The organism is Paraburkholderia tuberum STM678 (genome assembly GCF_902833905.1).
Classification (GTDB): Bacteria; Pseudomonadota; Gammaproteobacteria; order Burkholderiales; family Burkholderiaceae; genus Paraburkholderia; species Paraburkholderia tuberum.
Genome location: NZ_CADFGP010000004.1, coordinates 1 through 57671, shown reverse-complemented (window position 1 = coordinate 57671; position 57671 = coordinate 1). Strand labels below are relative to the sequence as shown.

Below are 57671 nucleotides of genomic sequence, written 5' to 3'. Positions count from 1 at the left end.
TCCGTTGATTCGTATGCGTGACCCAGCACGGCACCTGGCGCGGGTGCTGCTCGACACGCCCGAGGAACGAAAACACCGGCACCGGGTCCAGATCGCCGGGCTGCTCTTCGAGCTGCGAATAGTCGATCGTGCGACCGTCGATTCGCGGTGGCGTACCGGTCTTAAGCCGGCCCTGCGGTAGCTTCAGCTCTTTCAACCGCGCCGACAGCGAAACCGCAGCCGGGTCGCCCGCGCGTCCGCCGGTGTAGTTGTTCAACCCCACGTGAATCTTGCCGTCGAGGAACGTGCCCGCGGTTAGCACCACCGCGCGCGACCGGAAACGAATACCCACTTGCGTGATGGCGCCGACCACGCGGTCGCCCTCGACCATCAGATCGTCGACGGCCTGCTGAAATAGCCAGAGGTTCGGCTGATTCTCTAGACGATGGCGGATCGCCGCTTTGTACAGCACGCGGTCAGCCTGAGCGCGCGTCGCGCGGACCGCCGGTCCTTTCGACGAATTCAGGATCCGAAACTGGATGCCGCTTTCGTCGGTAGCGGCCGCCATGGCGCCACCCAGCGCATCGACCTCCTTGACCAGATGGCCTTTGCCAATGCCGCCAATCGACGGATTGCAGCTCATCTGACCAAGGGTCTCGATGTTATGGGTCAAAAGCAGCGTTTTGTTGCCCATGCGCGCCGACGCCAAAGCAGCTTCGGTGCCGGCATGACCGCCACCGACGACGATTACGTCAAATTCTGAGGGAAAAAGCATCGCGGGATCTCACGCCAGATCGTCGCGTGAGCCTTCAAAAGAAATGTATGGGCGAATTATAACGGGTTCAGTTTCGGCCCGAATTTCGTCCGAATGGTGAAACAATAAAAAAGCGGTGTGTTTCACGTGAAACACACCGCTTCCAGAGACAGCGATCAGCGAAATAAGTGCGGGCTTATGCGACCTTTTTCGCAAGACCGAGATAGGTTTCGATCACCCGGGGATTTTGCGCGAGGTCGGTTGCCGGTCCTTCCAGTGCTAACTCGCCGGTTTCCAGCACGTAGCCGTAGTCCGAGATCTGCAATGCAGCGCGCGCATTCTGCTCGATCAGCAGCGTCGCGACGCCCGTCTGCCGCAAGGCGCTGATGATGTGAAAGATTTCCTTCACGATCAGCGGCGCGAGACCAAGGCTCGGCTCGTCCAGCATTAGCAGATCGGGCTTGCCCATCAGGGCGCGGCCGACCGCGAGCATCTGCCGCTCGCCGCCGGAAAGCGTGCCGGCCGCCTGCTTGCGCCGCTCCTTCAGCCGCGGAAACAGTTCGAACACCGGTTCCAGCTGATCGAGAAAGTTGCGCTCCCCTGCTCGCTTGCGCCGGTAGGCGCCAAGCAGCAGATTGTCCTCGACGGTCATCGAAGCGAAAAGCTCGCGCTTTTCCGGCACCAGGCACATACCAAGCGCAACGCGTTTTTCGACCGGCGTCGCGCTGACGTCGTCGCCCTGATAGGAAACCGCGCCTTTCGCATGCCCGGACGTCGGCAACGCGCCCATGATCGCATTCAGCAGCGTCGACTTTCCCGCGCCGTTCGGGCCGATCACGGAGACGATCTGCCCCGCCCGCACCTTGATCGCCGCATTGTGCAGCGCTTCAACCTTGCCGTAGCGCACGGACAGTTGGCTCACTTCGAGAATCGGTCCCGTTGCCGCCACGCCGGTCGTTGTCATGTCGTCCATCATTCCACCCCACCCAGATACGCTTCGAGCACCGCCGGATCCTGCTGGACTTCCTGCGGCAGGCCCTCAGCGATCCGCGTGCCGAACTCCATCACCACGAGCCGGTCCGTCAAATTCATCACGAAATCCATGTCGTGCTCGACGAGCAGCACGCTCATCCCTTCTGTCTTCAGTCTGCGCAGCAGGTCGGCGAGCTGAAGCTTTTCCTGATACCGGAGACCAGCGGCCGGTTCATCGAGCAATAGCAGAGTCGGGTCGCAGCACAGGGCGCGCGCAATTTCGAGAATCCGCTGTTGACCAAGCGCCAGGCTGCCCGCTTCGTCATACATGTGCTGTTCGAGGCCGACGCGGCGAATCTGCCGAGCGGCTTCGGCCATCAACCGCTGCTCTTCGGAGCTGTTCAGCCGCACGACACTGCGCCACACGCCCGCACGGCCACGTAGATGCGCACCGATCGCGACGTTCTCGAGCACGGTCATACCCGGCAGTAGCTTCACGTGCTGGAACGTCCGGCCGATGCCGCGCTTGACGATTTCACGCGAACTCAGCGCATCGATGCGCTCGCCGCGGAACGTGATCTCGCCGCTTGTCGCCTGCAGCACACCGGTCACGAGATTGAAGGTCGTCGACTTGCCTGCGCCGTTCGGTCCGATCAGCCCGATGATCTGCCCTGCTTTGACCTCGAAGCTGACGTCGTTCACCGCGACCAGACCGCCGAACTGCTTGCGCGCCTTATTCACCGTCAGCAGGTCTTCGCCGGTCTGTGGCTTGTTGCGCTGCGGCAAAGGATCCGCGTGATCGACGAGATGCGCCCGCGGGCCACGCGGGAAAAAGCGCGCGACGAACGGCCAGACGCCCTGCCGCGCGTACTGCAGAAGCAGCACCATGATGATGCCGAACACGATCACTTCGAAGTTGCCGTTCTCGCCGAGCAGTTTTGGCAGCAGCGTCTGCAAATAGTCCTGCAGCACGGTCAGGATCGCCGCGCCGAGCACCGCGCCCCAGACGTGCGAGACGCCGCCCACCACCGCCATGAACAGGAACTCGATGCCGTGATTCAGTCCAAACGGCGTCGGATTCACGGCGCGCTGCAAGTGCGCGTACAGAAAACCCGAGACCGACGCAAGCACCGCCGCATAGACGAAAATCACGACGCGCATCCAGCCGGTGTTGACGCCCATTGCCTCGGCCATCAGACCACCGCCGCGCAACGCGCGGATTGCGCGACCCGGCCGGCTATTAAGCAGATTCTGAACAGAGACGACCGCACCGAGCACGACCACCCAGATCAGGTAATAGATATGGCGGCCGGACTCAAGATTGATCCCGAAAACATTCAACACCGGGATGCCGTTGATGCCATCGTACTTGCCGAGCATGTCGAGATTGCCGAACAGGTAGAACAGCGCGAGCCCCCAAGCAATCGTGCCGAGCGGCAGAAAGTGGCCGGATAGGCGCATCGTCACGAGACCGAGCATCAGCGCAACCAGGGCAGTGACGATCACGCCCGCGATCAGTGCGAGCCACGGCGACACGCCGAAGTTCGTCGTCAGATACGCGGTTGCATACGCGCCGATGCCAACGAACGCGGCCTGCCCGAAGCTCGTCATCCCGCCGATGCCGGTCAACAGCACGAGGCCGATCGCGACGATCGAATAGAGACCGATGTAGTTCAGCAGCGTGACCCAGTACTCGGGTACATGGATCGGATGCGGCAAAACCGGCAAAGCGAACAGCACCACGAGGAACAACCAGAAGAACTTCTTTTGCATGATTCGTTTCATCGTGTCACTCCGCTTCCTCTTCGGCGTGCGGGCTCGCAAGACTGCGCCACAGCAGCACCGGGATGATTAACGTGAAAACGATCACTTCCTTATAAGCACTAGCCCAGAACGACGAATACGACTCCAGCAGACCAACGAGAATCGAGCCGGCCGCCGCCAGCGGATAGCTGACCAGACCGCCGATGATCGCGCCCACGAAGCCCTTCAAACCGATCAGGAAGCCCGAGTCGTAGTAGATCGTCGTGAGCGGCGCGACGAGGATGCCGCACAGTGCGCCGAGCCCCGCCGCAAGCGTGAATGCGAGGCGTCCCGCCTGCGTGGTGCCGATGCCGACGAGCCGCGCGCCGAGCCGGTTCACCGACGTCGCGCGCAACGCCTTGCCCGAAATCGAGCGATCGAAGTACAAATACAGCGCGCCGATCAGCACGGCCGCGGTGCCGATCACCCACAGGCTCTGTCCGGAGATCGACAACGTGCCGATGCTGAACGTCGCATCGGAAAACGCGTTGGTGCGCGAGCCTTCGGCGCCGAACATCACGAGGCCGAGACCGACCATCACGAAATGCACGGCCACCGCGACGATCAACAGCAGCAGCGTGGTCGCCTCCGCGATCGGCTCGTAGGCAAGGCGATACACGAACGGACCCATCGGAATCACGATCAGCAGCGTCAGCGCGATCTGCACGATCATCGGCAGCGGCTGCAGGAAGATGCCGCGCGTGAGCGCGTAGACCGCGATCGGAAACAGCAGGTACTTCCCCGCCAGCACGGGCAGCGTGCGCGCCGCATGACGACGCCGCTCAGCATGCCGCAAGACGGCCGCCGTCTCGACGACGAAGCATGCCGCGCCCATCGCCATCAACAGCCAGCAGGTGACCGGAAACTTCTGCGTTTGCAGTGCGGCGAGCGTCAACGCACCGTACGAAACGAACTCCCCTTGCGGGATGAAGATCACCCGCGTGACGGAGAACACCAGCACCAGCGCAAGCGCGAGCAGCGCGTAGATCGCGCCGGTCGTGATGCCGTCCTGCGCGAGGATCGCCGCAATTGATAGATCCATACTTCCTCGTCCTGAAGCGTCGAAATCGAAAAACCGGGAAACAGTCGCGACGGCGCGGTGCGAAGCCGGCCATCGATCTGCATGTCAGAAAAGACAACCGCCGCGCCGGGACGCGGCGCGGCGGTCGATGCCATTGTCGTCGAACACAATGGCAATGCGGCGTCATGCACCGCAGATTGCGCGAGAGGCGCGTACCGCTACTTGTTTTTGTAAATAGTCTTAGTTGTTCTGCAACTTCCACTTGCCGTCGACGATCTGCACGATCACGCGTGCGCGCTGGTCGAGGCCGTTGTGGTCGTTCGCGGTGGTGTTCATGATGCCGTGCGACACCGGCAGCTCCTTGATGTTTTCGAGCGCGTTGCGCAGCGCCACGCGGAACTCCGGCGTGCCCGGCTGGGCGGTCTTCAGCGCGACCGGAATCGCAGCCTGCAACATCTGGCCGGCATCCCATGCGTGGCCGCCGAAGGTCGCGACCGAACCCACGCCATACGCCTTCTCATAGGCGTTCTTATAGGCTTCCGCCGACTTCTTCACCGGGTTCGAATCCGGCAATTGATCGACGACGAGAATCGGACCGGCCGGCAGCAGTTCGCCGTCGCAATCCTTGCCGCACACACGCAGGAAGTCGTTGTTCGCGACCCCGTGAGTCTGATAGACCTTGCCCTTGTAGCCACGCTCCTTCAGCGTCTTGGCCGGCAGCGCCGACGGCGTGCCCGAGCCCGCGATCAGCACCGCGTCGGGATTCGCGCCCATCGTCTTCAGCACCTGGCCCGTCACCGATGCATCGGTGCGGTTGAAGCGCTCGTTCGACACGATCTTCAGGTTGTGCGCTTTCGCGGCGGCGTCGAACGTCGTGTTCCAGCTGTCGCCGTATGCGTCCGAGAATCCGATGAAGCCGACCGTCTTCACGCCGTGATGCTGCATGTAATCGGCGATCGCTTCGGCCATCAGGCTGTCGTTCTGAGGCGGTTTGAATGCCCATGCGCGCTTCGCATCCATCGGCTGAATGATCGCGGCCGATGCCGCGAGCGAGATCACCGGCGTCTTGCCCTCAGCGGCCGGATCGAGCATCGCGAGCGAATTCGGCGTGACGGTCGAGCCGATGATCGCGTCGACGTGGTCTTCGTCGATCAGCTTGCGCGTGTTCTGCACGGCCTTGCTGGTGTCCGACCCGTCGTCGAGGATGATGTACTGCACGCTCTTGCCGCCGATCTCCTTCGGCAGCAACGCGATCGTGTTCTTTTCAGGAATCCCGAGCGACGCGGCCGGCCCCGTCGTCGACAACGTGACGCCGATCTTCACCTGCGCGAATGCAGCCCCCGCGCCGCACATCAGCGCCATCGCGATGCCGGTGCGTACCCAATGCCTTGTCTTTTTCATTGCGAGTCTCCAAACGCTTTGAAAAGCGCCTATCTGTAAACCGGCTTGCTGGGCCGGGTGTTTGAATCTAGTGAGCGGGTTCAGGTGTGCCAAGCATGGTTTTCCCTGCTCGGCGCGCATACCTTCCCGAGCTGCGTTGGGTACCGCTCCTCTCGCGTCGCGCGAGCGCGCATTCGCGTCATACGCCGCGTTTCTGTGCCGCGGCTTTATTCCAACCAGGCATTTCATAAACCACTAATATGTTAGTAGTTTGCGTTCTGCATGATCGACGGTCAAGAGAGCGTGCGCCAAATGCGGGTTTGTCCTGAAGCAGCGAAACCACACTTTTGCGCGATGCGGACACCTGGCCCGGATAATAAAAAAGACGCGTCAACCGCACGCGTCTTTTTCGATGAGGTCCCGTGGCGCAGAGCCTTCGCTCAGTCGCCGGCGAGCTTCCACTTGCCGTCGACGATCTGCACCATCACGCGCGCCCGCTGATCGAGGCCGGCATGGTCGTTCCCGCTCATGTTGAAGATGCCGTGCGACGCGGGCAGATCTTTCGTGCCTTCGAGCGCGGCACGCAGCGCCTCGCGGAATGCCGGCGTGCCTGGCTGCCCCTTCTTCAACGCGAGCGGGATCGCATGCTGCAGCAGCAGACCCGCGTCCCATGCGTGACCGCCGAACGTCGACACCGACCCCGCGCCATATGCCGTTTCATACGCATGCTTGTACGCAAGCGCGCTTTTCTTCACCGGATTCGCCTCGGGCAGTTGCTCGGCGACCAGCAGTGGGCCAGCGGGCAGCCACGTGCCCTCGCAATCCTTGCCGCACACGCGCAGAAAGTCGTTGTTCGCGACGCCGTGCGTCTGATAGTACTTGCCCTTGTAGCCGCGCTCCTTCAGCGTTTTCTGCGGCAGCGCGGCCGGCGTGCCCGCACCGGCGATCAGCACCGCGTCCGGGTTCTGCGACATCATCTTCAGCACCTGGCCCGTGACCGATGCATCGTTGCGCGCGAAGCGCTCGTTCGCGACGATCTTGATCTTCGCGAGGTCAGCGGCTTTGCTGAATTCCTTGAACCAGCTCTCGCCGTACGCGTCGGAAAAGCCGATGAACGCGACCGTCTTCACGCCGTGATTGGCCATGTGCTGCGCGATCGCCGTGGCCATCAGAATGTCGTTTTGCGGCGTTTTGAAGACCCATCCACGCTTCGCGTCCATCGGCTCGACGATGCCCGCGGCCGCGGCCAGAGAGATCATCGGCGTCGAGGTTTCGGCAGCGACGTCGATCATGGCGAGCGAGTTCGGCACGACGGTCGAGCCGATCAGTGCATCGACGTGGTCTTCGCTAGTGAGCTTGCGGGCGTTCTTGACCGCCTGGGTGGAATCGGTTGCGTCGTCGAGGACGATGTAGTCGATCTTCTGGCCCGCCACTTCTTTCGGCAGTAGCGCGATCGTGTTCTTTTCCGGAATGCCGAGCGATGCGGCCGGTCCTGTTGCCGACACGGTGACGCCGATTTTCACGTCCGCGAACGCATGGCCGCTCCAGGCAGCCGAGACCCCTGTGGCGACCAATGCCGCGCTGATCCAACGCAATGCCGACTTCATCCTGCTCCTCTATTAACCCCGTTATTCAATTGCAATTAAATCCGCGGATTTAATTGCCAACCCAGTGGTCGGTGAATAAGCGAGTGTAGCGGACGCAAGCGCCGTGCTGCAAGCGTTTCGCAGGCTTGTGATGTTTACCCCAGCGGCTAACGGAGAGTAAAAAATGGCGCGTGAAATAGCCGGGAGATTGCGTCAAAAAATTCGATAAACACAAATAAAAAAGCGCTGTTGGATATCAATCCAACAGCGCTTTCTTCTGGGCACTGAGTGCCTCACTTGTCTCCTCGTTCTCCACCTGCAAATTCGTGGTGCATCAGAACTGCATGAAGATTAAACGACCACCCCCAACAGTCACAACTAGCAATTACCCTAGTGGTGCACTGCGGCACCGGATTGGGGCGCGGAGGACGCATTTCATCACACGGTTTGCCACAGGTTCGCCCGAGCCCTTGATCCAGCGGACCTTCAGCACGAGCCGCAATTAGATCGGACGTCGAAGCAATCTCGTATCGCACTGCATCAAGCGAGCGACCACGCGGGCGGGATCCAACAGCCAATCTCAAGCCCGCAACGGTCGCACTCGCGCGACGATCTCACCGACGATGCCGCGCCGGAACGCCAGCACACACGCGATGAAAATCAGCCCGGTGACGATCGTCACCGATTCGCCGAGCGAGCGGAACCAGTCGATGCCGGTCATCGACGCGAGTGCCGCGCCGATATCGCCGAGCCTGTCTTCGAGCGACACGATCAACGCGGCGCCGAGCAACGGCCCGAACAGCGTGCCCATGCCGCCCACCAGCGTCATCAGGATCACGAGGCCGGACATCGTCCAATAGGCATCGCTCAGCGTTTCGAAGCCTTGCACCAGCACCTTCAGCGAACCCGCGAGACCCGCAATGCCGGCCGACAGGATGAATGCGAGCAGCTTGAAACGGTCGGTGTCGTAGCCGAGCGACACCGCGCGCGGCTCGTTTTCCTTGATCGCGACGAGCACCTGCCCGAACGGCGAATGCACGATCCGCACGATCAGCAGGAAAGCCGCGACGATCACCGCGAGCACGACGAAATATAGCGCGAGGTCCGAAGAGAGATCGAGCACGCCGAACAGCTTGCCCCGCGGCACGCCTTGCAGCCCGTCTTCCCCGTGCGTGAACGGCGCCTGCAGGAACACGAAGTAGACCATCTGCGCGAGCGCGAGCGTCACCATCGCGAAGTAGATACCCTGACGGCGAATCGCGAAGAAGCCGACGACGAGCCCAAGCAGCGTCGCCGCCGCGGTGCCGCTCAGCACGCCGAGCTCCGGCGAAAAGCCGAGCGTCTGCATCGCATAGCCGGTGACGTAACCGGCCGACGCGAGAAACATCGCATGACCAAAGGACAGCAAGCCCGTATAGCCGATCAGCAGATTGAAGGCGGCCGCGAACAGCGCGAAGCACAGCACCTTCATCACGAAGAGCGGATAGATGCCGAGCACCGGCACCGCGAGCAGCACGATCAGCAGCAGACCGTAGAGCACCTTTCTCTGCATCATTTTTCCCTGCCGAAAAGACCCGCCGGACGCACGAGCAACACGAGCGCCATGATCACGAAGACGACGGTCGCCGACGCCTCGGGGTAGAACACGCGCGTGAGTCCTTCGACTACGCCGAGCATCAGGCCGGTCAGAATCGAGCCCATGATCGAGCCCATGCCGCCGATCACGACCACCGCGAACACGGTGATGATCATCGACTGGCCCATCAGGGGCGAGACCTGAATCACCGGCGCCGCGAGCACGCCGGCAAACGCCGCGAGCGCGACGCCGAAGCCGTAGGTCAGCGTGATCATCAGCGGCACGTTGACGCCGAACGCCTCGACGAGCTTCGGGTTTTCGGTGCCCGCGCGCAGATACGCGCCAAGCCGCGTCTTCTCGATCACGAACCAGGTCGCAAAGCACACGACCAGCGACGCGACCACCACCCATGCGCGATAGTTCGGCAGATACATGAAGCCGAGATTGGTCGCGCCCGACAGCGCCGACGGCACATCGTACGGCTGGCCCGACGAGCCGTAGATCGAATGGAATACGCCTTCGATCACGAGTGTGAGGCCAAACGTCAGCAACAGGCCATACAGATGATCGAGCTTGTAAAGCCAGCGCAGCATCGAGCGCTCGATCGCGATGCCGACCAGTCCGACGATCAGCGGCGCGAGCACGAGCATCACCCAGTACGGCAGATTGAAATACGACAGCCCCATCCACGCGAGCATCGCCCCGAGCATGAACAGCGCGCCATGCGCGAAGTTGATCACGTTGAGCAGGCCGAAAATAATCGCCAGCCCGAGGCTCAGAATCGCGTAGAACGAGCCGTTCACGAGCCCGAGCAGAAGCTGGCTCAGCATCGCCGGTAGCGGAACGCCAAAGATGTCCATTGAAGCCCTTAGCCCTTCAAGCCATCGTCAAGGTGAGATCGGTGACGCACGATCCGGCCGGCACGCGACGAGCGGCGACGCTGCCCATCGGCGTACGGCATCTGAAACGGTCATCCGCCAGCGCGTGCCCCTGCAGCGCCGGCGGTTCTCTCAGGTCTGCGCGGTCCTCGACCGCTTACTGCGCCCGCGCTTACTTCCACAGCGCGCAGCGGGTCTGCGCCTTGGTCGTGAAGGCCTGATCGCCCGGAATCGTCGCAGTGATCTTGTAGTAATCCCACGGCTCCTTCGATTCGGCCGGCGTCTTCACCTGCATCAGGTACATGTCGTGGATCATGCTGCCGTCCTGACGGATGTAGCCCTTCGCGTAGAAGTCGTCGATCTTCGTCTTGTGCAACTGCGCCATCACCTTGTCCGGGTCGGTCGAGCCCACCGCCTGCACCGCCTTCAGATAGTTCATCGTCGCCGAGTAGTCGGCAGCCTGCAGGCTCGACGGCATCTTCTTCATCTTGTCGAAGTAGCGCTGCGACCACTTACGCGTGTCGGCGTCCTTGTTCCAGTACCAGCTGTCGGTCAACACGAGACCTTGCGTCGTTTCGAGACCGAGGCTGTGCACGTCGTTGATGAACATCAGCAGCGCGGCGAGCTTCATCGTCTTGGTGATGCCGAATTCCTTCGCGGCCTTGATCGCGTTGATCGTGTCGCCGCCCGCGTTCGCGAGGCCGAGGATCTGTGCCTTCGACGCCTGCGCCTGCAGCAGGAACGACGAGAAGTCCGACGCCGACAGCGGATGACGCACCTCGCCGAGCACCTGGCCGCCGTTCGCCTTCACGACCTCCGAGGTCGCTTTTTCGAGCGCCTTGCCGAATGCGTAGTCTGCCGTCAGGAAGTACCACGTCTTGCCGCCCTGCTTCGTCACGGCCGAGCCCGTGCCGTTCGCGAGCGCGGTCGTGTCGTATGCGTAGTGGATCGTGTACGGCGTGCATTGCTCGTTGGTCAACGTATCGGCGCCGGCGCCAACGTTGATATAGACCTTGTGCTTCTCGCCCGCGACGGTGTTAGTCGACAGCGCGGTCGCCGAGTTCGTGCCGCCGATCACCATGTCCACGCCGTCGCGGTCGAACCACTCACGAGCGCGCGATGCCGCGATGTCCGCCTTGTTCTGGTGATCCGCGTACAGCACCGTGATCGGCTTGCCGTTCACCTTGCCGCCGAAGTCGGCGACCGCCATCCGGATCGCTTCAAGACCGCCCTGCCCGTCGATATCCGCGTACAGCCCCGACATGTCCGTGATGAAGCCGATCTTCACAGCATCGTCGGCCGCTTGCGCGCTGCCCAGCGTCAGTGCGGTGCCGGCGGCGACTGCGAAACAGAGTGAGGCAATTCGCGCGAGTGGGTTCTTTTTCATGCATGTCTCCTGGTTCTTCGCTTGTGGTTATCAGAGGCAGTCGGGCGCGCGTGTGTCCGTGTCTATACGCCCAGTAAATCGTGCAGCACCGGCATCTTGCCTTCAAGTTCGCTAGCCCCGAAATGCTCGACGATCATGCCGTGCTCCATCACATAGAAACGATCCGCGAGCGGCGCGGCGAAGCGGAAGTTCTGCTCAACCATCACGATCGTGTAGCCGCGCGCCTTCAGCGTAACGATCATGCGCGCGAGCGCCTGCACGATCACGGGCGCGAGCCCTTCCGAGATTTCGTCGAGCAGCAGCAGATTCGCGCCGGTGCGCAGAATCCGCGCGACGGCGAGCATCTGTTGTTCGCCGCCCGAGAGCCGCGTGCCCTGACTCATGCGCCGCTCGTGCAGATTCGGGAACATCGCGTAGATTTCCTCGATCGACATCATGCGCGCCTTGTCGCCGACGGGCGGCGGCAGCAGCAGATTTTCCTCGCACGACAGGCTCGAAAAAATGCCGCGCTCTTCCGGGCAATAGCCGATGCCGCAATGCGCGATGCGATGCGTGGGCAAGCCGACCGTTTCGCGTCCGTCGATACGGATCGAGCCGGTACGGCGACCCGTGAGGCCCATGATCGCGCGTAGCGTCGTGGTGCGGCCCGCGCCATTGCGTCCGAGCAGCGTCACGACCTCGCCGCGGCCGACCGACAGATGGACGCCGTGCAGAATGTGGGATTCCCCGTACCAGGCTTGCAGTCCCGCGATTTCCAGCGCGGGTGCGCCGCTTTTCGTTTCGTTCGCTTCGAGGCCTTCGCGCTCGACCGTCGTATTCATGCGTGGGCTCCGGCGAGCGCCGCGTCGGCGCTGCCCATGTAGGCTTGCATCACGAGCGGATTCTTCGACACTTCCGCGTAGCTGCCCTCGGCGAGCACTTCACCCCGTTGCAGCACGGTGATCGTGTCGGAGATACCGGCGATCACATTCATATTGTGTTCGACCATCAGGATCGTGCGTCCGGCCGACACTTTCTTGATCAGCGCGGTCACACGATCGACGTCCTCATGCCCCATGCCTTGCGTGGGCTCGTCGAGAAGCATCAGTTCCGGCTCCATCGCGAGCGTGGTCGCGATTTCGAGCGCGCGCTTGCGGCCGTAGGCGAGCTCGACCGTCAACACATCGGCGAAATCGGTCAGGCCGACCTGGGTCAGCAGATCCATCGCGCGATCGTTCAGACGGCGCAACGTACGCTCGCTCTTCCAGAAGTGAAACGCGGTGCCGAGCGAGCGCTGCAACCCGATGCGCACGTTCTGCAATGCCGTCAGATGCGGAAATACCGCGGAAATCTGGAACGAACGGATGATGCCGCGCCGCGCGATCTGAGCTGGCCGTTCGCCGGTGATATCGACACCGTTGAAAACGATCTGGCCCGCGGTGGGTTCGAGAAATTTGGTAAGGAGATTGAAGCAGGTGGTCTTGCCCGCTCCATTGGGGCCGATCAGCGCATGGATCGAGCCACGGCGCACGCGCAGGTTCACGCCGTTCACGGCGACAAAGCCTTTGAACTCGCGGGTGAGGCCGCGCGTTTCGAGAATCGTATCGCCGAGAATCATGTTCCCTTCCATACGGAGTAAGGCGAAGCACTACGATCTTTCCGCGCGAAGCTCTGCGCGACTTGTTATTTTTGCGGCACCCCTTGCCGCTCGTTGGCGTGCTGCACCAATCCGGACGGTGAGCCATGGCGCGGCACGCAGCATGGCTGCCATTGTCGCGCCAATGATGCAGCGCAATCATTGGGATTTGCACTTAGGGAACGAGGCCCGCGCCGTGCGCATGTGACGCGCGGTTCACACGCACGCTTCACGTCCGCGGCGGAAAACGGGACCGGTGCGCTCACCGAGTCATGTCACACAGCTGACATCGACGCGTCAACACCGGTATGCGCGGCCATGCTGCCGCTCACGCGCGCGCGACGATCCTCGCGGATCATGTCGCTGGCGCGCTCGGCGATCATCAGCGTCGGCGAATTGGTGTTACCTGACGTGATGTTGGGCATCACCGACGCATCGACGACACGCAAGCCCTCGACTCCGATAACTCGTAGCCGGTTGTCGACGACCGCGGCGGGATCGTCGGTCGTGCCCATGCGGCAGGTGCCGACCGGATGGAAGATCGTCGTGCCGACCGCGCTCGCGGCCTGCTGCAATTCTTCTTCACTTTGATACTGGAGGCCCGGCAGGATCTCCCGCGGCTGATAGCGCGCGAGCGCGGGCGCCGCGACGATGCGACGCGTCAGACGTAGCGCGTTCGCGGCGACGTGGCGGTCGTAGTCGGTCGACAGATAGTTCGGCGCGATCAACGGTGGCGCGCAAGCATCGGCCGACGCAATATGAATGCTGCCGCGCGACGTGGGGCGCAGCTGACACACCGAAGCCGTGAACGCATTGAAGCGATGCAGCGGTTCCCCGAAGCGATCAAGCGACAAAGGCTGCACGTGATACTCGAGATCGGGTCGCGACAGCGAGCGATCGTCGGCGTCGGACTTCGCGAACGCGCCGAGTTGCGACGGCGACATCGACATGGGTCCACTCTGAAACAACGCGTACTGCATGCCGATCATCAGCTTGCCCCACCAGTGCGCGGACATCGTATTCAGCGTGCGCACGCCCTGCACCTGATACGCCATGCGCAGTTGCAGATGGTCCTGCAGATTTTCACCGACACCGCGCAGATCCTGAACGACCTCGATGCCGAGATTCTGCAAACGCGCGCCATTGCCGACACCGGACAATTCGAGCAGTTGCGGCGAGTTGACCGCGCCGGCGGAAAGGATCACTTCGCAACGCGCTTTGGCGAGATAGTCGACCTCGCCGCCACGATATTCGACTCCGGTGCAGCGGCGGCCATCGAACACGACACGCTGCGTGTGGGCACCGGTGATGACAGTGAGGTTCTCCCGCTTCAACGCGGGCCGCAAAAATGCCTTCGACGCATTCCAGCGAATGCCACGCTTCTGGTTGACGTCGAAGTAGCCGACACCGGTGTTATCGCCGCGATTGAAATCGTCGGTGGCGGGGATGCCGGTTTGCTGCGCGGCTTGCGCGAACTCTTCGAGAATCTTCCATTTGAGGCGCTGCTTCTCGACGCGCCACGGTCCGCCCGCGCCGTGCGCTTCGTTGGCGCCGCCGTGGTGATCCTCGCTGCGCCTGAAGACCGGCAGCACCGCGTTCCAGGACCACGTCCTGTCGTTCGTCACACGCGCCCACTCGTCGTAGTCTTCCCGCTGACCGCGCATGTAGATCATGCCGTTGATCGACGAACTGCCGCCGAGCACACGCCCGCGCGGATACGACAGCGTGCGGCCGTTCAGACCCGGCTCGGCCTGGGTCTTGTACAGCCAGTCCGTGCGCGGATTGCCGATGCAATACAGGTAGCCGACCGGCACGTGAATCCAGTGATAGTCGTCCTTCCCCCCGGCTTCGAGCAGCAGCACGTGGATGTCGGGATCTTCGGTGAGCCGGTTCGCCAGCACGCAGCCGGCGGTACCCGCGCCGACGATGACGTAGTCGAACTCGCCTTCGAGTCGCCGTGCGGCGCGAGGCGTACTGTCGGTATGAATCATCGTTCAGCCTCCTAAGCATTTTTGCGGCGCACGCGTGGCTGCTCGATCGCTTCCACGCGTGCGCCGCGAAGCGCTTTTATTGCGCTTTTATTGCGCTTTTATTGTTTTCCTGGCGCGCTTGCCGACTTGATGCCGCGCAAAGACGCCAGCTTACTTGGCGACCGGCATCGTGAATTCGGCGCCCTTCGCGATGCTGTCAGGCCAGCGCTGCATGATGCTCTTGTAGCGCGTGTAAAACCGCACGCCTTCCTCGCCGTACGCATGATGATCGCCGAACAGCGACTTCTTCCAGCCGCCGAACGAATGCCAGGCCATCGGCACCGGAATCGGCACGTTGATGCCGACCATGCCGATCTCGATCTGCCGGGAAAACGCGCGTGCAATGCCGCCGTCGGACGTGAACAGCGACACGCCGTTCGCAAACTGATTCGCGTTGATCAGTTCGACTGCGGAGGCGAAGTCGGGCACGCGCACGACGCATAGCACCGGTCCGAAAATCTCCTCGCGGTAGATCTTCATGTCGGGTAACACGTCGTCGAACAGCGTGCCGCCGAGGAAGAAACCCTTCTCGTGCCCCGCGACCTGATGACCGCGCCCATCGACGACGAGCTTCGCGCCCGCGGCGACGCCAGCGTCGATATAGCCGAGCACCTTGTCGCGATGCGCGCCGGTGACGAGCGGCCCCATCTCGGCCGCCGCTTCCATGCCGTTGAGGATCTTCAGGTTCTTCACGCGCGGCGTCAGACGCTCGATCAGCTCGTCGGCGATATGCCCCACCGCGACCGCCACCGAAATCGCCATGCAGCGCTCGCCGGCCGAGCCGTAGGCGGCGCCGATCAGGGCGTCGACGGCCTGGTCGAGATCGGCGTCGGGCATTACGACGAGGTGATTCTTGGCACCGCCCAACGCCTGCACACGCTTGCCGCGCTTCGTGCCTTCGGTGTAGATGTATTCGGCGATCGGCGTGGAGCCGACGAACGACAGCGCGCTGACTTCCGGATGCACGAGCAGCGCGTCGACCGCGACCTTGTCGCCGTGCACGACGTTGAACACGCCGTCCGGCAGGCCGGCTTCCTTCAGCAGTTCGGCGAGCCGGTTCGACGCGGACGGATCGCGTTCGGACGGTTTCAGCACGAAAGTGTTGCCGCACGCGAGCGCGACGGGGAACATCCAGCACGGCACCATCATCGGGAAATTGAACGGCGTGATGCCCGCGACCACGCCGAGCGGCTGCCGCAGATTCCAGTTGTCGATGCCGCCGCCAATCTGATCGGTGAAATCGGTCTTCAGCAGATTCGGGATGCCGCACGCGAATTCGACGATCTCGATGCCGCGCATCACCTCGCCCTTGGCGTCGGAAAACACCTTGCCGTGCTCGCGCGTGATCAGCTCCGCGAGCTCATCGTGATGACGGTCGAGCAGTTCCTTGAACTTGAACAGCACCCGCGCGCGTTTGATCGGCGCGGTTTCGCTCCAGGCGGGAAACGCGGCTTTGGCGGCAGCGACCGCGGCGTCCACCTCGGCGACGCTCGCGAGCGGCACGCGCGCGCTGACGCTGCCGAGCGCCGGATTGAAGACGTCGCCGAAGCGCCCGCTCGTGCCTTCGACGGTCTTGCCGTTGATGAAATGGCTCAGCGCGCGTGCACTCGCCGCGCTGCGTGCGGCTTCGTCCTGCGCGGTTGCGTCGGAATATGTCTCGCTCATCTCGTTCCTCTTTCCTGTGAAATCTTCCGCTTCGCGCGCGATGCCGCGCGCACAAGCGTGCTGAACACCAAGCGTACGGCCCTTACGAGCGACAAATCCAATAAGTAATGCTCATCTGCGCTATAAGCCGCGCTAATATCAGCATATGGATCTCACTCTCCTTAGGGCCTTCGTCACCGTCGCACGCGAGGGCAACCTTACGCGTGCCGCGGTGCAACTGCATCTGACCCAACCTGCCGTCAGCCTGCAAATCAAGCACTTGCAGGAGACGCTCGGCGTGACGCTGTTCACGCGGACTTCGCACGGGCTCGCGCTGACCCGCGACGGCCAGGCGCTGCTGCCGCATGCCCAACGCGCGCTCGGCGCGGCAGCCGACGTCCAGCGGGCGGCGCAGACGCTGCGCCAGGAAGTACGCGGGCGTCTGCGCATCGGCACCATTCTCGACCCCGAGTTTTTGCGCCTCGGCGGTTTCCTGAAGCAGCTCGTCGAGACCTGGCCGCAGATCGAAACCGCGCTGCGCCACGGCATGTCGGGCTGGGTGCGCGAACAGATTCGCGCGGGCGAGCTCGACGTCGGCTATTACATTGGCCTGCCCGCCGACGACGAGACGCGCGACGGCGCCACGTTTCACGCGGTCACGCTCACGCATTTCCAGTATCGCGTGCTCGCGCCGGCGGGCTGGAAAGATCGCGTGAAGGGTGCGCGAGACTGGCGCTCGCTCGCGGCGCTGCCGTGGATCTGGACGCCGCCGGCGTCCGCGCACAACCGGCTGCTGTCGCGCTGTTTCGGCGAAGCGGGTGTGAAGCCGGTCAAGGTGGCCGAGGTGGACCAGGAGCCGTCGATGCTCGATCTGGTCAAATCGGGCGTCGGTCTCACGCTTGCGCGCGATGCAACCGCGATCGCGGAGGCGCATGCGCACGCGCTGACGATCGTCGATGGCATAACGGTGCCGACGCAGCTGAGCTTCATCACGCTCGACGAGCGCAAGGACGAGCCAGCGATCGCGGCGGCGTTGAAGCTGATCGAACAGCAGTGGGCGATTTGAGCGGGGACGGTCTGACGCGTTGCGATATGAGCCTCGCTAATGCCCGCCCTCTTCCACTTGTCCGCCGAGCTGAAACCGCTCCGTCACGAAGTTTTTGCTAGATTAGCGGTTTGCGCTCGCGTAGCGCCCTCGCAGCTTTCCGTTCCGCCTGGCTTCGTCCTTCCCGGCGGCCTCCGCCTGGCAACACCAGCAACTCCGGAGCCGCCGGTCACTTCCCCCATCCACAGGAGCCTGACATGGCACGCAACATCGAAATCAAAGCCCGCGCCCAGCATTTCGACCAACTGCGCGAGCGCGCCGCACAGCTCGCGACGGACGCGCCGCTGATCTTCCGCCAGCAGGACTTTTTCTACGACGTGCCGCGCGGCCGCCTGAAGCTGCGCCAGTTCGACGACGGCACGCCGGCCGAGCTGATCTTCTATCAGCGCGACGACCGCGACGGCCCGAAGGCGTCGTACTACACGCGCAGTCCGGTGACGAATCCCGAAGCGATGCATGCGCTGCTCGCGACCGCGCTGACCACGCGCGGCATCGTCTCGAAAGAGCGGCACGTATATCTGATCGGGCGCACGCGGATTCATCTGGATCGCGTCGACGGTCTCGGCGATTTCGTCGAACTCGAAGTGGTGCTCGCGCAGGACGACGACGAAGAAGGCGGCCACGCGGAAGCACAAGCGATGTTCAAGAGCCTTGGCGTATCGGAAGCGGATCTGGTGCCGGTCGCGTATGTCGATCTGCTGAATGCCGACGACGAGCCGCAGCGGGCGGCATAGAGATCCCGTCACCGCAGGGGCCGCGGCAAGGCATGCGCGGCTCCCCTCTTCCTGTCAGTCGGCACTGCCGGCAACGGCTTCGAACCCTCAAACCGCCGCCGCCCCCGGCGCCAGATGCCCGAGCGGCAACGGCCCATTGCGCTTGAACGTGGTCAGCACGATATTCGAGCGCACGCTATCGACACCCGGCACGCGCATCAGCTTCTTCATCACGAAGGTCGACAGGTAATTCAGATCCGGCGCGACGATGCGCAGCAGATAGTCGGCATCGCCGACGACCGCGTGACATTCGAGCACTTCGGGCAGCAAGTCGATCTGCTGCTGAAACTGCTCGATGATCGAATCGCCGTGATGCTTCAGCTTCAGGCTCGTGAAAGCGGTGACGCCGAGCCCAAGCTTTTCGGGCCGCAGCACGACGCGATAGCCATCCACCACGCCGACCTGTTCCAGCCGTTGCAGGCGTCGCCCGATCTGCGACGGCGACAGCGGCACCTGCTCCGCCAACTGCTGATGCGTGGCGCGGCCGAAGCGCTGCAGCACGTCGAGCAGCGCGAGATCGAAGTGGTCGAGTTCAAGCATGGTGATATCCCGCATTAATCTGCCATTTAACACACGATTATCGCATAACCATCCGCTTTTACGCGAAGCTTGCGCCCTTTCCGCACGTGCTCCGCTCTACACTCGCATACACCAATTTCAGGCAATTCGTCTTACTGCAGCCTAGCCATGTCCACCGCCAGCACCGCCAAACTCAAGGAACAGTTCGACGCCGGTCTCGAGACCCGCGCCGACTTCACGATCGATCAGCCCGCTTGAGCGCTACGGCCCGCTGCCGCTGCTCGCGCGGCTCTATTGGTACACAGTGGAGTTCGGGCTGATCCGCGATGACCCGGGTCCGAACGGCCTGAAGATCTACGGCGCGGGCATCGTTTCGAGCAAGGCGCAGACGCTGCATAGCCAGCAAAGCGCAGCGCCGAACCGACTCGGCTTCGCGTTGGAACGCGTGATGCACACGCGTTATCGCATCGATACGTTCCAACAAACTATTTCGTCATCGATGACTTCGCGCAACTTTTCCACGTCGCGCAAACCGACTTCACGCCGCTGCTGACGAAGCTCGCCAACGCACCTGCCTACGCGGCGGGCGACCTGTTCGACGGCGACTGCGTGATTACGCGTGGAACCCGCGAGGGTTGGAACACCAGCGGCGACGTTTGAACGAAAAGCCATCGCTAACCGATCCGGCCCAGCGTGCGGCGAGCGTTGCGCAACCATGAAAAAATGACGGATTCGTCCGCCTGCCGGCGAGCGTGTTCCACGAGCGAGGTAACACCATGATTCAGAAACTGACTTCCGACGAGCGAACCCGGCAACTGGCGAAACTGAATCGCTGGCAAAGCGTGGCTGAGCGTGACGCGATTCGCCGCGCGTTCGAGTTCGCCGACTTCAACGAGGCCTTCGGCTTCATGACGCGCGTCGCGATCAAGGCGCAGGAGATGGACCACCATCCCGAGTGGTTCAACGTGTACAACAAGGTCGACATCACGCTCTCCACCCATGAAGCGAACGGCGTGACCGAACGCGACATCGCGCTTGCCGCATTCATCGACGGGATTACTATGTAATACAAATAATTACGGGCCTTTATGCGTGTTTATGCCTAACTCGCCGCGTAATCAGGTGACCATGAAAGGACAATGCAGGCAATTCCCTAGGCAAACCTTCAGTTCTACAGGCTATTCTTAAGTTGAACGTAAGCTTCCCAGGCCTGCCTTGCAATCGGGTCGAAACGATCGAGTGATAGCGACTGCTGACGCTGTACAATCAGCAGCGCATACGGCTTGGAGAGCGCGCTTGCCTCCTTGCACAGAACGTGTTCGTCGCCGCTTGAAGGTGAGCGGGTGCGCCAGAAGTTGATCGCGGCTTCCAGTTCGTGAATGCTGATCTCGGACATGACTTCGTGATGGCTGGCACGGTGCTTCGATTCGGCTCGACAGCTGCTTCGTGGCGCGTCTGCCGCCGCTTCGCACGCTGGCTGTGTAGCAGGCGCCCCGGCGAACCGCTTGCCCAAACGCCTAAACCCATTGTACTTGAGCGAAATCCATGCGACTCCTTCTGATCGAAGATGACCGCCCCATCGCGCGCGGCATCCAAAGCAGTCTCGAACAAGCCGGCTTCACCGTCGACATGGTCCATGACGGCATCTTTGCCGAGCAGGCCCTCACGCAAAATCGCCACGAACTCGTGATCCTCGATCTGGGTCTGCCGGGCATCGACGGCATGACGCTGCTGTCGCGTTTCCGCCAGAGCAACCGTCACACGCCGGTGATCATCCTGACCGCGCGCGACGAACTGAACGACCGCGTGCAAGGCCTGAACTCGGGCGCGGACGACTACATGCTGAAGCCGTTCGAGCCGGCCGAGCTCGAAGCGCGTATTCGCGCGGTGATGCGCCGCAGCGGTCCGCACGGTGACATGCCGCGTCCGGAAGTGTCGCTGGGCGGCGTGCGGCTGTCGGGCGTCGATCGCCGCATCTTCAACGACGACAAACCGCTCGAACTGTCGCCGCGCGAATTCGCGGTGCTCGAAATGCTGCTGCTGCGTCATGGCCGCGTCGTCAGCAAGGCGCAACTACAGGATCATCTGACACACTTCGGCGGCGACCTCGGCGATACCGCGATCGAAGTCTACGTGCACCGCGTGCGCAAGAAGCTCGAGAACTGCCGTGTCGAAATCGTCACCGTGCGTGGCTTTGGCTACCTGTTGCAGGAAATTCGCCAGGCCGCATAATCGTCGTGAAGGCCGCGCATTGCGTCGCGGCCTGACGGCCCCGGAGCGGCGCCGCGCATCGGCTGTGCCCGCGGCGCCTTGTGCCGGGCCCCGGGCCGTCTCGAGGCGCCTCGCGCCATTACTACCGCAGTTGCCACCGCAGTCACAACTTTCCCGCGCGTTCGATCATGCACCAGCCGGCCGCCAATAGTCTGCGCCGCACGCTGCTGCGGCGCCTCGCTGCTCCCCTGTCGCTGCTCGCGCTGATGAGCGGCCTGATCGCTTACTGGCTCGCATGGCAGTACACGCAGCACGTGGTCGACCGTTCGCTCGCGGACCTCGCGACCGCGATCTCCAAACAGATTCAGATTGCCGGACCGGAAGCGCCGATCACGGTGCCGCCGCTCGCGCAGGCGATGTTCTCCGACCCGGTCGAACATCTGGTCTACCGGATCAGCACCGGCGACACCGAAATCGCCGGCGATCACAATCTGCCGCTGCAAGGGACCAACGTGCGCCGCATGCATTACGCGTACGTGTTCGAGACGCAGCACGAAGGCGTGACCGTGCGGGTCGCTCAGGTGCGCGTCGATCAGCCGAGCGGTAATCCGATCGTCGTCGAAGTCGGCCAGCCCGTGCATCACCGCTTCCGCATCGCCGCCGAGTTCCTCGTCGCGATCATGATGCCGTTATTGCTGCTGCTGCTAGCCGGCTGGGTGATCGTGTGGCGCGTCGTCAATCAGCAGCTCAATCCGCTGACGGCGCTCGCCGATTCGCTGAACCGGCAAACGCACACGTCGCTCGAGCCGGTCGACGAAACCTATGTGCCGGTCGAGATCCGTCCGCTGACGGGCGCGCTGAACGCGTTGCTCGATCGTCTGAAAGCCGCCCTCGATGCGCAACGTAAATTCATCGCCGATGCCGCGCATCAGTTGCGCACGCCGCTCACCGCAGTGAAGCTGCATGCGGAGCAGGCGGTCGTCGCACGCGATCCGCAGCAGACGCTCGCTGCCGTGCACGAACTGCGCGCCGCGGCCGATCGCGCCGTGCGGCTGTCGAATCAATTGCTGTCGCTCGCGCGCGCCGAGCCGGGCGAACAGGCGGCCCGCTTCGTCAATGTCGACATGGCCGCGCTCGCGTTCGACACCGGCGCCGAATGGGTGCCGCGCGCGCTACCGGTACACGTAGACCTCGGCTTCCAGCGCCTCGACGATCCGTCCAACGATGACCCGCTGATGGCGCGCGGCAACCCTGTGCTGCTCCATGAAGTGATCGCGAATCTGCTCGATAACGCGCTGAAGTATGTGCCGCCTTCGCGGGCCGACGGCGGGCGTATCACGGTCACAGTTTCGCAGACGCTGATCGACGATCTGCGCATGGCCGAGATCGTCGTCGAAGACAACGGGCCGGGCGTGCCGCGTTCGCAGCAGTCGGATCTGTTCAAGCGATTCTTCCGCGGCGACGGGCAGACCGAGGCGGGCGTCGACAGCGGCGCGGGTCTGGGCCTCGCGATCGTCCACGACATCATGGTGCTGCATCATGGCAGCGTGCATTACGAGGACGCACCGGAGGGCGGCGCTCGCTTTATCGTGAGGATTCCATTGCTGCCGCCCGGTGCGTCCGCAGGCGCTGCCACCGCCAACGATGCCAACGCACGGCGCGCCACGAAAAAACCGGCGCACTCGGCGCCGGTCGATTTGTAGAAGGTTTGCCCGGCTGCCGCGGCGGCGTTCGCCTCAGCGCTTCGATCAGCGCAGACAGCTACCGCCGCGCACCGACCCGCGGCTCATTTCTTCTTCGATTTCTTCGCCGATTTGCTCGACTTTTCGCCCTTGTCGGCGCCTTTACCCGACTTGCCGCCGCCCTTGCCCTTCTGCGGCGGTGCCAGCATCGTGCCGCGGCACTTGCGCGCGCCGCAGCGGCATTCGTATTCTTTTTTCAGCTTTTTCGTCTGACGCGCGTCGATCACGAGGCCGTAGTCGTAAAAGACTTCCTCGCCCTCCGCGATATCGCGCAGCGCATGCACGTACACGTGTCCGTCGATTTCCTCGGCTTCGCAGTTCGGCGCGCATGAATGATTGATCCAGCGCGCGCTATTGCCGTTCACCTTGCCGTCGATGACCTTGCCGTCATCCAGCGCGAAATAAAACGTGTGATTCGGTTCAGCCGGATTATGCGGATGGCGGCGCAACGCTTCTTTCCAGGTAATCCGCTCGCCCTTGTATTCGATCAGTCGCTCGCCGGCCGCGATCGGTTCGAGAGCAAACACGCCTTTGCCGTGCACACCCGAACGGCGCACGGCGATCCTGCGTGAATTCATTGAATGAATCCTTGTGAAGAACTGGGGAATCAAATCTGGCAATCGTCAGGCACGTCGTGCGCGCGGCTTTTTTCTGACGCGAATAGCAAACGCGGCGCCCTGAAAGCGCCGCGTCGACTTGCGACGCGCACCGCGCCACAACCGGCATCCTACACGTTGTCCACGGCTTCCTTCAACCGTCAGCCGATGCGTTCGTTCAAGGTGCGACGGGCGTCACCGTTGACCAAACGAAATGTCGCCGAACAGCGCTTTCTGCTCACGCGGTTGTGAACGCCAGTACTGCGGCGGCGCTTCGACGGTCGCACCGAGGTTAGCGGCGGCGTGCCACGGCCAGCGCGGGTTATAGAGCAGCGCGCGAGCCAGCGCGATCAGATCGGCATCGCCCGTTTCGATCAGCTGCTCGGCGTGCAGCGGATCAGTGATGAGTCCGACGCCGATCGTCGTCAGACCGGTTGCGTGCTTGACCGCCTTCGCGAACGGAATCTGATAGCCTGGCTCGAGCGGAATTCGCTGCAGCGGCGAGACACCGCCCGACGACACGTCGATCCAGTCGCAGCCGCGCTTTTCCAGCTCGTGTGCAAACGCGATCGTGTCTTCGAGCGTCCAGCCGCCTTCGACCCAGTCCGTCGCCGACACGCGCACGCCGACCGGTTTGTCGGCAGGAAATGCGGCACGCACGATGTCGAAGATTTCGAGCGGAAAACGCATGCGGTTTTCGACCGAGCCGCCGTAGTCGTCGGTGCGCTGATTGGCGATCGGCGACAGGAACTGATGCAGCAGATAGCCATGGGCGGCGTGCACTTCGAGCGCGTCGATGCCAAGACGCGCGGCACGCCGCGCGGACGCGGCGAAGGCCTCGCGAATCCGGTTCAGGCCGACGACATCGAGCGCGAGCGGCGGCTCCTCGCCCGGCTTGTGCGGCAGCGCCGACGGCGCATGCGGCAGCCACCCGCCTTGCGACACCGAAATCAGCTGGCCGCCTTCCCACGGCACGTGGCTCGATGCCTTGCGGCCCGCGTGCGCCAGTTGCATCGTCACGTTGACGTGCGAATGCTTGCGGATCGCGGCCAGCACCGGCACGAGCGCCTCTTCGGTCGCGTCGTCCCACAAGCCGAGATCGCCGGGGGTGATGCGCCCGTCCGGCTCGACGGCGGTTGCTTCGATGCACAGCATGCCCGCGCCGGACAGCGCGAGACCGCCGAGGTGAATCATGTGCCAGGCGGTCGCTTCGCCGCGTTCCGCGGAGTACTGGCACATTGGGGAGACGACGATCCGATTGGGAAGCGTCACGCTACGCAGCGTGAGCGGAGAGAAAAGCGCGCTCATGGATTACGCCCAGTGAAAGCCCGAGAGCGATCGAGGATAGCACCGCACGCGGTTTACTGCATGAACGTGGCACCTGGCTGGCCGCTTACGTCGCCATTCGGCTAGCCATTCAGACTTGCGTCTCGACGCGATCGAGCCATTCGCCGAACATGCGGCACGCGGCGGCTTCGAGCACGGGACCGTATCGGCCGGTGTCGGCGCGCAACTGACGCGCGTCGATGCCGTGGCCCGAGAGTTCGTTCGCATTCCCTATCAGCCAAGGTTCGAACCGATCGGTGCGGATCTCGGGATGACACTGCAAGCCCAGCACGTGATCGCCCCATGCGAAGGCCTGATTCTCGCAAGCCGGGGTCGATGCCAGACGGGTCGCGTTGGCCGGCAGATCGAAGGTGTCGCCGTGCCAATGCAGCATCGAGGTATGAGCGCCATCGAGATGACGCAGCGGCGAGGCGCGGCCGGCATCGGTCAGCTTGAGCGGCGTCCAGCCGAGTTCGGCCTGAGCCGCGGGGTAGACGCGCGCACCGAGCGCCCGCGCGATCAGTTGTGCGCCAAGGCAGATACCGAGTGTCGGCAAACCGGCCGCGATGCGTTTTTCGATCAACGACAGCAGCGGCGCGAGCGTGGGGTACAGCGCGTCGTCGGTAGCGCTGATGGGGCCGCCCAGCACGACCATCAGCGACGCGGCAACCGGATTGGGCGCCTCGATACGGGCAACGCCCACATCGAGATAACGGACCGGACGCCCGCGCTCGCCGAGCACGAGCTCGAGACTGCCCAGATCCTCGAAGTGCACATGGCGGATGGCGAGTACTTCCCGATTCATCGGCCTGCCCTATCTTCAGGTTGACTAACGACCTGCCGCCAACGACTTTATCCGTGCACGGCACCAGCCGGCAAGCAGGCGGCGCATACCGCCCGCCGTCGCCGGCCAGGCCATGTTAGCGGATTGCCCAGGAAGACGCCCGTTATTGGGCGAAGATCTTCCAGGTCTTCTTCTGGGTGGCGACGTCCGCCGTTTCATGCACGGAGCAGTCGAGACGCACATCGGTGTCCAACATGTTCAGGTCGAGCAGCGCGCAGTGATGCGGCGTCTTCTTCGGATTCTTGCTCGGCTGGAAATGCGTGCAGCTCAGGCACATACGATGCGACGGAATCGTGTTTTGCGCTTCGAGCTGATAGATGGTCTTGAGCAGCGTGCGATAGAACACGGACTGCTCGTCGTCGCGCAGCGTACCGACCGCCTTCGAGAGGAAGTCCGGCCATTGCGCGGCGCGTTTGGCAGCGGTGCGGCCACGCGAGGTCAGACGTACCGCGAGCGCGCGACCGTCGTCGAGTGCGCGACGCTTTTCGACGAGGCCCTTGGTCTCGAGCGTGCTGACCGCATCGCTGGTGGTCGCGGCAGTCAGCGCCGTTTCACGCGCGATTTCGCCGAGACGCATCGGCCCCTTACGTTGCATCAACAGCACGAGGATCTCGCCCTGGGTCGGCGTAAGGCCCGCACCTTCCGCCCATTCCCAAGCCTGGCTTCGCATCGCCGTGCTCAATCGCAAGAGGCTGTGGGTCACTCGCCCGGCTGCCTGTTCTCCGTATACGCCTTCGCTCATAATCTTCGATTCGTTTATTTACCGCTTTGGTGCAATGCCGGCGGCTGCCTGCCGGAGTACACCCGTTGCGTGTGTGGGGTAGCTTCGTCCAACCGCGGATGAAACCGTTTGTACTATCTCAAAAATACACCGTCTTGGAAGCCGAAGGCGGCGAAAAACGACATTCTATGCGACAGCGGCTAATCGTACAGCTAACTTATCCAACGCGAGCTGTGGATAAGCAGGGGAAAACGTTTGGACAGCCTGTGTACCGTTTTGCAACAAGCACTTGCAGCGTGTTGAACGTTTCCTCGGTTGCGCTTGCCAGGCGTGGCCGGAGCCCGTTTTACGAGCCCAGTTATCAGTTCCCCAGCGCATTGACTTTGCAGGAAATTATTCAGTTGTCCACAGCCTTTGGCAATGCCTGCTTACGACTACTACGCTGGTATACGTAAACTTTCGAAAAACCTGAAGGGCTGCGCGCGCGAAAAACATAAAAATTTTCTTACGAAAAAAACCCGCACGCGGCGGGTTTCGTCGGAACGTCGCGTAGCTGGCGCACGCAAACGGTTTCATGAAGTCTTCGCGACTAGGCGCGCCATTGCAGACATTGCTGGCGTACCGCTTCGTGCAAGGACTTTTCCTGCGCAAACACACTGCGCAGCCACGTCGCGTCGTTGACCTGACCGCGCGCGATCGCGCCGACTTCGGCCAGCGCATTCACCGAGCCGAGCGCTTCCGCATGCGGTCCGATCTGTTCGAGCGTTTCGAGAATATCTTCGGAAATCGTCTTGCGTTCACCGGTTTGCGGATTGATGCAGGTGCCACCGAGTCCGAACCGGCAGGCTTCGAAACGGTTGAACGTGTAGACCAGATAGTCGTCTTCCTGCGGCATGATCGGCTTATCGAGCAACAAATGACGCGCGAGCGTCTGGATGTAGCAGGCGATCGCCGCGGCGCGATCCACCGAAAACGGCGTATCCATCACGCGGACCTCAATCGTGCCGAAGCCCGGCTTCGGACGGATATCCCAGTAGAAGTCCTTCATGCTGTTGACCACGCCCGTGTGGACCATCTTCGAGAAATACTCCTCGAAGCTGTCCCACGTCAGCACGAACGGCGCGCGGCCCGACAGCGGAAACGCGAACACGGAATTCAGACGTGCCGAATGAAATCCGGTATCGACGCCCTGTACGAAAGGCGACGACGCGGACAACGCAATGAAATGCGGGATGAAGCGCGACATCGAATGCAGCAGATACAGCGCGCTGTTCGGATTCGGGCAACCGATGTGCACGTGCTGGCCGAACACGGTGAACTGCTTCGCAAGATAGCCGTATAGCTCGGAAATATACTGAAAGCGCGGCGTGTCGACGATCTGCCGCTCGCTCCATTGCTGGAAAGGATGGGTGCCGCCACCGCACAGACCGACGTTCAGATGATCGGCCGCGGAGACCAGCGTGTCGCGAATCTTGCGCAGATCGGTGACCGCCTGTTCGTGCGACGTGCAGATGCCGGTCGACAGCTCGATCATGCTTTCGGTGATTTCCGGCGTGATATTGCCGGGGATTTTTTCGTCCTTGATGAGGCGCAGCAGATCCGTGCCGGCTTTGGTCAGATCATAGTCGTGCGTATTGACGATCTGCATTTCGAGCTCGATACCGAACGTGAACGGTTTCGAGTCGATGAAGGGTTCGAGTGACATGGCGTCCCCTGAGTCAGGTCGTTTGAGGCGAAGGAATTGAAAGACGGGTTCGTGAAACGCGCATGGCAGCCCAGGCGTGTTTCACGCTTACCCCTCGCGCCGCTCGGCGACAAGCGCGAGGCTGCGATAGACGAGCCACGGCCCGAGAATCTGCAGCACGAAAATCGAACACATAGCGATTGCGCGCAGTTGCGGATCGAAGTTCGGATACAGGTTGTACGTGTCGTCGACGAGCAGATACGCGAGCGCCGACATCGGTGACAAGGACAGGCCGAGCGCGATGCCCTGCTTCAAGTTCAGGCCGCTCGGCTTCGCGAACGCCAGCACGCCGACCAGCTTCGCGACGAGGCGAGCAACGATCAGACCCAGCGCGGCGACTCCGCCCAACGCGATGTGCTTCCATTCGAACGACGTTAGCGTCAGCACGAACAGGATCACCGTCAGCAGCCAGCCCGCGGTGCCGAAATGCTCTGGCCACAACTGCGGACGCACTTCGTGATTCTTCACGATGATGCCCGCGGCGAGCAGCGCGAGAATCGTCGACAGCTTGAACAGATGCGCGATCGCGATCGCGAGCAGCACGAGACCGAACAGCGCCACGAACGAATGCTCGTCCTGCATGTTCAGGCGCCGATAGAAGAACGTGCAGGTGCGCGCGAGCAGATACGCGAGCACGAGCGAGCCGACCAGCAGGTACAACGGCTGCAGGATGGTCGCGAACACGTTGCCGTAAACCTCCTGATGCAGCCAGCTCGACACGAGCTTTTCGATCACGACCGCGTACATGCTGTTCAGCGCGGTCAAGGTCAGAAGACGCTGCGTGACCTGGCCTTCCGCGCGTAGTTCGGTTTTGAGCTGGATCACCATCGCGGGCGATGTCGCCATCGCGATCGCGGCGAGTACGGTCGCGACCATCAGCGGCACGTGCAGAAACAGCAACACGGGCAGCACCAGCACGAAAGTCAGCGTGGCTTCGGCGACGCTCGACAGAATCAGCCACGGATTGCGGCGGATCCAGCGCAGATCGAGCCGGCTGCCGAGTTCGAACAGCAACAGGCCGAGCGCGACGTCGAGCAGCGGCCGCGCGGCGCTCGCGGAATCCGCATCGATCACGCCGAAGCCTGCCGCGCCGGCCACGAGTCCGATCACCGCATAGCCGGAAATGCGCGGCAAACGCCACGCGCGATAGCAAAGCTCGCCGCACAGACCGGCGGCAAGCAATGCAAGACCCGCCCAAAAAATGGCGTCGGGCGAAAGCGGCCACGCTGGCAAAAACGAAAACGCCGAATTCATCGTAATGGGTTCTCCTTGGCAGCAACGGCAGACGACACGAACCGGCGCACACGCACGCCGTCACGAGCGCACGGGGAGCGCACGTTGTCGCAAGCGCTTCGCGAAATCAGCGTTGCGAGGTTTCAATGATCGGATGATCGGAATGCGCCACGGCCGCGAAGAACCGCACGGAGTCGGGCACATACACGGGATGCGGCAGTAGCAACAGGCATGCTGAAGGAACGCCGTCGACCTTGAATCAGATTCTGTTTGACCGGCACCGTTCCATTGCTGCGCGTGCCGTCAGTTGCTGTGGCACGACGCAGAAAAACGGGGATTGTGCCATAGCTTTTTCCGGGTTAACCGAAAAGACGTTAACTCGCAGGCAAAACGGTAAAAAAGAACGTTATTTTCCCAGTGAACGGAAAAAGCGACCTTTTTTCGAGGTATCGCATCAGTTTCGACCACGTCGCGAACGGCAAATCCGCTCCCGGGCGTTGCCGCTGCTTCGGTGATTCGATGCGCGGTTTTGTCGTTAACGCAGCGCGTCGAGCGATCCGTTTTACGCGAACTCGAACGAAATTCAGCTAGCCCGATAGGCGGGGCGTTAGCCCCCGTCCTTGCTGTTTACTGGTTTACCGTATGTATACGTAGTAACAGTTAACAAGCTGCCTCGGTTTCTGTGGATAACCTATGTTTACCGAAACAAATCATCGAGTTCCCGCCCGCATAACCGGATGCACAGCATGTGCGGCGGCTGCCGGTATACGCGAGCAACTTTTCGCACTTTTTCGCGATGTCCCAGTTACCCCGTTTACGTCCACAACGGTTCCACACGACTTGCGCCGGTTAACCGCGCCGTTATCCACAGGTCGCAGTGGATAAGCCGGAATCCTAGTTAACCTAGTTTACAGGGAGGGCGGAGTTAACGTGCCGGGCGCAGAGATAACTTCGCAATGGTCGAAGCCGGTTAACCGATCGTTCCCTGTCGCAAGGAGCGCAGCAGAAAACGCCCAGGGTCGATGTCTTCGGCGAGATCGCGTTCGAGCGGCCACGGCTCGCCTTCGATCTGCGACGCGATCAGTTCAGCGCCGAGCGCGGCCCACACCAGCCCGCGAGAACCATAAGCGAATGCGCCGTACAGACCGTCGAGACGCGGCAGATCGAGCGGCCATGCGCCGCGCAGGCGGGCAGCATCGCGGGCGGCAGCGGCTTCGTCGGCGAGCTGGCCGATCATCGGCATGCGATCCGAGGTCACGCAGCGAAACGCAACGCGTCCGGCGAGCGAGGTCAGCGGCGCGGCATCGAGTGCGCTTGCGAACGACGGCAACATCTGCGCGACGCGCTCGATATTCTCGCGATGACCGTCCGCGCGCAGCGACGTGTCGGGATCGTCGAGTTCATAGGTCGCGCCTGTCAGCGTGACATCGTTCGCGAGCGGCACGGCGTAGCCCTCGCCGATCACCGGCAGCGCAAGCGGCGCGACGGTACCCGCCGGCAGCAAGCTCAACTGACCACGAATGCTGCGTGTCGGCGCATGACGCAAGCCAGCGATGCGCGCAGCTTCATGCGCACCAGCGACGATCACGACCGGCGCTCGCGCGACTACCTTTCCCGCGATATCGAAGACGGTCCACTGATCGCCGGCACGTTCGAGCCGCGCGACGTCGAGACCGAAGCGTCGTTCGAGCAAGCCGCCTGCCGATGCGAATTGCGCCGCGCACAGCGAAGCCGGATCGATCCAGCCGCCGCGCGGAAAGAACCAGCCGCCACGCGCGAGCGGCACGCCGGCGAGTCGCTCGGCATCGGACGCGCACACCGGCGTCACGTAGTCGGACGGATAGCGGAACGCGCCGATGGCCTCGCCGATTGCGCGCGCCTCGTCGTCGTCCGCGGCGATCTGCAGCAGACCGCGATCGCCGCGCGCGAGCCGATGCCCTGCACTTTCGAGCGCGGCCCAACGATTGAGCGCGTACAGAAAGCCCGCCCGCGTGACGCGCGACGCGACGCTGTCATCGCGCGAAATCATTGGGTGGAATACGCCGGCTGGATTGCCAGACGCATCTTGTGCAACCGACGCATGCCGCTCGAGCGAAGTCACGCGCCAGCCGCGCGCCGCAAGCCGCTCGATCACCGCGCAGCCGGCCAGTCCCGCACCGATCACGACCGCGTGTCGTTCGTCGTGCCAGAACGGCGCGGGCGGCTCGTAACGGCGCACACGCCAGCGCGGCGCGAAGCGACCGACCAGCATCGCGCGTTTCCAGCCGAAGCCGTCGACCTTGCGATACTCGAAGCCGCATTGCGTCAATGCGCGTTTGACGTCGCCCGCGCTGCTATAGGTGGAGAAGGTCGCGTCATCGCCGGCGACGCGCGCAAGCGACTTGAAGATCGCCGGGCTCCACAGCTCTGGATTTTTCGCGGGCGCAAAGCCATCCAGATAGAACGCATCGGCACGCAGCCGCAATGTGGGCAGGCTGTCGAGCGCATCGGCGAAGATCAACGTCAGCACGACGCGGCCGCCTTCGAATTCGAGCCGGTGCGTGCCGGGCACGAGCATCGGCCAAGCGTTCGCGAGCGTGTTCGCGAGCCCGGCGATCAGCGGATCGGCGATCGTCGTTGCGTGAACGCGGCGCAGATCGGCGGCGCTAAACGGATGCTTTTCGGTCGACACGAAATGCAGCCGCTCGCAGCGAGCCGGATCGGCGCGCCATGCGGCCCACGTGACGAGAAAGTTGATGCCGATGCCAAAGCCGGTTTCGAGCACGGTGAACGTACGGCGGCTCTGCCATCTTTCGGGCAATTCGTTGCCGCGCAGAAAGACGTAGTGAGCCTGCTCGAGCGCGCCGACGGCGCTGTGATAGATGTCGTCGTAGTGTGGTGAAAAGGGGCTGCCGTTGTCGCGGAAAGCGAGGACGGCGGGGATCAGCGGATCGGTCATGCGCGGTGGGAAAACACGCTCAAAAGGTCGCTCGAAAGAGCGGGTTCGATGGTTCGAGCCGGCGCGCGCTGCGCGCGAGTCGCCGTAAAAGACCCATCAGGACGCATTTAGACGCTTTGCTGCGTTGGCAAAAACCAACGCTAACCCCCGCCAGGACTGGGTTTCAGCCCTCGTTTAAGGGGTGCTGAGGGGCAAAATTTCGATTTCCTTGCAAGAACGGCCCGAAAACCGTGCAATTCCTCGAAACCCTTATCCTGATTGGGTTTGCGCTGCGCTATCATAGCAAGCGCCGCGAAGGGAGCGGCAGCACGGCCGCCGAACAGGGTTTTGTCCGGCGCGGGAGATCGTCAGGATCAGGGCCGCAGCTGCTCGACGGCGCGGTGCGCGCACGTATAATCGGCGCGGTCGCGCTGTTCGTATCAACCTAAACTCAGAAAGGAACCTTAATGAACAAACAGGAACTGATCGACGCTGTCGCAGGACAGACGGGCGCCAGCAAGGCTCAAACCGGTGAAACGCTGGACACGTTGCTTGAAGTGATCAAGAAGTCTGTGTCGAAGGGTGAGGCGGTCCAGTTGATTGGCTTCGGTAGCTTTGGTTCGGGCAAGCGCGCAGCGCGTACGGGTCGTAATCCGAAGACCGGCGAAACTATCAAGATCCCGGCTGCCAAGACCGTCAAATTCACGGCAGGCAAGGCGTTCAAGGACTCGGTCAACAAGCGCTAGGCAGATTCCTGCCGGGCAGTTGACACCCGCGAGAAAAACCCGCCAGTGGCGGGTTTTTTTTCGTCCATGCATATGGTTCAAGCGCGGGACGTGCTTCGTTCAGTCATGACGATGCGCGTTCTCGCCGTGGTCATGTCCGCCATGTTCTCAGTCGTCGCCGTGCCCGTGATGATGATGGCCGCGATCATCATCATGATCGTGATCGTGGTCGTCGAACTCCCACGCCGGGAACGGATCAGGGAACTGCTGCCAGGCTTGCGGCCCGAGCGCGTATTCGTCGTCGGTGAGCAGACAGGCGTCGAACTTCGCGCGCCAGATGGCGGGGTCGATATCCACGCCGATCAGTACGAACTCCTGACGACGATCGCCGATGCTGGTATCGTCCGGCGCGCCGTACCAGTCGGCGGCGATTTCGGCGGCCAGCTCGTCGTCGCCTGCCGGCCATTCGCTGCGATCCTGCGCGGCCCACCACATGCCCGCCGGACCGTGCCGGCAAGCGCCACCGGCCTGCGATAGCGAACCGCCGATATCGTTGCGCGTCGCGAGCCAGAAGAATCCCTTGCTACGCAGTATGCCCTTCCACTCCCGATGCAGCAGCTCCCACAGCCGCTGCGGATGAAACGGCCGGCGTGCGCGATAGACGAAATGGCCGACGCCGTATTCGTCGGCTTCGCTGCGATGCATGTGGCCGTGTTGACCGCCGTGCTCGTGCTCGAGTGCCGCGAGCCAGCCCGGCGCATTCGACGCTTCGTCGAAATCGAAGCGTCCGGTGTTCACGATCTGCTCGAGCGGCACGTCGGCGAAGCGGCTCACGAGCTGCACCGCGCGCGGGTTCAGGCGTGCGAGGATGCGCTGCAAACGCGCGAGCTCGTCGGCGCTGACCAGATCGATCTTGTTCACGACGAGTACGTCACAAAACTCGATCTGCTCGATCAGCAATTCGACGATCGTACGGTCGTCGTCTTCGTCGACCGTGATGCCGCGTTCGGCGAGCGCGTCGGCCGACGCATAATCGCGCAGGAAGTTGAACGCATCGACGATCGTGACCATCGTATCGAGCCGCGCGACGTCGCCGAGCGACGCGCCTTCGTGGCCCTCGAATGTAATGGTTTCGGCACTCGACATCGGCTCGGCGATGCCGCTCGATTCGATCACGAGCGCGTCGAAGCGATTTTCGCCGGCGAGGCGACGGATTTCGTTTTGCAGCTCGTCGCGCAGCGTGCAGCAGATACAGCCGTTCTTGAGTTCAACGACCTGCTCGTCGACGCTCGACAGGTCGGCCGCGTGGCGCACAAGTGTCGGGTCGATATTGACCGCGGCGAGATCGTCGACGATCGCGGCGACGCGCAAACCGGCGCGATTCGCAAGGATGTGATTCAGGAGCGTGGTCTTGCCGGCGCCCAGAAAACCGGAGAGCACGGTGATGGGCAATAGCGGCTGGTTCATCGCGGTACGGAATACGGGAGGATTGAAAGGCGTGTCGGGAGCGGGGCCAAATGGTCGGCGTCGCTGCGACGGCGCGACAGCAGCATGAAGCCGCATTGTGCATTAAAACGGGCGCAGCCTGCGCAAGCGACAGCGCTGGACAAGCCTACTGCGCGGGCATCAACTTCCACCTGCGCAGAATCGCGGCGATCTGTTGCGAGTATTTGTCCCGCAACGCCGGCGTCTCAGAGTGGTATGCTCCGACCGCCTGCCAGGTATTGCCGTACTTGTTCATCTGGCGGCGCAGATGCCACGCCGCGATATAAACGTTCTTGCACGGCTCCATCAGCGTGCCCTGCGAGATCCCGTACTGGGCGAGCACCGGCAGATGCACCGAATTGATCTGCATCACACCGTAGTCGGTCGAGCCGTTCGCGTTCTTGTGCTGCGCATCCGGCCGGTTGTGCGACTCCTGCCACGCGATAGCCCGTAAAATCAATGGGTTGACCTTCTGATACTTCGCCGCTTCGTCGAAGCAGTCGGCGCGCGCGGAGCCGGCTGCGACGAGCAACGCGAGCGTGGCGGCAACGGTGACGAGCGGACTTTTCATCGGTCAACAGGACTGGATAAACCCGAGGTAAGAATCGGTAAGGCAGTTTGCCGGCCGTATTTCGGCCGCAACGGCAAGCTGGCCGGGCATTTGTCGAGCATCGGGGAAAACCCGCGTCAGCAAACACATAGCAGTGAGTCGAACGGCTCGTATCATACCGGCAGTCCGACCTTCGTCAAGTTGGCTAACCGACATAAGACCGTACAAAGCCGGGTAATGGCGTCCAGGTACGGTGCTGGTTAGCTTTCAATTTAGTAACCAGCCTGCGATTCCGTAAGGATTCGCATGAGGCCCCTTGTTTTGTTTCAAATCCGACATGAAAAGCTGTTACTGTTCGTTTTTTTCGGGCGTCGGGACGCTGGAGCTCCAAGCGAAACTCGCTTTTGGGGCCGGCTCACAGACCGACCGGGCGGTAGCTTGCTGCCAGGTCCGCATCGCTTGACCGTCGGTGGCAGAGGCTGCCGGCATCGATATCACATTCCATGAGAAGAAATTGTATGGCTTTGCGTCGCGTGGCAACGGCGCTGCTGGTGGCTGGACTGATCACCGCGCAGACAGCACAGGCAGAGGTGACACTCAACTTCGTCAACGCCGACATCGACCAGGTCGCCAAGGCGATCGGCGCGGCGACCGGCAAGACGATCATCGTCGATCCGCGGGTGAAGGGGCAACTGAACCTCGTGTCCGAAAACGCGGTACCCGAGGATCAGGCGCTCAAAACCCTGGAGTCCGCGCTGCGCATGCAGGGCTTCGCGCTCGTGCAGGATCACGGCGTGCTGAAAGTGGTGCCCGAGGCCGACGCCAAGCTGCAAGGCGTGCCGACCTACGTCGGCAACGCACCGACGGCGCGCGGCGACCAGGTCGTCACGCAGGTCTTCACGCTGAGGAACGAATCGGCCAACAACCTGCTGCCGGTACTGCGTCCGCTGATTTCGCCGAACAACACCGTCGCGGCCTACCCCGCCAACAATACGATCGTCGTCACCGACTACGCCGACAACGTGCGGCGCATCGCGCAGATCATCGCGGGCATCGATAACGCGGCAGGCCAGTCGGTGGCGGTCGTGCCGCTGAAGAATGCGAATGCGATCGACATCGCGCAGCAGATGAACAAGATGCTCGATCCGGGCTCGATAGGCAGTACGGACGCGACGCTGAAGGTGTCGATCGCGTCGGATCCGCGCACCAACTCGCTACTGATGCGCGCGTCGAACACCGCACGTCTCGCGGCGGCAAAGGAGCTCGCGAAACAGCTCGACGTGCCGACCACGATGCCGGGCAACATGCACGTCGTGCCGCTGCGCAACGCGGACGCGACGAAGCTCGCGCGCACGCTGCGCAACATGCTCGGCAAGGGCGGCGGCGAAGGCTCGTCGGGCGGCTCGAACGAGGCGAACTCGTTCAACCAGAACAGCAGTGGTGGTGGCGGCGGCGGTCTGTCGAACGCCAGCAATTCGACGGGCACGTCGGGCACGCCACCGTTGCCGTCAGGCGGACTCGGCGGCAGCTCGATGAACTCGCCGATGGGCGGCGGCGCCTCGGGCTCGAATAGTAATAGTGGCGGCTTTCTCGGCGGAGAAAAGGAGAAGAGCGAAGACCAGGGCGGCGGCATGATCACGGCCGATCCCGCAACCAACTCGCTGATCATCACGGCGCCCGATGCGACGTACCGCAACTTGCGCGCGGTGATCGACCAGCTCGATGCACGTCGCGCGCAGGTGTATATCGAGGCGCTGATCGTCGAGCTGAACTCGAATACGAGCGGCAACCTCGGGATTCAGTGGCAGGTCGCGAACGGTAACTTGTATGCCGGTACCAACCTGTCGACTGGCTCGGGCAACAGCATCATCAACCTGACGGCGGCCGCGGCCGCTGCCGGCTCGACCGGCGGTCTCGCTACGGCACTGGGCGCCCAGAACTTGCAACAGGGCCTGAACGTTGGCTGGATCCACAACATTTTCGGCGTGCAGGGTCTCGGCGCGCTGCTGCAGGCGCTGTCGCAGACCGCCGACGCGAACGTGCTGTCCACGCCGAACCTGATCACGCTCGACAACGAAGAAGCGAAGATTATCGTCGGTACCAACGTGCCGATCCAGACCGGTTCGTACTCGAACCTGACGAGCGGCACGACGAGCGCGGCGTTCAACACGTTCGACCGTGTCGACGTCGGTCTGACGCTGCACGTGAAGCCGCAGATTACCGACGGCGGCATCCTGAAGCTGCAGCTCTACACGGAAGATTCGGCGATCGTGAACGGTACGAACAACGCGGCGACGAACCCGGCGGGCCCGGAATTCACGAAGCGTTCGATCCAGTCGACCGTGCTGTGCGATAACGGCGAGATCATCGTGCTCGGCGGCCTGATGCAGGACAACTACCAGGTCAGCAACAGCAAGGTGCCACTGCTCGGCGACATTCCGTGGCTGGGCCAGCTGTTCCGCTCCGAGCAAAAGACGCGCGACAAGACTAACCTGATGGTATTCCTGCGCCCGGTCATTCTCGCCGATCGCGACACCACCCAGGCCGTCACGGCGAACCGCTACGACTACATCCAGGGCGTGCAGGGTGCGTACCGTTCGGACAACAACATCATGAAGGATCGCGACGATCCGGTCGTGCCGCCGATGCCGCTCGGCCCGAGCCAGGGCGGTGTGCCGGCGCTGAACCTGTTCGATCTGAACCAGATGCGCCGCAAGCAGATGATGCCGCAGCAGGCACCGCAACAGGTGCCTCAACAGGTACCGCCGCGGGCCGTGCCGCAAGCCAACGCGCAGCCCACGACGCAACCTGTGCCGCAATCGATGCCGCAAACCGTGCCGCAACCGGCGGTCGTCGATCCGGCCAGCGGAGTGGTGCCGAGTACGGTATCGCCGGGAGCGCGTCCGTGACGCAGACGTCCGCGCAAACCGCGCCATCGCAAGGTCGGTTGAACGGCGACGCCGCCGGCGAGCGCGCGGCGCCCTCGCCGCTCGCCGCCCGGCTCGTGCCGTACGGTTTCGCGCGCAGCGGCCAGATCCTGGTCGCGCATCAGTATGCCGATAGCCTCGAAGTCTGGATCAGCGAGCGCACGAGCGAAGCCGCGCTTGCCGAAATCGCGCGCAACTACGGCACGGTATCGGTGGTGCGCGTGCCCGCCGACGATCTCGCGCAGGCGATCAACCAGGCCTATGCGCGCCAGGACGGCAGCGCCGCGCAGGTGGTCGGTGAAGTGGAAGGCGAAGTCGATCTGTCGCGTCTGATGCAGGACATTCCCGAGGTCGAGGATTTGCTCGAATCGGAAGACGACGCGCCGATCATCCGCATGATCAACGCGCTGCTCACGCAAGCGGCGCGCGAACAAGCGTCGGATATTCATATCGAGCCGTTCGAGAATGCGTCCGTGGTGCGCTTTCGCGTCGACGGCACGCTGCGCGACGTGGTGCGGCCGAAAAAAGCGCTGCACGGCGCGCTGATCTCGCGGATCAAGATCATGGCGCAGCTCGACATCGCGGAGAAACGTCTGCCGCAGGACGGCCGCATTACGCTGCGCGTCGGCGGTCGTCCGGTCGACGTGCGCGTATCGACGCTGCCCACCGGCCACGGCGAGCGCGCGGTGCTGCGGCTGCTTGAAAAAGACGCGGCGCGACTGAATCTCGAAGCGCTGGGCATGGCATCCGACACGCTCGGTAAGTTCGACAAGCTGATCGGCAAGCCGCACGGCATCGTGCTCGTGACGGGCCCGACCGGCTCCGGCAAGACCACGACGCTGTATGCGTCGATGTCGCGACTGGAGACGGCGACCACCAACATCATGACGGTGGAAGACCCGATCGAATACGACCTGTCCGGCATCGGCCAGACCCAGGTCAACGAGCGGATCGGCATGAGCTTTGCGCGCGCGTTGCGCTCGATTCTGCGTCAGGATCCGGACATCATCATGATCGGTGAAATCCGCGACCTCGAAACCGCGCAGATCGCGGTGCAGGCGTCGCTGACCGGCCACCTGGTGCTCGCGACGCTGCACACGAACGACGCGGCATCCGCGGTCACGCGTCTGACCGACATGGGCGTCGAGCCGTATCTGCTCGCTTCGTCGCTGCTCGGCGTGCTCGCGCAGCGGCTCGTGCGGCGGCTGTGCCCGGTGTGTCGCGAAGAGCGCACGGAAGAGGACGGCAGCAAGCGCTGGCATCCGGTCGGCTGCGACCGTTGTGGCCAATCCGGTTACGCGGGACGGCGCGGCGTCTACGAGCTGCTGCTGATCGATGAGACGATCCGTGCGCTGATCCACCGCAACGCGGCGGACGCCGAAATTCTCGAAGCGGGCCGCGCGCACGGCATGCGCACGCTGCGCGAGGATTCGGAGCGCTGGCTCGCATCGGGACTGACGTCGCTCGAAGAAGTGATTCGCGTGACGGGCGGAGCATAAGCGCATGCCGGCATTCCGTTTCGAAGCGATCGACGCGGCGGGCAAGGCACAAAAAGGCGTGCTCGACGCCGACAGTGCGCGCGGCGCGCGCACCAACCTGCGCTCGCAGGGACTCACTCCGCTCGTCGTCGAACCGGCGGCCTCGCGCACCCGCGGCGAGCGCAATCAGCGGCTTGCGCTCGGGCGTCGTCTGTCGCAGCGCGAGCAGGCCATTCTGACGCGGCAGCTCGCGAGTCTGCTGATCGCGGGTCTGCCGCTCGACGAAGCGCTCGCCGTGCTCACCGAGCAGTCGGAGCGCGACTACATCCGCGAGCTGATGGCGGCGATTCGCGCCGAAGTGCTCGGCGGTCATTCGCTCGCGAATGCGCTGCAGCAGCATCCGAAGGACTTCCCCGAGATCTACCGGGCGCTCGTCGCGGCCGGCGAACACACGGGCAAGCTCGGCCTGGTGCTGTCGCGGCTCGCCGACTACATCGAGCAGCGCAATGCACTGAAGCAGAAGATCGTGTTGGCGTTCACGTATCCGACGATCGTCACGATCATCGCGTTCGGCATCGTCACGTTCCTGCTCAGCTATGTGGTGCCGCAGGTCGTCAACGTGTTCGCGAGCACCAAGCAGCAACTGCCGTTTCTGACGATCGTGATGATGGCGCTGTCCGGCTTCGTGCGGCACTGGTGGTGGGCGATGCTGATCGGCGCGATCGTGGTCGTCTATCTGGTGCGCGCGACCCTCAGGCAACCGGGCCCACGGCTCGCCTTCGACCGCTGGCTGCTGACCGCGCCGCTGATCGGCAAGCTCGTGCGCGGCTATAACACGGTCCGCTTCGCCAGCACGCTCGGCATTCTGACCGCGGCGGGCGTGCCGATTCTGCGCGCGCTGCAAGCCGCGGCCGAAACGCTCAGCAACAATGCGATGCGCGAGAACATCGACGACGCGATCGTGCGAGTGCGCGAAGGTACGTCGCTGTCGCGCGCGCTCGGCAACACGAAGACGTTTCCGCCGGTGCTCGTGCACCTGATCCGCTCGGGCGAAGCGACCGGCGACGTGACGACGATGCTCGATCGCGCGGCCGATGGCGAAGCGGGCGAGCTGGAGCGTCGCACGATGTTCCTGACGAGCCTGCTGGAGCCGCTGCTGATCCTGGCGATGGGGGGCGTGGTGCTGGTGATCGTGCTCGCGGTGATGCTGCCGATCATCGAACTGAACAACCTCGTGCAGTAGTAGTCGTCGTCGCGCGAGGAAGGAAGAGAAAGGATTTGCGCGGCATGCGGTATCAGCCGCGCAACCGCTTCGGGTTTCAGCGCACGTAAATGCTGGGACCGCTGGAGTAGGCGGGGAGGAAGATTTCCGAGTGGGCGCCATTGCGGTCGATGATGATCGACCGGGCGCGGACTTCGGAGAGCCTGGTGCCTTGCATCAGCGCGCTGCCGAGCGACACCGCGCGCGGCGGCTCGCCACCGACGCTGACGATCGCCGCGGCGCCTTCGCTCAACGCGAGGATGCCGAAGAGATGGATGTCCTGATTGACGTTGCGCGTGAGCTGTCCGCCGAACAGCGTCGCGGCCTGATCGGTCGAGACCTGCGCATGCGCCGCCGCAGCCGGCAACGGCGCGCCGGCCATCGTGATGAGCGTGATGACCCAGTAGGTCAGCGTCGCGCAGAAAGCGGCGAACAGCGCGAGCGACAGGAGGCGGATTTGGATGGCGTTCATGCGCACATTGTACGGACTATTGTGAAAATTGCGGTGGGTTGAAGCCCTTCAACTGCATGACATTAAAATGACGGCCCGGCGTGTTCAATCTGATAGGCCGGGCCGAAAATTTCACCTGAAAAGAGGTAGCAACCTATGCAACTGTCGACCATTCGCCGCGCTGACAACGCGGGTTCGCGCGGCCGTCGTCAACGCGGTTTCACGCTGATCGAAATCATGGTCGTGATCGCCATTCTCGGCATTCTCGCCGCGCTGATCGTGCCGAAGATCATGAGCCGTCCGGACGAAGCGCGGCGCGTTGCCGCGAAGCAGGACATCGGCACCGTGATGCAGGCGTTGAAGCTCTATCGCCTCGACAACGGCCGCTATCCGACCCAGGAGCAAGGCCTGCACGCACTGATCGAAAAGCCGGCCACCGACCCGGTGCCGAACAACTGGAAGGAAGGCGGCTATCTCGAGCGTCTGCCGAACGATCCGTGGGGCAATGCGTACCAGTACCTGAATCCCGGCGTGCACGGCGAGGTCGATGTGTTCAGCTACGGCGCCGATGGCAAACCGGGCGGCGAAGGCAACGACGCCGACGTCGGGTCCTGGCAATGAACAGGCTGAACCTGGCATCCCGGCAGACTCGATGATGTTCATGCACGCGCCCTCCTTGCCACCGGTTCGGCCGCTTGTTTCGCCAGGCGCCCTGCCCGCCACGCCGTTATGTTCGCGGCGCGTGCAAGCGTGCGTGCTTCACCGATGCATTGCTGTATGAATTTCCGTTGATCGTCGATGGCCGGCACTATGCGCACGTCCGCTTGCAAGTCCCGTGTGGACACTCCGTGTACCGCTTCGCGGCCGCGCTCCCGCCTGCGCCGCCGCCGCGCGGCAGGCTTCACGCTGCTCGAAATGATGGTCGTGCTCGTGATCGCGGGCCTGCTCGTGTCGCTGACCGCGGTCACGATGACCCGCAATCCGCGCACCGATCTGAACGAGGAAGCGCAGCGTCTCGCGCTGCTGTTCGAATCGGCTGGCGATGAAGCGCAGGTGCGCGCGCGGCCGATCGCGTGGCAGCCGTTCGAGGGCGGCTTCCGTTTCGATCAACGCACCCAGGACGGCTGGCGTCCGCTGCGCGACGATCTGCTCGGACCGCGTCAGTGGGAAGGCGGCGTGACCAGTGTCGCGATCAGTTACCCGGGCTCGGATTCGCACGCCGATCGCATCGTGTTCGGTACCGAGGCGATCGACGTGCCGGTGCAGGTCACGCTGTTTTCGGCGGCCGGCCAGGCGACGATCGTCGGTACCGGCAATGGCCGCTACGAGGTGCGCTGAGATGCGGATGCTTCGCTATGGCAGGTCGGTCCGTGCCCCTTCCCTCTTCATGATGCGCGATGTCGGGTGCCGCGAGGAGCGTGGCTTCACGATGATCGAGGTGCTGGTCGCGCTCGCCATCATCGCGGTCGCGCTTGCCGCGTCGCTGCGCGCGGTCGGCAGTCTCGCGAGCGGCGAAGCCGAGCTGCACCGGCGTCTGCTCGCCGGCTGGAGCGCGGACAACGCGCTCGCGGACCTTCATCTGAAGCATGCATGGCCCAACATCGGCTCAACGAGCTTCGATTGCTCGCAAGGCAATCTGCAACTGCGCTGTACCGAGCATGTGACGGCGACGCCGAATCCGGTGTTTCGCCGTGTCGAAGTGATGGTGACGATGCCTGGGCAGTCCGGCAATCTCGCGCAGATGGTCACGGTGGTCGCGAATGAAAACAACCGCTCGCTGTGAGCGCCGCCGCCGTTATGGCGCGCGCGGCTTCACGCTGATCGAACTGCTGGTCGCGATCGCGATCCTCGCGGTGATCGCCGTGCTGTCATGGCGCGGGCTCGATCAGATCATCCGCGGCCGCACGACGATCACGAACGCGATGGAAGACGAACGGGTGTTCGCGCAGCTGTTCGACCAGATGCGTATCGACGCACGCCAGGCCGCCAGCGACGACGAATCGGGCCAGGCCGCGGTCTCGGTGTCCGGCAACGCGCTGCAGATCGTGCGGCACATGGTGCTGCCGGCCACCGCGCCGCGTCTGCAGGTGGTGCGCTATCAGATCTCGAACGGCCGCGTGGTGCGCTACGCGTCGCCGCCGCTCGGCAACGTCGGCGAATTGCGGCGCGCGTTGCACGGCAGCGACGAAGGCTGGAGCGCGGTGCCGCTGATGGGTGGCGTGGGCTCGATCTCGGCGCGCATGTACGTGCCGAAGCTCGGCTGGACCATACGGATGAACGACGTACAGACCGCGATGACCGAAGCCGTCAACAACCTGAAGGTGCCGCAGCTCGGCAACGCGCCGATGCCACGCTCGGTGACGGGGCTCGAGGTCAGCATCGGCGCAACATCGCTCGCGCGGCCGGTCACGCGCGTTTTTCTGGTCGGAGAATGACATGACGTTCTCCTCGTCGTCGTCGAAAAAGTCGGCATCCGGTTCGCGCGTGGCCGGCGCGCGCGAGCGCGGTGTGGCCATCATCAGCGCGCTGCTCGTCGTCGCGCTGTCGGCGATCCTCGTGTCCGGCATGTTGTGGCGCCAACAGGTGCAAATCCGGCGCATCGAGAATCAGCGGCTGTTGTCGCAGGCGCAATGGGTCGCGCGCGGCGCGCTCGACTGGACCCGGCTGATTCTGCGCTCCGAAGGCGATACGTCGGCTGGCATCACGTATCTGGGCGGCGTGTGGGGCGTGCCGATCGCGAAAACCCGGCTGTCGGATTTTCTCGGCCAGATTGGCGAGGTACGCGCTGAGCAAGGCGCGGCCACCTACCTGTCAGGCTCGATCGAGGACGCGCAGTCCCGATTCAATCTGCGCAATCTGGTCGCAAGTCCGGCGCCCGGCGTGACGCAAATCAGCGCCGAGCAGATGGCCGCGTATCAGCGCCTGCTGGTGTCGCTCGGCCTGAGCGGGCAGCTCGCCAAAGTGACCGCGCTGCACGTGCGCGCGGGGCTGTCGCAATCGGCGACGCGCTTTCAGACCGGCACGTCGATCAGCAGCACGCCGCAGGTGGGCGGCGGCGGCGGTATGACGGGCGGCAACTTCACGAACCAGCCCGGCATCGAGGACGGTGACGACAACGTGGCGGTCGCGCCGCTGCTGATGACGAGCGTCGATTCGCTGCTCGACATCCCGGGCTACACGCCGGAGATCGTCGCGAAGCTGCGGCCGTTCGTCACCGTGCTGCCTACGACCACCGCGATCAACATGAACACCGCGTCGGCCGAAGTGATCGCGGCGATGGTGCCGGGCATGACCGTGTCGCAGGCGCAAGCACTCGTCGCGCGGCGCCAGACCGTGTTTTTCCGCAACGTCGGCGACGTGCAGCTCGCGCTGACCGCCGCCGGTGTGCAATCGGTGTCGATCGATCCGAATCAGTTCGACGTCAATTCGAGCTACTTTTTAGTCCACGGCAGTGTGCAGCACGAGCGCGCCGAAGTGGATCGCACGACGCTCGTCTATCGCGATCCATTGACTCACACCACGCGTATCGTGCGGGTACAAGACCAACTGTGAACAACGCAATCCATAGAGAGAGTGGCCTTTGAGCACGCTGATCGTCCTATTGCCACCGCGTGATCCGGCGGTGCCCTCGCAGGAATGGCAACTGCCCGAGCTGCCGTTCGTGCTGCTCGACAAGACGGGGCGCACGCAGCGCGCCGGCCGCTCGGCGCTCGCGCTGCTGCCACGCGCCGGCACGACGGTGCTGATGCTCGCCGCGCGCGACCTGCTGCTGATGCCCGCGACGCTGCCGCCGCTGCGTGGCCCGAAGCTGCGCCAGGCGCTGCCCAATATCGTCGAGGATCAACTGATCCAGGACCCGCAGACCTGCCATATCGCGGTCGATCCGCAGGGGCTTGGTGAAGGTCGGCACCTGCTCGCGATCATTGATCGCGGCTGGTTCCGTTTCATCTATGAGGCGTTCACGACGGCCGGTCATCGCAGTCTGCGCGCGGTGCCGGTCACGCGTTGCCTGCCGCTGGCGCCGGTGACCGAAGTTGCCGCGAACGACGATGAAACAGCCGAAGTGCGCGAGCCGGCGATGGCCGGCGCGGCGAGCGTCGCGACGTCGCTACCGGGCATCGCGCCGGTGGTCGCGCCCGAAGCGCCGTCCATCGTGCCGATGGTGGCCGCGGTGCTCGGTGCGGTCGTGCAGACCGCACCCGCGCTGCTCGTCGAGGGCGCGCTCGACAGCGGCGTGCCGCGCGTCGAACTGGCGATTGCACGCGGTGTCCAGGGCGAGGGTTTCGCGGCGCCGGCCGATGCGGTGAACGCGACGCTGTCCGCGCTAGCGGGTGCGGCCCCGGTGTCGCTGTACATGCTGACCGAGGTGCCCGGCAACGAGCCGAACCAATCCACGACGAGTCCCGCGCGGCTCGCCTCGCATATTCACGGCGCGAGTCCGCTGCCGTTCGAGCAGCTCGCGCGACGCGCGCTCGAATGCCGCTTCGACCTGTGCCAGTTCGAATTCGCGTCGCAGCCGTGGCGCCTCGATCGCGCGACGCTGCGGCGTCTGCGTCTGCCGATCGTGCTCGCGGTCGGCGCGCTCGTCGTCGCGATCATCGGCGCGAACGTGCAGTGGCTGATGCTTGCGCGTCAGCGTGACGCGATCAACACGCAGATGACGGAGCTGCTGCTCAATACGTTTCCGAAGACGACCGTCGTACTCGACGCGCCCGATCAGATGGCGCGTCAGGTGCAACAGCTGCGCGTGGCGGCGGGCGAGCTGTCGCCGGAGGATTTCCTGTCGCTCGCCGACGGCCTCGCGCGCTCGCTGTCGCCGCTGCCGGTCAACGGCATTGCCGCGCTCGACTATCACGAGCACCGCCTCGACGTGACCTTCAAACCCGCGGTCAAGGTCGACCCCGACTTCGCCAAGCGCCTCGCGCGCAACGGCCTTACCGGCGCGATCGACAGTAGTACCGGCAAGTGGACCATCAGGAACGGACAATGAAAGCTGAACTCGCTCAAACATGGGCTGGCTTCTGGGACCAGCGCACCGATCGCGAAAAGGCGCTGCTGACGTGGGGCGGCGCCGCGCTCGCCGTGGCGATTGCGTGGTCGGTGCTGTGGGCGCCCGCGCAGGAAGGCCGCGCGCACCTGCGTGAATCGCTGCCCAGCCTGCAGCGGCAGCTTGCGCAGATGACCGCGCAGTCGAACGAGGCGCGCTCGCTGTCGGCGGCCGCGCAAGGTGTCGCGCCGACCGGCGCGGCGCTGAAGGACGCGCTTTCCGCATCGCTCGGCGAACATGGCCTCGCCGCGACGCAGGTGCAGTTCGTCGGCAACGCGGTGCAGGTGCAAATGAAAAACGTGGCGTTTCCGGCCTGGACCGCGTGGGTCGATGACGTGCGCAAGCAGTTCAAGGTGCAGGTCTCCGAGGCGCACATCACCGCGTTGAAAGACGACGGCCAGGTCGATCTGACGGTCGCGCTGCAACCGTCGACCGCGAAATAACCACGCGCCGTTCGCTACAGGATCTCGCATGAATTACTGGATGTGGCGCCTGCGTGCGGCGCTGCCGTGGCTGGTGGTCGCCGTTTTGTCGGTGGCGGCCGTGACGCTCGCGTTACTGCCGGCCGCCTGGATTACGCCGCAGTTCGCGCGGCAAACGCACGGGCACGTCAATCTCGTCGACGCCGAGGGCTCGCTGTGGCACGGCTCGGCGACCCTGATGCTGGCCGCCGGCGCCGATATGAGCGCGGCGACGCTGCTGCCTGGTCGGATCGAATGGCGCACGGCGTTCTGGCCGCTTTTCACCGGACGCGTGCGCATGGTCATGCGCCATAGCGAGGCGATGCCCGACCCGGTCACGGTCGAAGCGACGCCGCGCGGCGCAACCGTCACGCCGGGCGTGCTCACGGTGCCGGCGTCGCTGCTCGCGGGGCTTGGCGCGCCATTCAACACGCTCGATCTGCAGGGCAACGTGCAGCTGTCGTGGTCCGAGTGGCGCAGTTTCAACGGCGAAGCGTTCGGCCAGCTGACGATGATGCTCGACGACGTCAGCTCCCGGGTGTCGCTCGTGAAGCCGCTCGGGTCGTACCGGGTCAGGTTTCAGGCGCAGGGCATGTCGTCGGCGCTCGATCTGAGCACGATCAAGGGTCCGTTGACGCTGACCGGCAGCGGCACGGTGTCGGCCGCATCGACGTCGTTTCATGGCACGGCGAGCGCCGCGCCGGAACAGCACGATAACCTCGCCGGCCTGCTGAATCTGCTTGGCCGGCCTAGCGGGCCGGATACGGTGGCGCTGACGTTCGTGCACTGAGTTGGGGCTGACGTGCGCTGATGTGTGCCGAGGCGCGTGTTTCGCGCGCGTGGCGCGATGAAAAAAGAGGCATGGCCGCGAGTTGCGGCCATGCCTCTTCTGTTTTGTGGCGTTGCTGCGCGGCGAGCGCAGCGGACATTATTTGCTCTGCACCCGTGCTTGCGGCGCGTCTGTGCCCAACGCGGTGCTCTGTGCGATGGACGGCGCGCCGACTGACGTGGCCGCAGCTCTCGGCGCCGATGCCGGCAGCGGCGCGGGCGCCGCGACATCGCCGGTCTCGCGATTCATCTGCGACGCGTCCCAGCCGCCGCCGAGCGCCTTCACGAGCCCCACCGACGACACCATCCGCTGCCCGGCGATATTCTCGAGCTTCTGTTCGGCCGTGAAAGCCGTGGTCTGCGCGGTCAGCACATTGACGAAGCCGACCGTACCCGCCTTGTACTCGTTCGTCACGATGGCGAGCGCCTGGCGCGCCGAGTCGACCGCCTGCCGCTGCACGACGATTTCCTGTTCGAGGATGCGCAGCGACGCGAGGTTGTCCTCGACGTCCTGGAACGCGGCGAGCACCGTCTGCCGATAGGTCGCGACATCCGCGTCATAGGTGGCACGCGCGGCCTCGGTTTGCGCTTTGCGCAGGCCGGCGTCGAAGATCGTCCCGGCCAGTTGCGGGCCGAGCGTCCAGAAGCGCGACGGCAACGTCAACAATTGCGAGAACACCGAGTTCTCGAAGCCGCCGGTCGCCGACAGCGTCAGCGACGGGAAGAAGGCGGCGATCGCCACGCCGATCTGCTCGTTCGCCGCCGCGGCCTTGCGTTCCGCCGATGCGATATCCGGCCTGCGTTCGAGCAGCGCGGAGGGCATCTGCGCAGGCACGGCGGGCGGCGTCGCGGTGAGCGGCATCGGCGGCAGGGAGAACATCGACGCGGGCACGCCGACCAGCACCGCGATCGCGTGCTCGTCCTGCGCGCGCTGGATGCCGTTGTCGATCGCGGCGGCCTGCGCCGATTGCAGCTGCGTTTGCGCCTGGATCACGTCCGAGCGCGCGGCGACGCCGGCCGCGTACTGATTCTGCGTGAGTTGCAGCGAGCGCTGATAGGCGATCACGGTGTCGTCGAGCAGCTTCTGCGTGGAGTCGAGCGCGCGCAGCAGGAAGTAGGTCTGCGCGAGCGTGGCCTGGGCGGACAGGCGCGCGTTCGCGAGGTCGGCGGCCGCGCCCTGCTGGCCGGCTTTCTGCGCGTTGACCGAGCGCGTGACCGAGCCCCACAGGTCGGGCTCCCAGCTCGCCGTCATCTGCACGTTGAAGCTGTTGGTGATGCCCTCGCGACTGGTCGCCGTAGTCGCATTGCCACTGGTTTGCGTGCCGTTGCCCGAGCGCGTCGCGCCCGCCGACGCACCGATCGTCGGGAAGTACGCTGCCCGCGCTTCGCCGACGAGCGCGCGCGCCTGCCGGTAGCTCGCGGCGAATTGCGCGATGGTCTGGTTCGCGGTGTTGAGCTTGGCTTCGAGTTCGTTGAGCTTCGGGTCTTCGTAGATCGCCCACCAGTCGCCGCGGTCGTGTTGATCGGCGGGTTCGGCGACTTTCCAGCCGGGCGCGGCTTCCTTGAACGACGCGGGGATCTCGGTGGCCGGCCGCTGATAGTTCGGACCGACCGCGCAGGCGGCCAGGAGCGTCGCGCAGGCCGCGCTCACGGCAAGGGACAGGACGCGCGGAGCAAGCGCCCGCGACATTCGATCAGACTGCATGCAATGAATTCCTTCTGGACGCCGCAATACGGCCGGGAATGGCGCCACCGGCCGGGCGAGATCGTGGTCTGCCGGAATGTTAGCGTATGAGCCCGCGCGAGCGCGGGAAACTGGAAGCCGAAAGGTTAATGCGAGGCGGTGCGCAGGTGTGTTACTTGCGGTGACGCGCTGGTTACGCGTTGTTACCGGCGGCGCGAGGGGCTGCGGGTTCGCGGTGGTTCAGATGGCTAGACGAAGCGAAACTGTGTGCCGAAAAGCGCGCTGCGAATCGGTGCACCTTCAGAGCCGCGATTCCGTGGATTGGGTCTGCTGGCGTTGACGCTGACACGCGAGCTTGCCAGCGGAGGCCCGGCACGACGCACCGCCAGGCGCGAGGCAAGCGTTACCGCTGTTGGCCGTCGCGGGGACGACGTTTCCCGCCTTTATCACGAAGCTTTCCTTCGGCAGCACGATCTCGCTGGATTCCGCGCCCACAACGCTGCCTTTGCTCGCCCGCTTCGTGCCCCTTCGATGCTCGGCCCACGCGAGCAACGCGACACCCACCGACCCACCCGGCAGCACGAACAGTCCCGCAAACAGCGCGAGCTTCCACCAGCGGTGTCGGCCCTGGAAGGTATGGAGTGCGGAATCGGTGAGTGAGCGGCTGAGGCCGCCAAGCGTGTTTTTGAGGTACAGCATCGGGGAAATCCTTTGGCGCGCGTCGCGAGGCGGGCGGCGTGCGGTCGATCGGTCAGAACATGGTCTCGAATGGCGCAGGACGCGCGAAACTCATTGCTTGTCATAATATTGACTATGCAATCAAATTTCAAGATACTGTTCGGCGCAATTGATTCGACTGTTGTATTTCGGTTGGCCTCGTTGCGCACCGCAAAATGCGATTTGACTTGTCTGCTTAGGCAGCTAAACTTCGTCTTGCCTGGATGTTGCGGATACCCCATGACTGATGGCCCCTACAAAGCGGACGAGGTCGAGCTCACGAGCAGTCTCGGCTACTACCTGACGAAAGCGCGCAACGTGCTGGTCGAGCGCACGGACCGTGCGGTCAAGCCGCTCGGGCTCACCGCGCAGCAGATCGGCGTGATTCTGATGCTGTCGTCGCGGCGCGCGAGCACGCCATTCGAGCTGTCGCGCGCGATGTCGTACGACAGCGGCTCGATGACGCGTCTGCTCGACCGGCTGGAAAAGAAGGGCTTCGTCGTGCGCACCCGCAGCAGCGACGACCGACGCATGGTGAAACTTGAGCTGACGCAGCAGGGCCACGAGGCCGCGCGCCAGTTGCCGAACCTCGGCGCAACTGTGCTGAACGACCAGTTGCGCGGCTTTACCGCCGAGGAGCACGCGACGCTGATTCACCTGCTCGCCCGTTTCATCGCAAACGGTCCCGAGGCAGACGCCGACGTGGGTTGCGGACCGGCGCCACCGCCGGACGAGCCGCCGGGATGAGCCGAAGCATGCGTCAAACAACGGTCGTCGTCGGACGGCGGCGGCGCGTCATCACGAAGTACTAGCAGGACAATCACGAGGCGCGTTTCCAAGGCGTCATTGTCATCAGATATCTGTCTGGGCAGAGGGTGATGCGGCATGCAAGCATCGTATCTGAAACACCCGATAAGGCTGCCGCGACAAGCTTTCGCCGCCTGAGGAGAACAAACCTATGGATGCCACGGCTTCCAACGCCACGCTGCCCGCAGCAGAACTCGCCCCGCTCCAGGGCGGCACGCTCGCGCTGCTGACCGTCGGCCTTGCGCTCGGCACCTTCATGGAGGTGCTCGACACCTCGATCGCGAACGTCGCGGTGCCGACCATTTCCGGCAGCCTCGGCGTCGCCGCAAGCCAGGGCACCTGGGTGATCTCGTCGTACTCGGTCGCCTCGGCGATCGCCGTGCCGCTGACCGGCTGGCTCGCGCGACGCGTCGGTGAGGTACGACTCTTCACGCTGTCCGTGCTGCTGTTCACGATCGCGTCGGCGGCCTGCGGTTTCGCGCACAACTTCGAATCGCTGATCGCATTCCGGCTCGTGCAAGGGCTCGTGTCCGGGCCGATGGTGCCGCTGTCGCAGACGATCCTGATGCGCTCCTACCCGCCCGCCAAACGTGGACTCGCGCTCGGCTTATGGGCGATGACCGTGATCTGCGCGCCGATCTTCGGCCCGGTGATGGGCGGCTACATCACCGATAACTTCACGTGGCCGTGGATCTTCTACATCAACGTGCCGATCGGCCTGTTCTCGGCGTTCTGCGCGTATCTGCTGCTGCGTGGCCGCGAGACGCAGACGACGCGCCAGCGCATCGACGCGGTGGGCCTCGTGCTGCTCGTGACCGGCGTGTCGTGTCTGCAGATGATGCTCGACCTCGGCAAGGACCGCGACTGGTTCAACTCGACGTTCATCGTGGCGCTCGCCGTGATCGCGCTCGTGTCGATCGCGTTCCTGCTCGTGTGGGAGTTGACCGAGAAGGAGCCGATCGTCGACCTGTCGCTGTTCAAGGATCGCAACTTCGCGCTCGGCGTCGTGATCGTCTCGTTCGGCTTCATGGCGTTCTTCGGCTCGGTGGTGATCTTCCCGCTATGGCTGCAAACGGTGATGGGCTATACGGCCGGCCTCGCGGGTCTCGCCACGGCACCGGTCGGATTGCTCGCGCTGTTTCTGTCGCCGATGATCGGCAAGAACATGCATCGGCTCAATCTGCGCATGGTCGCGAGCTTCGCGTTCATCGTGTTCGCGATCGTATCGTTCTGGAACTCGACGTTCACGCTCGACGTGCCGTTCGGCCACGTGATCCTGCCGCGGCTCGTGCAGGGGATCGGCGTCGCCTGCTTCTTCGTGCCGATGACGACGATCACGCTGTCGAGCGTGTCCGACGAGCGTCTTGCAAGCGCGTCGGGTTTGTCGAACTTTTTCCGCACGTTGTCGGGCGCGATCGGCACCGCGATCAGCACGACGTTCTGGGAAAACGACACGATCTATCACCACGCGATGCTTGCAGATACGGTCAGCACGTATTCGGCGAACACCAACGCCTATACGAATGCGCTGGCGGGCGCCGGGCTCGCCGGCGACAGCCTGACCGCGCAGCTGAACCAGGTGGTGACGAGTCAGGCGTACATGATGGCCACCAACGACTTCTTCCGCATCTCGGGCGCGGCGTTTATCGTGCTGGCGGTGCTCGTGTGGATCACGAAGCCGCGCAAAGGCACCGGGCCTTCATTAGCACACTGAAGCAAACGCGCGGCGGCGGCGAACGCATCGCCGCTGCGGCCACCGCTCGATCTATTGCGACATCACCTCGCCATTCGGCAGCCTGGTCGTGTTACGGGGCATCGTCTCCGGATGCGTCGCATCGGGCGCGTTCTGCGATGGCGTCGCGCTGCCTTGCGGCGCGCTGGCGGCTGTGCCCGTGGTGCCTCTCACATACTGCTTGAAATCCGCACCGGCTTCCCACGGATTCGGCTTGCAGCCGAGCGAGCTGTCGCAATGCGCCGAAAAGCCGATCGTGGTAGTGCCATCGGGACCCGCGGCGCGCGTGATCTCAAACGCGAGCGCGCGCTTGCCGCCGTCCGGGCCGGCGGTCTGGATCAGTGAGTCGTTAGCGGTCTCGATCTTGTATTTCGAATGACTCGCGACCCACGTTTGCGCCCGTTGCCACCAGAGGTCGCATTCGGCCTTGTTCGAACACGTCAACGGCCTGGTCGCGATTTGCATGACATCGGGATCGACCTGACCCTGGGTCGAGCATGCCGTCGTCGCCAAGAGACACAGCGCGGCCAACAGAGCTTTGTTCTTCACGTCGATACCTCCCCTGTGGAGCATGTCATAAGATTTTGGACTACCCCATCGAAGCGGTGTTTCACCCAGATCGGAGAATCGCGACGTCGCGCGGAGTATTTGCCGATTCCGCGGACGCCTGAAGAGCGCAATCCGTAGAGGTTACCTGCGCGTTACTCGGGGCAAAGAAAAAGCGGCCACGTGGGCCGCTTGAAGCACTTCCGGGATGCTGTGGTCCGAACGCTCAGACGCTGAAGCGATTGAGCGTATAGGCCCGATACGCAGCGACGAACGCATCGAACGAACCAACCTCGTCGCGTTCGAGCTTCGCCTGTTCGTCGAGCGATCGCACCGCGAGCTCGGCAAACGCCTTGGACTGCGCGGCATCGAGCGGACGCGCACGGAAGTACGCGGCGTGCGCTTCACTTTGTGCGAGGCCGAACGCGAGGAAGCTTTGCTGCTGGTCGCGCATCGTTTGCAGCACGCGCGCCGATGGCGTCAGCGACACGTCCGCGAGCTTCGCGCGTTGCGCGGCGACCGCGCGCGCGTGTTCGTCGCCGCCCTTCAGGCTGTCGAGCACGGCCGCCGCGGCGTCGATTTTCACGAGCAGTTCGTCGGCCCAGTCGATCATCGCGACCGGCTGGCCGTCGCGAACCAGTTCGAGGCCTGGCTTGCGGCCTTCCATCGTCACGCGGCCGAAGTTCTGGTTCGCTTCGGTGTACGCGGGCGGAGGCAGGGGCGCGCTGTCGTCGAGCGCGCACACGAGCAGGTACGCGTCGAGAAAGCGCGATGTTTCGAGCGAAATGCCGGCCGGCTCGAACGGATCGATGTCCATGCAACGCACTTCGACGTATTGCACGCCGCGCGCGGCGAGCGCATGCAACGGCCGCTCACCCGGATACGTGACGCGCTTCGGACGAATCGTCGAATAGAACTCGTTTTCGATCTGCAGTACGTTGGTGTTGATCTGCACCCACTCGCCGTCGCGTTGCGTGCCGATCTGCTCGTAGGCGGGATACGGCCGGCTCACGGCTTTCGCGAGCGCGTCGAGATAGCCAAGCAGCGTGTCGTAGTCGGCGTGCAGCGCGGCTTGCGCGGCCGTGTTCGAATAGCCGAGATCGCTCATGCGCAGGCTGGTCGCGTACGGGCGGTACAGGGTGTCGGCGTCGAACGTATCGAGCGTGTGTTTGCGATCGCGGAGAAAGCGCCGATCGAGCGCCGGCGACGCGCCGAACAGATACATCGGCAGCCAGTTCGTGCGGCGGAAATTGCGGATCAGCGCGAGGTAGCGGTCGGACTGGAAGTCGACGGCGTTCGCGGTGGATTGCTGATCGGCGTGCAGCAGGCGCCACAGGTCTTCGCTCAGCGAATAGTTGTAGTGGATGCCCGCGATGCACTGCATCGTGCGGCCATAGCGCAGCGCGAGGCCGACGCGGTACACGTACTTCAGCTTGCCGATGTTCGAGGTGCCGTAGTGCGCGATCGGAATGCCATCGTCGGTGGCGGGCAACAGTCCCGGCATCGAGTTGTTCCACAGGATCTCGTCGCCGAGCTCCGCGTAGACGAAACGATGCAGCACGTCGAGTTGCGCGAGGGTTTCGGCGGCGTCCTGCTCAGCCGGCGTGATCAGCTCGAGCAGCGCCTCGGAGTAGTCGGTCGTCAGCGACGGGTGCGTGAGCGCCGAGCCGAGCGCGCGCGGATGCGGCGTCATCGCGAGCTGGCCGTTGCGCGTCACGCGCAGGCTTTCCCTTTCGATGCCGCGCAGGCCGCGTATCAGCACATCGCGCTGCGGGCTCGAGTCGAGCACTGACAGGCGGTGCGAAAGCGCGTCGGTCGTGCAGGAAGGTGTGGTGTTTGGCATTGATGCAAGTCGGGCGTTGCCGGTCGCCGTGTATCGCCAGACGATTCACAGACGGTATAGCGGCTGACAACGTTCGGCGGAATTTTCAGTAGCGGGCACTTTAACATCTCGCCAGAACCGCTGCTTGCGGCCGCTTCGGCGGAGTTTCAGCGGGCACGTCGAGGTCGCGCTGAGCTACGCCATCGGCATCGGCATCGGCATCGGCACGTCGCGACGACGCTCAGCTCATCCCCCGCGCGCAGCGCCCGCCCGATCCGCCACCTCGTTCCACAGATGCATCGCGGCATACGCGCGATACGGCCGCCACGCGTCGGTGCGGCTGCGCTGCTGCGCGGGCCGTACGAGCGAAGGATCGCGCGCGCAGATCGATTGCATCAGCACGAGATCCGCCTCGGGCCATGCATCGGGATCGCGCCATGCACGCATCGCGACGTATTCGACGGTCCATGGGCCGATGCCCGCGAGCGCGAGCAATGCGGCACGCAGGCTCGCGGCATCGACGGTGTCGCTGCTGTCGAGCGGCACGTCGCCGCTCGCGACCGCACGCGCGAAGCCCTGCAACGCGGCGACGCGTTTGCCCGGCATGCCGATCTGCGCGAGATCGACTTCGGCGAGCGCGGCCGGCGTCGGAAAACGCCACGCGGTGTTTTCGTGCGGATGCCCGTCGATGCGTTCGCCCGCTCGCTGCACGAGCCGTCCGATGATGGTCGTCGCGGCCTTCACGCTGACCTGCTGACCGACGATCGCGCGCACCACCAGTTCGAAGCCGGACCACGCGCCCGGCACGCGCAGGCCGGGCACCGCGGCGACGAGCGGCGCGAGCCACGGGTCCGCCGCGAGTCCGGCGGCGATCTTCCTTGGATCGGCGCACAGATCGAACATTCTTGCGATTGGCGCGGCGAGTGCGTCGGCGTGGCGGCTCGCCGGCCCTTCGATGCTCGCGACGATGCAGCGCTTGCGCGGATGCAGCCGCACGCCGAGTGTGCCGCTGTCGCCGTTCCAGTCGATCGCGCGACGATACGCGCCGTCCTCGACGGCTTCGACGCCAGGCGTCGCGCGGCCGCTGAAAAAGCGCAGCAGCCGCGGCCAGTCGAACGGTGCCTTGAACGGCAATTCGAGAGTTGCAACCTCGTGAAGCGTGCTCAAGCGGCGTGATCCAGTTGGGAGTTGTGGGAGTCGGCATCTGTGCGGCTTGCGTCGCGGCGGGGCGCGTCGCTGGCTGAAACGCCGCCTGCGTGCTGCGCCTCATTGTCGAGCAACGCGGCCTTGCGCGGCAGCCCCCAGCGATAGCCGGCGAGCGCCCCGCCCTTCTGCACGACGCGATGGCAAGGAATCGCGAGCGCGACCGGGTTGGTCGCGCATGCGCTCGCGACGGCGCGCACAGCCCGCGGCGAGCCGACCGCCTCGGCGATCTGCGAATAGCTGCGTGTCTCGCCGTACGGGATTCGCCGCAGCGCATCCCACACGCGCTGCTTGAATGCGGTCGACGCGATATCGAGCGGCAACTCGAAGTCCTGGCGCGTGCCGCGCAGATACGCGTCGATCTGCGCGATGAACGGCGCGAGCCGGCCGGCGTCTTCGCGCAGCTCGGCATTCGCGAACTCGCCGCGCAATTCGTCGATCAGCAGCGCGGTGTCGTCGCCGAAACCGATCTTGCAGATGCCCTTGTCAGTCGCGGCGACCAGCACGAAGCCGAGCGAGGTCGGCGCGCTCGCATAGTGCACCGTCAGGCCCGCGCCCTTGCGGCGATACGCGGACGGCGCCATGCCGAGCTCGGCCGGCGCGCTGTCGTACATTCGCGACGGCGAGCCGAAACCGGCGTCGAGCGTCGCGCGCGTGACGTCGGCGCCGCCCTGCAGCGCATCGCGCAACGCGGCGCCGCGTTGCGCGGCCTGGTACTGACGCGGCGAGACGCCGACCACGCGCTTGAACAGGCGCTGCAAATGGAACGGGCTCACGTGCACGGCATCGCTCAGTTGCGCGAGCGTGAGGCGCTGCTGCGGATCGGCGTCGAGCGCGGCGCACGCCCTGGCGACGATGTCGAGCTCGCGCGGCAGACCGCCGGGCTGGCAGCGCTTGCAATCGCGAAAGCCCGCGGCGCGCGCGGCGGCGGCATCGGTGAAGAAAGCGACGTTTTCGCGGCGCGGCTGGCGCGACGCGCACGACGGCCGGCAGAACACGCCGGTCGTCCTGACCGCGTAGAAGAATGCGCCGTCGGCATCGCGGTCGCGGTGGGTGACGGCGTCCCAGCGTTCGTCGTCGGTGCGCCACTGGGTGGTGTCGACGTCGGCGGCGGCGCGCATGGGGTCGGGATGGCGAGTGGTGGCGTTCATGATGTCATGGGGCCCGGATGGGCAGGCAGTGTCGATGCTCATCAATCTAGGCCCGAACGCTACACAGTACGCGCCGGATCTTGCTCTGTCATTCGGACGCGCTTGTCCGTACCCGTAGTGGGGTCAAACCGGCAAATTGCAATCCGAAGCGCCTTGGAATGCCCTGCGGCCGGACGTTTTGCCTCAAAGTGCGGCAATTTCGCACGATATCGGGTTTTCCCTTAAAAAGTTATTGCGTCGCACCAAGCCGATGTGTATATTAGTGCTTGTCTCCTCCATGTCTCCTCCTGATATGGATTCAGCCCGCTCCACTTGAGCGGGCTTTTTTTTGGTGCGCCAGGCATGGCGCGTAGCGCCGTGACTGGCGCTGTCCGACCCGCTGTGGTGGCGAGCCGGATGACTTGGGGGTGAAAGTCCTCTGCACACCCGGCAAGGGGAAG

General features: G+C 63.9%; 52 protein-coding genes and 1 pseudogene (1 of these 53 running past the window's edge). 22 read left to right on the top strand and 31 right to left on the bottom strand.

Annotation, left to right across the window (positions count from 1 at the left end):
* The 13 genes from mnmG to HWY30_RS04205 all read right to left on the bottom strand — a co-directional run.
* Positions 1-754 carry the start of a tRNA uridine-5-carboxymethylaminomethyl(34) synthesis enzyme MnmG gene (mnmG, locus tag HWY30_RS04265; RefSeq protein ID WP_090802383.1) on the bottom strand. The gene continues 1205 nt to the left of window position 1, outside the view, so 754 of the gene's 1959 nt are visible here — the first part of the coding sequence; its start codon is at positions 752-754; its stop codon lies beyond the left edge, outside the window.
* Between the two features lie 175 nt (positions 755-929).
* On the bottom strand, positions 930-1706 hold the full coding sequence (locus HWY30_RS04260; RefSeq protein ID WP_090802382.1) for an ABC transporter ATP-binding protein: 777 nt from the start codon (positions 1704-1706) through the stop codon (positions 930-932).
* Complete coding sequence (locus HWY30_RS04255; RefSeq protein ID WP_090802380.1) at positions 1706-3490, bottom strand: branched-chain amino acid ABC transporter ATP-binding protein/permease; 1785 nt, start codon at positions 3488-3490, stop codon at positions 1706-1708. Before HWY30_RS04255 ends, HWY30_RS04260 begins: the two co-directional genes overlap by 1 nt.
* Before the next feature lie 4 nt (positions 3491-3494).
* Positions 3495-4550, bottom strand: coding sequence for a branched-chain amino acid ABC transporter permease (locus HWY30_RS04250; RefSeq protein WP_090802377.1), 1056 nt, complete (start codon positions 4548-4550; stop codon positions 3495-3497).
* 219 nt (positions 4551-4769) lie between these two features.
* A complete protein-coding gene (locus HWY30_RS04245; protein ID WP_090802376.1) occupies positions 4770-5930 on the bottom strand; it encodes an ABC transporter substrate-binding protein in 1161 nt (386 codons plus the stop codon).
* Between the two features lie 419 nt (positions 5931-6349).
* Complete coding sequence (locus HWY30_RS04240; protein ID WP_090802374.1) at positions 6350-7516, bottom strand: ABC transporter substrate-binding protein; 1167 nt, start codon at positions 7514-7516, stop codon at positions 6350-6352.
* Between the two features lie 559 nt (positions 7517-8075).
* The gene (locus tag HWY30_RS04235; RefSeq protein WP_167368667.1) at positions 8076-9047 is read right to left on the bottom strand and encodes a branched-chain amino acid ABC transporter permease; all 972 of its coding nucleotides are present in this window, start codon (positions 9045-9047) and stop codon (positions 8076-8078) included.
* Positions 9047-9931 (bottom strand): branched-chain amino acid ABC transporter permease, encoded by an 885-nt coding sequence (locus HWY30_RS04230; RefSeq protein ID WP_090802370.1) that lies wholly within the window; start codon positions 9929-9931, stop codon positions 9047-9049. The genes HWY30_RS04235 and HWY30_RS04230 overlap by 1 nt, the downstream gene beginning before the upstream one ends.
* Positions 9932-10121: 190 nt before the next feature.
* A complete protein-coding gene (locus HWY30_RS04225; RefSeq protein ID WP_090802368.1) occupies positions 10122-11336 on the bottom strand; it encodes an ABC transporter substrate-binding protein in 1215 nt (404 codons plus the stop codon).
* A gap of 62 nt (positions 11337-11398) precedes the next feature.
* Positions 11399-12157: an ABC transporter ATP-binding protein gene (locus tag HWY30_RS04220; RefSeq protein ID WP_090802366.1), complete on the bottom strand. Its 759-nt coding sequence runs from the start codon at positions 12155-12157 to the stop codon at positions 11399-11401.
* A complete protein-coding gene (locus HWY30_RS04215; RefSeq protein WP_018418872.1) occupies positions 12154-12933 on the bottom strand; it encodes an ABC transporter ATP-binding protein in 780 nt (259 codons plus the stop codon). Before HWY30_RS04215 ends, HWY30_RS04220 begins: the two co-directional genes overlap by 4 nt.
* Before the next feature lie 293 nt (positions 12934-13226).
* Positions 13227-14942 carry a GMC family oxidoreductase gene (locus HWY30_RS04210; RefSeq protein WP_090802364.1) on the bottom strand — a complete coding sequence of 572 codons (1716 nt, stop codon included), beginning with the start codon at positions 14940-14942 and terminating at the stop codon, positions 13227-13229.
* 150 nt (positions 14943-15092) lie between these two features.
* A complete protein-coding gene (locus HWY30_RS04205; RefSeq protein ID WP_167368612.1) occupies positions 15093-16646 on the bottom strand; it encodes a CoA-acylating methylmalonate-semialdehyde dehydrogenase in 1554 nt (517 codons plus the stop codon).
* Between the two features lie 145 nt (positions 16647-16791).
* On the opposite strand from HWY30_RS04205, the gene HWY30_RS04200 reads away from it, so the two are divergent.
* Together HWY30_RS04200 and HWY30_RS04195 are read left to right on the top strand one after the other, a co-directional pair.
* Positions 16792-17691, top strand: a complete 900-nt coding sequence (locus HWY30_RS04200) for a LysR family transcriptional regulator (RefSeq protein ID WP_090802362.1) — start codon at positions 16792-16794, stop codon at positions 17689-17691.
* A 236-nt stretch (positions 17692-17927) separates the two neighbouring features.
* Entirely contained in the window at positions 17928-18464 is a 537-nt protein-coding gene (locus HWY30_RS04195; protein WP_090802361.1) for a class IV adenylate cyclase, read from the top strand.
* A gap of 87 nt (positions 18465-18551) precedes the next feature.
* On the opposite strand, the gene HWY30_RS04190 is transcribed toward HWY30_RS04195, so the two are convergent.
* Positions 18552-19043, bottom strand: coding sequence for an Lrp/AsnC family transcriptional regulator (locus HWY30_RS04190; protein ID WP_090805519.1), 492 nt, complete (start codon positions 19041-19043; stop codon positions 18552-18554).
* A gap of 250 nt (positions 19044-19293) precedes the next feature.
* On the opposite strand from HWY30_RS04190, the pseudogene HWY30_RS04185 reads away from it, so the two are divergent.
* Positions 19294-19682, top strand: a pseudogene (locus HWY30_RS04185) (phenylalanine 4-monooxygenase); the annotation flags it as partial.
* 116 nt (positions 19683-19798) lie between these two features.
* Positions 19799-20089: a 4a-hydroxytetrahydrobiopterin dehydratase gene (locus tag HWY30_RS04180; RefSeq protein WP_184051905.1), complete on the top strand. Its 291-nt coding sequence runs from the start codon at positions 19799-19801 to the stop codon at positions 20087-20089.
* A 104-nt stretch (positions 20090-20193) separates the two neighbouring features.
* Here HWY30_RS04180 and HWY30_RS04175 read toward each other — a convergent pair whose 3' ends face one another.
* Entirely contained in the window at positions 20194-20418 is a 225-nt protein-coding gene (locus HWY30_RS04175; RefSeq protein ID WP_090802357.1) for a DUF3717 domain-containing protein, read from the bottom strand.
* 149 nt (positions 20419-20567) lie between these two features.
* On the opposite strand from HWY30_RS04175, the gene HWY30_RS04170 reads away from it, so the two are divergent.
* Together HWY30_RS04170 and HWY30_RS04165 are read left to right on the top strand one after the other, a co-directional pair.
* On the top strand, positions 20568-21254 hold the full coding sequence (locus HWY30_RS04170; RefSeq protein WP_013090980.1) for a response regulator: 687 nt from the start codon (positions 20568-20570) through the stop codon (positions 21252-21254).
* Positions 21255-21421: 167 nt separating this feature from the next.
* Positions 21422-22936 carry a sensor histidine kinase gene (locus tag HWY30_RS04165; RefSeq protein WP_090802355.1) on the top strand — a complete coding sequence of 505 codons (1515 nt, stop codon included), beginning with the start codon at positions 21422-21424 and terminating at the stop codon, positions 22934-22936.
* A gap of 83 nt (positions 22937-23019) precedes the next feature.
* Here HWY30_RS04165 and HWY30_RS04160 read toward each other — a convergent pair whose 3' ends face one another.
* The 6 genes from HWY30_RS04160 to HWY30_RS04135 all read right to left on the bottom strand — a co-directional run bounded on the left by HWY30_RS04160 (position 23020) and on the right by HWY30_RS04135 (position 29460).
* Positions 23020-23553 carry an SET domain-containing protein gene (locus HWY30_RS04160; RefSeq protein ID WP_090802353.1) on the bottom strand — a complete coding sequence of 178 codons (534 nt, stop codon included), beginning with the start codon at positions 23551-23553 and terminating at the stop codon, positions 23020-23022.
* Between the two features lie 213 nt (positions 23554-23766).
* On the bottom strand, positions 23767-24879 hold the full coding sequence (locus HWY30_RS04155) for an NADH:flavin oxidoreductase/NADH oxidase (RefSeq protein ID WP_090802351.1): 1113 nt from the start codon (positions 24877-24879) through the stop codon (positions 23767-23769).
* Between the two features lie 109 nt (positions 24880-24988).
* Positions 24989-25702 carry a glutamine amidotransferase gene (locus HWY30_RS04150; protein ID WP_090802349.1) on the bottom strand — a complete coding sequence of 238 codons (714 nt, stop codon included), beginning with the start codon at positions 25700-25702 and terminating at the stop codon, positions 24989-24991.
* A 142-nt stretch (positions 25703-25844) separates the two neighbouring features.
* Positions 25845-26483, bottom strand: coding sequence for a MarR family winged helix-turn-helix transcriptional regulator (locus HWY30_RS04145; protein WP_090802348.1), 639 nt, complete (start codon positions 26481-26483; stop codon positions 25845-25847).
* Positions 26484-27051: 568 nt separating this feature from the next.
* Complete coding sequence (locus HWY30_RS04140) at positions 27052-28167, bottom strand: YbdK family carboxylate-amine ligase (protein WP_090802346.1); 1116 nt, start codon at positions 28165-28167, stop codon at positions 27052-27054.
* Positions 28168-28254: 87 nt separating this feature from the next.
* Positions 28255-29460, bottom strand: coding sequence for a cation:proton antiporter (locus HWY30_RS04135; protein ID WP_090802344.1), 1206 nt, complete (start codon positions 29458-29460; stop codon positions 28255-28257).
* A 233-nt stretch (positions 29461-29693) separates the two neighbouring features.
* Between HWY30_RS04135 and HWY30_RS04130 the strand changes: the two genes are divergently transcribed.
* Positions 29694-29954: a hypothetical protein gene (locus HWY30_RS04130; RefSeq protein ID WP_143037124.1), complete on the top strand. Its 261-nt coding sequence runs from the start codon at positions 29694-29696 to the stop codon at positions 29952-29954.
* 455 nt (positions 29955-30409) lie between these two features.
* On the opposite strand, the gene mnmC is transcribed toward HWY30_RS04130, so the two are convergent.
* The gene (gene mnmC, locus HWY30_RS04125) at positions 30410-32377 is read right to left on the bottom strand and encodes a bifunctional tRNA (5-methylaminomethyl-2-thiouridine)(34)-methyltransferase MnmC2/FAD-dependent 5-carboxymethylaminomethyl-2-thiouridine(34) oxidoreductase MnmC1 (protein WP_090802343.1); all 1968 of its coding nucleotides are present in this window, start codon (positions 32375-32377) and stop codon (positions 30410-30412) included.
* 230 nt (positions 32378-32607) lie between these two features.
* On the opposite strand from mnmC, the gene HWY30_RS04120 reads away from it, so the two are divergent.
* Both HWY30_RS04120 and HWY30_RS04115 read left to right on the top strand, forming a co-directional pair.
* Complete coding sequence (locus HWY30_RS04120; protein ID WP_090802341.1) at positions 32608-32805, top strand: hypothetical protein; 198 nt, start codon at positions 32608-32610, stop codon at positions 32803-32805.
* 18 nt (positions 32806-32823) lie between these two features.
* Positions 32824-33102, top strand: coding sequence for an HU family DNA-binding protein (locus HWY30_RS04115; protein ID WP_018418891.1), 279 nt, complete (start codon positions 32824-32826; stop codon positions 33100-33102).
* Positions 33103-33249: 147 nt separating this feature from the next.
* Here HWY30_RS04115 and HWY30_RS04110 read toward each other — a convergent pair whose 3' ends face one another.
* Both HWY30_RS04110 and HWY30_RS04105 read right to left on the bottom strand, forming a co-directional pair.
* Positions 33250-34548, bottom strand: coding sequence for a GTP-binding protein (locus HWY30_RS04110; RefSeq protein ID WP_090802340.1), 1299 nt, complete (start codon positions 34546-34548; stop codon positions 33250-33252).
* Positions 34549-34693: 145 nt separating this feature from the next.
* A complete protein-coding gene (locus tag HWY30_RS04105) occupies positions 34694-35137 on the bottom strand; it encodes a lytic transglycosylase domain-containing protein (RefSeq protein WP_090802338.1) in 444 nt (147 codons plus the stop codon).
* Between the two features lie 497 nt (positions 35138-35634).
* On the opposite strand from HWY30_RS04105, the gene gspD reads away from it, so the two are divergent.
* Genes gspD through gspF form a run of 3 tightly spaced genes read left to right on the top strand, consistent with a single transcriptional unit; the run spans position 35635 to position 40764 of the window.
* Positions 35635-38025: a type II secretion system secretin GspD gene (gene gspD, locus HWY30_RS04100; RefSeq protein ID WP_090802337.1), complete on the top strand. Its 2391-nt coding sequence runs from the start codon at positions 35635-35637 to the stop codon at positions 38023-38025.
* Positions 38022-39542, top strand: coding sequence for a type II secretion system ATPase GspE (gspE, locus tag HWY30_RS04095; RefSeq protein ID WP_090802335.1), 1521 nt, complete (start codon positions 38022-38024; stop codon positions 39540-39542). Before gspD ends, gspE begins: the two co-directional genes overlap by 4 nt.
* 4 nt (positions 39543-39546) lie before the next feature.
* Entirely contained in the window at positions 39547-40764 is a 1218-nt protein-coding gene (gspF, locus tag HWY30_RS04090; protein ID WP_090802334.1) for a type II secretion system inner membrane protein GspF, read from the top strand.
* A gap of 76 nt (positions 40765-40840) precedes the next feature.
* Here the strand turns inward: gspF and HWY30_RS04085 are convergent, their stop codons facing one another.
* On the bottom strand, positions 40841-41254 hold the full coding sequence (locus HWY30_RS04085; protein ID WP_090802332.1) for a general secretion pathway protein GspC: 414 nt from the start codon (positions 41252-41254) through the stop codon (positions 40841-40843).
* Positions 41255-41389: 135 nt separating this feature from the next.
* Here HWY30_RS04085 and gspG point away from each other — a divergent pair, with 135 nt between their 5' ends.
* From gspG to HWY30_RS04045, 8 genes are all read left to right on the top strand, one after another.
* Entirely contained in the window at positions 41390-41854 is a 465-nt protein-coding gene (gspG, locus tag HWY30_RS04080; protein WP_090802331.1) for a type II secretion system major pseudopilin GspG, read from the top strand.
* 189 nt (positions 41855-42043) lie between these two features.
* On the top strand, positions 42044-42571 hold the full coding sequence (locus HWY30_RS04075) for a GspH/FimT family pseudopilin (protein ID WP_409259081.1): 528 nt from the start codon (positions 42044-42046) through the stop codon (positions 42569-42571).
* 52 nt (positions 42572-42623) lie between these two features.
* Positions 42624-43016 (top strand): type II secretion system minor pseudopilin GspI, encoded by a 393-nt coding sequence (gene gspI / locus HWY30_RS04070; protein ID WP_090805517.1) that lies wholly within the window; start codon positions 42624-42626, stop codon positions 43014-43016.
* Positions 42994-43668 (top strand): PulJ/GspJ family protein, encoded by a 675-nt coding sequence (locus HWY30_RS04065; RefSeq protein WP_090802328.1) that lies wholly within the window; start codon positions 42994-42996, stop codon positions 43666-43668. Before gspI ends, HWY30_RS04065 begins: the two co-directional genes overlap by 23 nt.
* A gap of 1 nt (position 43669) precedes the next feature.
* Positions 43670-44785 (top strand): type II secretion system minor pseudopilin GspK, encoded by a 1116-nt coding sequence (gene gspK, locus HWY30_RS04060; protein ID WP_090802326.1) that lies wholly within the window; start codon positions 43670-43672, stop codon positions 44783-44785.
* A 28-nt stretch (positions 44786-44813) separates the two neighbouring features.
* Positions 44814-46223, top strand: coding sequence for a type II secretion system protein GspL (gene gspL, locus HWY30_RS04055; RefSeq protein WP_090802324.1), 1410 nt, complete (start codon positions 44814-44816; stop codon positions 46221-46223).
* Positions 46220-46723: a type II secretion system protein M gene (locus HWY30_RS04050; RefSeq protein WP_090802323.1), complete on the top strand. Its 504-nt coding sequence runs from the start codon at positions 46220-46222 to the stop codon at positions 46721-46723. Before gspL ends, HWY30_RS04050 begins: the two co-directional genes overlap by 4 nt.
* Positions 46724-46751: 28 nt before the next feature.
* Positions 46752-47531, top strand: a complete 780-nt coding sequence (locus tag HWY30_RS04045) for a type II secretion system protein N (RefSeq protein ID WP_090802321.1) — start codon at positions 46752-46754, stop codon at positions 47529-47531.
* A gap of 138 nt (positions 47532-47669) precedes the next feature.
* Here HWY30_RS04045 and HWY30_RS04040 read toward each other — a convergent pair whose 3' ends face one another.
* Positions 47670-49274 carry an efflux transporter outer membrane subunit gene (locus HWY30_RS04040; RefSeq protein WP_090802320.1) on the bottom strand — a complete coding sequence of 535 codons (1605 nt, stop codon included), beginning with the start codon at positions 49272-49274 and terminating at the stop codon, positions 47670-47672.
* A gap of 279 nt (positions 49275-49553) precedes the next feature.
* Complete coding sequence (locus HWY30_RS04035; RefSeq protein WP_090802318.1) at positions 49554-49952, bottom strand: hypothetical protein; 399 nt, start codon at positions 49950-49952, stop codon at positions 49554-49556.
* Between the two features lie 258 nt (positions 49953-50210).
* Between HWY30_RS04035 and HWY30_RS04030 the strand changes: the two genes are divergently transcribed.
* Both HWY30_RS04030 and HWY30_RS04025 read left to right on the top strand, forming a co-directional pair.
* On the top strand, positions 50211-50717 hold the full coding sequence (locus HWY30_RS04030; RefSeq protein ID WP_090802317.1) for a MarR family winged helix-turn-helix transcriptional regulator: 507 nt from the start codon (positions 50211-50213) through the stop codon (positions 50715-50717).
* A 211-nt stretch (positions 50718-50928) separates the two neighbouring features.
* Positions 50929-52491 carry a DHA2 family efflux MFS transporter permease subunit gene (locus tag HWY30_RS04025; protein ID WP_090802315.1) on the top strand — a complete coding sequence of 521 codons (1563 nt, stop codon included), beginning with the start codon at positions 50929-50931 and terminating at the stop codon, positions 52489-52491.
* 51 nt (positions 52492-52542) lie between these two features.
* Here the strand turns inward: HWY30_RS04025 and HWY30_RS04020 are convergent, their stop codons facing one another.
* The 4 genes from HWY30_RS04020 to ada form a co-directional block, all read right to left on the bottom strand.
* A complete protein-coding gene (locus tag HWY30_RS04020; protein ID WP_090805516.1) occupies positions 52543-53058 on the bottom strand; it encodes a hypothetical protein in 516 nt (171 codons plus the stop codon).
* Positions 53059-53281: 223 nt separating this feature from the next.
* Positions 53282-54898, bottom strand: coding sequence for a glutamate--cysteine ligase (gshA, locus tag HWY30_RS04015; RefSeq protein ID WP_090802313.1), 1617 nt, complete (start codon positions 54896-54898; stop codon positions 53282-53284).
* A gap of 225 nt (positions 54899-55123) precedes the next feature.
* Positions 55124-56044 (bottom strand): DNA-3-methyladenine glycosylase family protein, encoded by a 921-nt coding sequence (locus HWY30_RS04010; RefSeq protein ID WP_090802312.1) that lies wholly within the window; start codon positions 56042-56044, stop codon positions 55124-55126.
* Entirely contained in the window at positions 56041-57201 is a 1161-nt protein-coding gene (ada, locus tag HWY30_RS04005) for a bifunctional DNA-binding transcriptional regulator/O6-methylguanine-DNA methyltransferase Ada (protein WP_090802310.1), read from the bottom strand. The genes HWY30_RS04010 and ada overlap by 4 nt, the downstream gene beginning before the upstream one ends.
* Between the last annotated feature and the right edge of the window lie 470 nt (positions 57202-57671).

Coding starts and splice junctions, on each gene's coding strand:
- mnmC (WP_090802343.1), bottom strand. CDS start 32,377: ATGACCGATCCGCTGATCCCCGCCGTCCTCGCTTTCCGCGACAACGGC.
- HWY30_RS04230 (WP_090802370.1), bottom strand. CDS start 9,931: ATGGACATCTTTGGCGTTCCGCTACCGGCGATGCTGAGCCAGCTTCTG.
- HWY30_RS04175 (WP_090802357.1), bottom strand. CDS start 20,418: ATGTCCGAGATCAGCATTCACGAACTGGAAGCCGCGATCAACTTCTGG.
- HWY30_RS04085 (WP_090802332.1), bottom strand. CDS start 41,254: ATGAACGCCATCCAAATCCGCCTCCTGTCGCTCGCGCTGTTCGCCGCT.
- gshA (WP_090802313.1), bottom strand. CDS start 54,898: ATGCCAAACACCACACCTTCCTGCACGACCGACGCGCTTTCGCACCGC.
- HWY30_RS04195 (WP_090802361.1), top strand. CDS start 17,928: ATGGCACGCAACATCGAAATCAAAGCCCGCGCCCAGCATTTCGACCAA.
- HWY30_RS04040 (WP_090802320.1), bottom strand. CDS start 49,274: ATGCAGTCTGATCGAATGTCGCGGGCGCTTGCTCCGCGCGTCCTGTCC.
- HWY30_RS04150 (WP_090802349.1), bottom strand. CDS start 25,702: ATGAATCGGGAAGTACTCGCCATCCGCCATGTGCACTTCGAGGATCTG.
- HWY30_RS04140 (WP_090802346.1), bottom strand. CDS start 28,167: ATGTCACTCGAACCCTTCATCGACTCGAAACCGTTCACGTTCGGTATC.
- gspK (WP_090802326.1), top strand. CDS start 43,670: ATGACGTTCTCCTCGTCGTCGTCGAAAAAGTCGGCATCCGGTTCGCGC.
- HWY30_RS04220 (WP_090802366.1), bottom strand. CDS start 12,157: ATGAATACGACGGTCGAGCGCGAAGGCCTCGAAGCGAACGAAACGAAA.
- HWY30_RS04025 (WP_090802315.1), top strand. CDS start 50,929: ATGGATGCCACGGCTTCCAACGCCACGCTGCCCGCAGCAGAACTCGCC.
- HWY30_RS04190 (WP_090805519.1), bottom strand. CDS start 19,043: ATGCTTGAACTCGACCACTTCGATCTCGCGCTGCTCGACGTGCTGCAG.
- HWY30_RS04200 (WP_090802362.1), top strand. CDS start 16,792: ATGGATCTCACTCTCCTTAGGGCCTTCGTCACCGTCGCACGCGAGGGC.
- HWY30_RS04105 (WP_090802338.1), bottom strand. CDS start 35,137: ATGAAAAGTCCGCTCGTCACCGTTGCCGCCACGCTCGCGTTGCTCGTC.
- HWY30_RS04255 (WP_090802380.1), bottom strand. CDS start 3,490: ATGAAACGAATCATGCAAAAGAAGTTCTTCTGGTTGTTCCTCGTGGTG.
- HWY30_RS04110 (WP_090802340.1), bottom strand. CDS start 34,548: ATGAACCAGCCGCTATTGCCCATCACCGTGCTCTCCGGTTTTCTGGGC.
- HWY30_RS04115 (WP_018418891.1), top strand. CDS start 32,824: ATGAACAAACAGGAACTGATCGACGCTGTCGCAGGACAGACGGGCGCC.
- HWY30_RS04160 (WP_090802353.1), bottom strand. CDS start 23,553: ATGAATTCACGCAGGATCGCCGTGCGCCGTTCGGGTGTGCACGGCAAA.
- HWY30_RS04225 (WP_090802368.1), bottom strand. CDS start 11,336: ATGAAAAAGAACCCACTCGCGCGAATTGCCTCACTCTGTTTCGCAGTC.
- HWY30_RS04045 (WP_090802321.1), top strand. CDS start 46,752: ATGAATTACTGGATGTGGCGCCTGCGTGCGGCGCTGCCGTGGCTGGTG.
- HWY30_RS04240 (WP_090802374.1), bottom strand. CDS start 7,516: ATGAAGTCGGCATTGCGTTGGATCAGCGCGGCATTGGTCGCCACAGGG.
- HWY30_RS04050 (WP_090802323.1), top strand. CDS start 46,220: ATGAAAGCTGAACTCGCTCAAACATGGGCTGGCTTCTGGGACCAGCGC.
- HWY30_RS04210 (WP_090802364.1), bottom strand. CDS start 14,942: ATGATTCATACCGACAGTACGCCTCGCGCCGCACGGCGACTCGAAGGC.
- gspD (WP_090802337.1), top strand. CDS start 35,635: ATGGCTTTGCGTCGCGTGGCAACGGCGCTGCTGGTGGCTGGACTGATC.
- HWY30_RS04215 (WP_018418872.1), bottom strand. CDS start 12,933: ATGATTCTCGGCGATACGATTCTCGAAACGCGCGGCCTCACCCGCGAG.
- ada (WP_090802310.1), bottom strand. CDS start 57,201: ATGCGCGCCGCCGCCGACGTCGACACCACCCAGTGGCGCACCGACGAC.
- HWY30_RS04135 (WP_090802344.1), bottom strand. CDS start 29,460: ATGAATTCGGCGTTTTCGTTTTTGCCAGCGTGGCCGCTTTCGCCCGAC.
- HWY30_RS04180 (WP_184051905.1), top strand. CDS start 19,799: ATGATTCAGAAACTGACTTCCGACGAGCGAACCCGGCAACTGGCGAAA.
- gspF (WP_090802334.1), top strand. CDS start 39,547: ATGCCGGCATTCCGTTTCGAAGCGATCGACGCGGCGGGCAAGGCACAA.
- HWY30_RS04235 (WP_167368667.1), bottom strand. CDS start 9,047: ATGCAGAGAAAGGTGCTCTACGGTCTGCTGCTGATCGTGCTGCTCGCG.
- HWY30_RS04165 (WP_090802355.1), top strand. CDS start 21,422: ATGCACCAGCCGGCCGCCAATAGTCTGCGCCGCACGCTGCTGCGGCGC.
- HWY30_RS04155 (WP_090802351.1), bottom strand. CDS start 24,879: ATGAGCGCGCTTTTCTCTCCGCTCACGCTGCGTAGCGTGACGCTTCCC.
- gspG (WP_090802331.1), top strand. CDS start 41,390: ATGCAACTGTCGACCATTCGCCGCGCTGACAACGCGGGTTCGCGCGGC.
- HWY30_RS04075 (WP_409259081.1), top strand. CDS start 42,044: ATGCGCACGTCCGCTTGCAAGTCCCGTGTGGACACTCCGTGTACCGCT.
- HWY30_RS04035 (WP_090802318.1), bottom strand. CDS start 49,952: ATGCTGTACCTCAAAAACACGCTTGGCGGCCTCAGCCGCTCACTCACC.
- HWY30_RS04260 (WP_090802382.1), bottom strand. CDS start 1,706: ATGGACGACATGACAACGACCGGCGTGGCGGCAACGGGACCGATTCTC.
- HWY30_RS04065 (WP_090802328.1), top strand. CDS start 42,994: ATGAAAACAACCGCTCGCTGTGAGCGCCGCCGCCGTTATGGCGCGCGC.
- HWY30_RS04205 (WP_167368612.1), bottom strand. CDS start 16,646: ATGAGCGAGACATATTCCGACGCAACCGCGCAGGACGAAGCCGCACGC.
- HWY30_RS04145 (WP_090802348.1), bottom strand. CDS start 26,483: ATGAGCGAAGGCGTATACGGAGAACAGGCAGCCGGGCGAGTGACCCAC.
- HWY30_RS04245 (WP_090802376.1), bottom strand. CDS start 5,930: ATGAAAAAGACAAGGCATTGGGTACGCACCGGCATCGCGATGGCGCTG.
- HWY30_RS04030 (WP_090802317.1), top strand. CDS start 50,211: ATGACTGATGGCCCCTACAAAGCGGACGAGGTCGAGCTCACGAGCAGT.
- gspI (WP_090805517.1), top strand. CDS start 42,624: ATGCGCGATGTCGGGTGCCGCGAGGAGCGTGGCTTCACGATGATCGAG.
- HWY30_RS04170 (WP_013090980.1), top strand. CDS start 20,568: ATGCGACTCCTTCTGATCGAAGATGACCGCCCCATCGCGCGCGGCATC.
- HWY30_RS04250 (WP_090802377.1), bottom strand. CDS start 4,550: ATGGATCTATCAATTGCGGCGATCCTCGCGCAGGACGGCATCACGACC.